The following is a 57,671-nucleotide window of genomic DNA, read 5'->3' on the forward strand; positions in this document are numbered from 1 at the left end:
CGAAGCGAGTCGGAGATTCTGCGCGATTTTTCCGACCCGTGCTGGCGCCTCGCACCCGTGGGCGTCAGCCCGCTTCCCGTTCGCCCACACGCGCCTCGCGCCGCATCGCCTGCGGCGGCACGCCGAACCCGCGCACGAACGCCTCGCGCATGTGCCGGCGGTCGCGAAAGCCGTTTTCCTTCGCGATCACGTCGAGCGAATGGCGGCTCTGCTCGATCATCAGCCGCGCGGACTCCAGCCGCAGCCGCTCGATCGCCTTCGCGGGCGACTGCCCCGTTTCGAGCGTGAACACGCGGCTGAACTGGCGTGGGCTCAGGTGGACGGCTTCGGCGAGATCCTCGACGGTCAGCGCGCGGCCGAGATTCTGCCGCGCGTAGTTCAGCGCGTTCTGGATCCGGTCGGATTTGGGCGCGAGATCCAGCATTTCCGAATGCTGCGACTGGCCGCCGGCCCGCCGCTGGTGCATCACGAGCTTGTGCGCGACCGACCGTGCGGCATCGGCGCCCAGATCCTTCTCCACCATCGCGAGCGCGAGGTCGAGGCCGGCCGTCATCCCGGCCGACGTCCAGACCGGGCCGTCGACGATGTAGATCCGGTCTTCCTCGACGCGTATCTCCGGGTAGTGCCGCTGCATGTCGCGGCCGAACGCCCAGTGCGTCGTCGCGCGGCGCTGCGCGAGCAGCCCGGCCTCGGCCAGCACGAATGCGCCCGTGCAGATACCGGCGATCCGCCGCGTGCGCGCGTTGGGACGGCGCAGGAATGCGACGACACCGGCCGGCGCCGGCGCAGCAAGCGGATCGTTGACGCCCGCGACGATCCACGTATCGACGGCGATCCGCCCGCGCAGCGCGTGCGTCGCGACCGGCAGCCCGAGCGACGAGCGCACGTCGCCACCGTCGACCGAATAGTTGTCCATCACGTAGAACGGCTCGCTCATGCCCATGTTCGCGTACTCGAACACCGACTGCGCGGCGAGCGCCATGATCTGGAAGCCGTCGCTGATCAGAAAGCCGATGCGGTGCATGTGCGTTCTCCTGTCCCGGGCATGCGGATCGACCCGATGTCCTGAATCATACCCATCTACGTCATTTGCGTCACAACGATTCGAGACCAGAATGGCTTCACGCCATCCGGCCATTCCCATCGAAACGGAGCACATCATGACGCAAGCACATCGCGGTACCGCCCTCATTACCGGCGCGTCGTCGGGCATCGGCGCCGTCTACGCCGACCGCCTCGCGCGCCGCGGCTACGACCTGATCCTGGTCGCGCGCAGCCGCGACCGGCTGGTCGCCCTCGCCGACCGCATCACGAACGACACGCAGCGCAGCGTCGAAATCATCGACGCCGACCTCAACGACCGCGCCGCACTCGCCGACGTCGAGGCGAAGCTGAAGCAGGATGCGAGCATCACGCTGCTCGTGAACAACGCGGGCGTCGGCACGCACGCGCCGCTGCTCGACAGCGACGTCGACGCGATGACGCGGATGATCGACCTGAACGTGACTGCGCTCACGCGCCTCACCTATGCGGCGGTGCCCGGTTTCGTCGCCCGCGGCCGCGGTGCCGTGATCAACATTTCGTCGATCGTCGCGATCTCGCCGGAAACGCTGAACGGCGTGTACGGCGGCAGCAAGGCGTTCGTGCTCGCGTTCAGCCAGTCGCTGCATCACGAGCTCGCCGGCAAGGGCGTGCAGGTGCAGGCCGTGCTGCCCGGCGCGACCGCCACCGATTTCTGGCAGACGGGCGGCCTGCCGCTCGAGCATCTGCCCAAGGAAATCGTGATGCCGGCGCCTGACATGGTCGACGCGGCGCTGGTCGGCTTCGATCGCGGCGAACTCGTAACGATCCCGTCGCTGCACGCGGGAGACGAATGGGCTGCGTACGAGGCCGCGCGCCGCACGATGGCACCGCACCTGTCGGCCGATACGCCCGCACCGCGTTACGTGACGGCCCGCTGACCACGGGGCATCCCTGAGGTCGAAAGCGACACGCACGTCGAACCCCGGGACGTGCCGTCGAACGCGGTGATGCGCGGCGAATCGCCCGCATTCGTCAGAAGTTCGGCGGCAAGTTCCCGGGCACGTGTCGAGCGCTGGATTCGTCTACGGAAACACGCGCCGGATTCTTTCCCGACCATCGCAAATGGCGCGCGCCGACAGACGATTCCAGTCCGCTTGCCACGCATTCCGCGCAACAGTAAGCTCTGCGATTGCAATCCCCCAAGCCGCCTCGTTCGACCGGTATTCGTCCGATCACGAGGGCAATCGTCCGTTGCGAAATTCGACCATGCGGTTCCGAATGTTCATCACCGAACCCGGCGATGCGCCGGCCTCCGCGCGCAGTTCGGCCGACCGCCGGCCCGCGCTCGCGCCCCTGCCCGAACTGGACACCGTCTGCCGTGTCGCGCGTGCGCATTTCGGCGCCGCCGGCGCGTTCATTGCGCGCGCCGAAGCCGATGCGCAATGCGTGCTGGCGGCAGACGGTGCATTGCCCGATCCGCTTCCCGCCGATAACCTGCCGCCGCTCGTCGAACCGGATCCGGGTGCCGACGGCCGATTCGCCCCGCACGGCGCCCACGCCAACGGCCAAGGCGACAACGGCCCGTCTCACACGCTGCGGATCGTCGCGGCCTGCGAACTGGCCGCGCCCGATGGGGCGACACTCGGCACGCTGTGCGTCGTCGACGCTACGCGCCTGGCGCTCGACGCCACCCAATGCGCGCTGCTGCGCGACCTCGCCACGCTCGCCGCAAGCGCGCTTGCCCACGCGATCGAAGCCGCCGCATTGCGCGAACACATCTGCATCGTCGAGGAACACAGCACGCTGACCACGCTCGCGCTCACCGAAAGCGGCACCGGCGTGTGGGATCGCAACGTGGAAACCGGCGAAATCCATTACTCGCCGGCCTGGAAGGCGCTGCTCGGCTACGCACCGCACGAGCTCAGCACCCGGATCGAGGATGCGTACGAACGGCTGCATCCCGACGATATCGACGACGTGAAGGCCGCGATGCTCGCGCACTTCGAGCGCCGCACCGACAGCTACGCGGTCGAGCACCGCATCCGATGCAAGGACGGCTCGTACAAATGGATCCGCAGCCGCGGCAAGGTGATTGCCCGCGACGACAGCGGCCGGGCGCTCCGGATGGTCGGGACGACCACGGACATCACGGCGCTGCGCGAGCTCGCCACGCGGTTGCGCGACTCGGCCGCGCTCGTCACGGATCTCACCGACCAGGTTCCCGGGCTCGTGTTCCAGCTGCGGCAGACGGTCGACGGGCGCCGCTTCTTTTCCTACGCGAGCGCGGGTGTCGGCGACATCTACGAACTGACGCCCGCGCAGATCGCGGGCAACGCGGAGGCGGTCGAGACGCGGATCCATCCGGCCGACCTGCTCGCCTATCGGCAGTCGCTGCACGACTCGTCGGTGCGACTGACGCCGTGGCGCCTCGAATATCGCGTGCTGCTGCCCGGCCAGGGCCTGCGCTGGCGCGAAGGCGACGCGCGCCCGCAACGCACGTCCGACGGCGGCACCGTGTGGCACGGCTTCATCACCGACGCGACCGACCGCAAGCACATCGAGGCCGAACTGCACCGGATGGCCACGACCGACCACCTGACGCAACTGTCGAACCGCCATGCGTTCATGCGGCAAAGCGAAGCCGCGCTGCGCACCGTGCGCGAGACCGGCCGGGCCGCCGCGGTGCTGATGCTCGACCTCGATCACTTCAAGGCGCTGAACGACCGCTGGGGCCACCCGGTCGGCGACCGCGCGCTGCGGCATTTCGCGCGGCTGCTGCTCGCGGAAACCGGGCCGGACGGCATCGTCGGCCGGGTCGGCGGCGAAGAATTCGCGATCGTGCTGCCGGGGGCGGATCTCGACACCGCGCTGGCATTCTCGCAGCGCGTGCAGCAACGCACGATGCAGGCGCGGCTCACGCACGAGGACCAGCAGGTCACGCTGACCGTCAGCATCGGCATCGACGCGATGCGGCCGTCGGATTTCGGCGCGTACCAGCCGCTGTCGCGCGCCGACAAGGCGCTCTATCTCGCGAAGGAGCGCGGCCGCAACCGGATCGAGGTGTACCGGGCGTAGCCGACGCGATGTCGGCCAGGCGACGGCCGCGCCACGCCCGGCTTCCCGCCGCCCCCATGACGCGACATATTCGGGACTGATCGTGTAGGCTAGCGCCCCTGCCCCTACACACCCCGACTTGCCATGAACACTGCCAAACGAACGACGCGAATCGCGACCGGTCTTTTTGTCGTCGCGCTCATCGAGCTGCTCGCGCTGCTGATCGGCTACGTGTCCGCCAATGCGATGGAAGATCCGTACACCGGCGTTCGCGTGCTCATCACCGCGCTTCTCTGGGCGGCAAACATATCGGCCATCGGGGTCATCGCGGCGATCGTCTGCCTGTCGATCGACCCGCAGGCGCGCGGCGGCATGATCTACGGGGCGCTGGTGCTGCACGGCCTGCTCGTGCTGCCCGGGCTGTTTCTGTACTTTCACTGAATCGCACCGTCACCGCCAGCGTCACGCCGCCCCGTCGCGCGGCACCGCCCGCACACCCAGCAGCATCGCGACCGCGCACGCGGCCAACAGCGCCGCAATCATCAGCATCGCCGGGTCCATGCTGCCGGTCCTCGTGCGAATCAGCCCGACGAGCCACGGCGTGATCATGCCGCTCGACACGCCGATGCTGCTGATCAGCGCGATCCCGCCCGCCGCGCCCGCGCCGGAGAAATACGCGGACGGCACCGCCCAGAACACCGGATGCGCGGCGAAGATCAGCATCGCCGCGATCGACAGCAGCGCCATCATCGCGACGATGCTCGACAGGTGCAGCGTCAGCAGCGCGAGCGCAACCGCGCCGCCGAACGCGCATGCCGCAAAGTGCCAGCGCCGTTCGCGCTTGCGATCGGAGCGCCGCGCGATCGCGATCAGGCCGGCCGCGCCGATCGCGTTCGGCACAACCGACAGCAGGCTGATCTGCACGACGTCGTGGATGCCGAATTCGCGGATCATCAGCGGCATCCAGAACAGCAGCATCAGCAGCGCGGTGGTCAGCGAGAAATAGATGAACGCGAACAGGTAGGTGCGCGGTTCGGCCAGCACCTGCCGCAACGAATGCGGCGCCGGCGTATCGGCACCGGCGCGGTCGGCAGCCAGGTCGGCCGCGAGCCGCTGGCGATCGGCGTCGGACAGCCAGCGCGCGTGCTCGGGGCGATCGCACAGCCAGAACCAGGCGATCGCGCCGAGCAGGATCGCGGGCGCGCCCTCGATCGCGAACATCCATTGCCAGCCGTGCAGCCCGAGCACGTCGGACATCCCGCGCATCAGCCAGCCCGACAGCAGCCCGCCGACCATCCCGGCCACCGCGACGCCCGCATAGAAGATCGACAGCACCGACGCGCGCCGCCGCGCCGGATACCAGTACGTCAGGTAGAACACCACACCCGGGAAGAAGCCGGCCTCGAACAACCCGAGCAGGAAGCGCAGCACGTAGAAATGCTTCGCACTGTCGACGGTGATCATCGCGACCGACACGGCGCCCCACAGGAACATGATCCGCGCGAACGTGCGGCGTGCGCCGAAGCGGCGCAGCAGCGCGTTGCTCGGCACTTCGAACAATACGTAACCGACGAAGAACAGCACCGCACCGAGGCTGTACATCGCGTCGGTCAGGCCGAGATCCTGCCGCATCTGCAACTGCGCGAAACCGATGTTGCTGCGATCGAGGATCGACACGATGTAGCAGATGAACAGGAACGGCACGATCCGCGCGCCGATGCGCCGGTACAGCGCGTCGTCGTCCGGTGAAGCGACGCCGGACGCGACGGCACGCGCGGCGTCCGCTTGAAGAGGGGCTGACATCGATCGTCTCCTCGATGGATTCGGGTACGGGGCGCACACGTGGTGCCGGTCGCCGCCGCCCGCGCGCGGCGACCGGCCGTTGCTCCTTAGCCGCGCGGCGCGGTTTCGCCTTTCACGCCGAGCATCAGCGCGACCCCGCTCGCCACCAGCAGCGCGGCCAGCAGATACACGGCGAGATCCATGCTGCCGGTGCGCGTGCGGATCATCCCGATCACCCACGGGCTGACGATGCCGCTCGTGATCCCGATGCTGCTGATCAGCGCGATCCCGGCCGCGGCCGCGTTGCCCGACAGGTAGCGGGTCGGCACGGCCCAGAAGATCGGCAGCGCGGCGAAGATCAGCGTCGCCGCGACCGACAGGCACGCAAGCATCGCCGCGAAGCTGTGCAGGTGCAGCGTCAATGCCGCCAGCGCGAGCCCGCCGCCGATCGTGCAGCACGCGAAGTGCTTGCGGCGTTCGCCGGTGCGGTCCGAACGGCGCGCGATCAGGATCAGCCCCACCGCGCCGACCGCGTTCGGCACGACCGTGTACAGGCTCACGGCCACGACGTCGGTCACGCCGAAGTCGCGGATCATCAGCGGCATCCAGAAGTTGAGCGTCAACGACGCGCAGGTCAGCGAGAAATAGATGAACGCGAACAGGTACACGCGCGGATTCGCGAGCGCGGCCACGAGGCTGCGCCCGTCGTGCGCGCTGCCGTGCCCGCGGCCGTCGGCGCACAGCGCGGCGACCCGCGCCTTTTCATCGGACGTGAGCCACGTAGCATCCTGCGGCCGGTCGACCAGCAACGTGAACGCGGCGAACGCGAGCAGGATCGCCGGCGCGCCTTCGATCGCGAACATCCACTGCCAGCCGTGCAGGCCGAGCACGCCGCTCATGTCGCGCATGATCCAGCCCGACATCAGGCCGCCGAGCACGCCGGCCACCGCGACGCCCGCGAAGAACACCGAGATCGCGGCCGCGCGCCGGTTTGCGGGGAACCAGTAGGTCAGGTACAGCACGATGCCAGGAAAGAAGCCCGCTTCGAACACGCCGAGCAGGAAGCGCAGCACGTAGAAATGCGACGGCTGCGACACGAACATCATCCCGGTCGACGCGATACCCCACAGCAGCATGATCCGCGTGAACGTGCGGCGCGCGCCGAAACGCGCGAGCAGCAGGTTGCTCGGCACTTCGCAGAACACGTAGCCGACGTAGAACACCGCGGCGCCGAGGCCGTACATCGCGTCGCTGAAGCCGAGATCGTGCTTCATCTGCAACTGCGCGAAGCCGATGTTGATGCGGTCGAGGAACGAGATGACGTAGCAGAGGAACAGGAACGGCACGATCCGCCATGCGATCTTGCGGAACAGCAGCGCGTCGTCCGCTGCAGCGGAAGCGGAGGCCGAAGCGCTCGCGTGCGCGAGCGTCGCTTCGGCGGGAAGCGATTGGGGCATGTCTCTCTCCAAACAGGCTGCGCGATTCGAGCGCGCGGCCGTCTCCCAGGGCGTACGTGCGCCCTGCTTTCTTGTGAGGTCGGATACGGCAGACGGCAAGACGGCAGGAAGCCGCGGCCGGCCGCCGCGTCAGAAAAAAGGCGGAGCGCCCTGTCGGACACCCCGCCTGCGCAAGCCGCTCAGTCCTGCAGCGCGGCCCACATTTCCTTGTCGCGCTGCGCCGTCCAGATGCGCGGATGCGCGATGCCGCTCGCTTCGTCGAACGCACGCGATACGTCGAACGGCAAGCAGTGCTCGTAGATGAACACGTGGCCGAACTTCGGATCCATCGCTTCGCGCGTGAGCGCCATCGATGCCTTCAGGTCGAGCTTCTGCTCGACGGCCTTGCGGCCCTGCGCGAGCAGCGTCGTGACGAAATCCTTCGTGTAGTCGAGGCCCTTGTTCACGTCGGCCGGGTTCAGCAGCGCGGGGCCGCGGCCCGGCACGAGCTTCTCGGCGCCGAGCGCGCGCAGCGCCTCGAGCGTGGCCGGCCACTGTTCGAGCTGGGCATCGCCGCAGTAGCACGCGGCGTCGTACTCGACGAGGTCGCCCGAGAACAGCACCTTCTGCGACGGGATCCAGACGATCGTGTCGCCCTTCGTGTGGCCCGAGCCGACGTGCATGATCTTCACTTCGAGCTTGCCGAGGAACAGCGTGATCTCGCGCTCGAACACGAGCGTCGGCCAGGTCAGGCCCGGCACCGTCTCGACACCGGCGAACAGGCGCGGGAACCGTTCGATCTCCGACTTCATGTCGGCCTCGCCGCGCTCGACGATCATCTCGTACGTGCCGCGGCTCGCGATCACGTGCTGCGCGCCTTCGTCGAAATACGCGGAAGCCCCGAGCACGCGCACCGCGTGGTAGTGCGACAGCACGACGTGCTTGATCGGCTTGTCGGTCACGCTGCGGATCTTCGCGATCAGGTCCTGCGCCATTGCGGGCGTCGCGGTCGTGTCGACGATCAGCACGCTGTCGTCGCCGATGATCACGCCCGAGTTCGGGTCGCCTTCGGCGGTGTACGCGTACGCGTTCTCGGACAGCTTCGTCCAGGTGACTTTCTTCTCTTCCAGATCGGCTTGGGAGGCGAATGCTTTGGCCATGTTGCGTTCCGTGGCTGCGAGCCATGTGTTGAGGGGAGTGAGCGGATCATCTTCCCGCACCGAATATTTGTCAATGACAAAGTCACTTGCTATTGTCTAATACGGGTAAACCTGCGGGCTGGCGCGATAAATGGCGTCGGATACCATGCGGGGTTTCGTCAACGGAAGAATCATCGCGTGCAGAACCACGAAGCCAGCGCAGACGACGCGCCGCCCAAGGCGCAGCGCGGGATCCAGAGTGTCGAGGTCGGCGGCCGGCTGCTCGACGCGCTCGCGCGCCGGCGCAAGCCGCTCGGCCTGTCCGAGCTGGCTGCGGCGGCCGACCTGTCGACCGCGCAGGCGCACACCTATCTCGTCAGCCTGATGCGGCTCGCGCTCGTGAAGCGCGACGCGATCACCGGCAACTACGAGCCGGGCCCGTTGTCGCTGCGGCTCGGTCTGATGTCGATCGAGCGCCAGCCGGCCTATCGCGCGGCGCTGCCGCACGCGGCGCGGCTCGCGGAAACGGTCGGCCTGAGCGTCGCACTGTCGGTGCCGGGGGCGCTCGGGCCGACGATCGTGCGCATCGAGCACGGCGGCTATCCGCTGCATGTGAACCTGCACGTCGGCTCGGTGATGTCGCTCGACACGACCGCCACCGGCCGCGTGTTCCGCGCGTTCGGCGATCCCGCGCAACTCGACGCGATGGCGGCCAGCCAGGCCGGTGCGGGCGCCACGCTCGCGGGCGCCGAGCAGCCCGTGCCGGACGCCGGCGTACCGCAGGCGGAACTCGACGCGATCCGCGCACGCGGTATCGAGCGCGGCGTCGACCTGCCGAGCCCCGGCGTCAGCGCGATGTGCGTGCCGGTATTCGACGCGGACGGCAAGCTGCAACTCGCGTTGACGGTAATCGGGTCGACGGGCTCGATCGACGTCGACTGGGACGGCCCGATCGCGGTGGCACTGCGCGACGCGGCACGGCAGGCCACCGCATCGCTCGGTGCGGCGCACGATGCACCGCCACCCGCGCCCGGCCCGGCCCCGGCCGTCCCGCGCGTGCCGCCCGCGCTGGCCGACGATGCGAAGGCGCAGCGCGGGATCAATGCGCTCGACAGCACCGGCGAGTTGCTGCTCGCGCTGGTGTCGGCGGGCCGTGCGCTGCCGCTGCGCGATCTCGCGGCCGCGGCCGGCATGCCGGCCGCGAAAGCCTTTCCGCATCTCGTCAGCCTGCAGAAGATCGGCCTGCTGAGCCGCGACGACGCGGGCTGCTTCGGCGGCGGCCCGCTCGGGCAGGCGCTCGGCCTGATCGCGATGCAACGCGTGTCGCCGACGCGCGACGCGGAAGCCGAGATCGTCGCGCTGGCCGGCGCAACCGACATGAGCGTCGCGGCCGCGACGCTCGGGCCGCTCGGCCCGACCGTGATCCGCCTCGAGGAATCGGCGCGGCCGCAGCACGTGAGCCTGCAGGTCGGCACGGTGATGTCGCTCGTCAACACGGCGATCGGACGGATCTTTGCGGCCGGCATGTCCGACGACGTGCTGGCCGACCTGCTCGCGGACGAGCCCGTGCGCCTCGCGGGCAACGCCGCCGCACCGGCCGACGACGCCTTCCGCGCACGGCTCGCGACGATCCGCACCGACGAACTCGATTTCGCGTTCGACGCGCCGGTGCCGGGCATCGGGACGGTCGCCGCGCCCGTGTTCGATCACACCGGCAGCATCCGGCTCGTGATCGCGATCATCGGCTCGTCGCGCGGCTTCCCGCGCGGGCCGGACAGCGGCCTCGCGCAAGCATTGCTCGCCGCGACGCGGCGGCTGTCGTGGCGGTTCGGGTGGATCGGCCGGTAAGCCGCGCCCGCTTCCGCCATCCTCCTCACCGCTCGAATCCCCTCTCTTGTCCCAGGCGAGGCTGTGCCGGCACGGCCTCGTCACGCCTGCGGGCCACGCCAGGCCATCCGATATTCATGTTGCGAAGCAGCAACATAAATTGTCAGTAATTCTCATATAACGAAATCGCATTTCACAAAGCGGAGGTGTTTCGCTATGATTAGGGTTATCCCTAACTCGCCACCTCTATGGGGCTTCGTCATGCAAACGTCTAATGTCTCCGACCGTTCCACCGAATCCGCTGGCTGGCTCGCACGTGTGGGCGAGCTGATTGCAGAAGCTTGGGCACTCCACCTCGAGAACTGCGAAGTCATCGCTGAAGCGCACGCACGCCTGCCGCACTGAACGGAATGACCGGCCGCCAGCCGGCTGGCCGCGCGACGCCCTGCCTGATCCGTTTGCCCGGACGCGCGCCATGAGGCCGCAGCGTCGGGCAACGCCTGGCAAGGCAAGTCACGCAGAAGCAGGCCGGCGTTGTCCCGGTTGAATGCGCCCCTGTATCTGGGGCGCCTTGAAGTCGCTCTGAAATTGCTTTAAAGCCGATGCCGGTGCCGATCGGCATCGGCGCGGTTTTGTCTGTCGGTTGCCCTGGCGGGCAGCCGTTCTCCAATGGGTGCGCAGGTACGCCTGAGTGCCGCGGACGGAAGATTCATCCGCGTTGGCGGCGCAGGCGCCGAACCGCGCAGTACGCCATGCCCCTCGCCCGATTGCGGCTTTCTCCGCGCAAACGCGCAATCGCATGCGCCGTCGTTTCAACGACGGCCGCACGCTCGTCCCCGTCCTCATCCCCGTCACACCTGAATCGACGGCACGTCCTTCATGCAGCGCAGCGCGAACATCGAGCGGCTGTGGCGGATGCTCGAAATCTTGTACAGCTTTTCGCGCAGGAAACGCTCGTAGCCGGCCGTGCCGTCCACCGCGACCTTGATCCAGTAGTCGTATTCGCCCGACACGAGATAGGCCTCGAGCACCTCGGGCAGTGCGGCGAGTTCCTCGCCGAAGCGGGCGAGCGCGTCGTCCTCGTGACGATCGAGCGTGACTTCGAGGATCACGATGTCCGCATAGCCCAGCTTCCGCTGGTTGACGAGCGCGACGTAACCGTCGATGTAGCCGTCCACCTCGAGCTGCCGCGTGCGGTTCCAGCACGCAGTGGTCGACATGCCGATCTGTTCGGCCAGTTCGGCGTTCGACAGACGCGCATTTTTCTGCAGTGCACCGAGGATCTTGCGATCTTGACTGTCGAGCGTTTTCGGCGAGCGTTCACGTGTGGCCATGGCAGGAAGAATCTTCTACTGAAAATGGAGATTCTATCTGAACGACATTCCGGATTTGTGCTGGTTTGTGTGGAAAAGAGGAAGCCTTTTAATCCGGCCCCTTGATATATTTTCCCCATGCCTGCTGTCCGGCACGCTCCCCGCGACAACCCCCTCGCACCGGGACGCACGGCCGCAATCACGAGTTGCGGTGCCGGCCAGCAGGCATGCGATTCCCCGCCGCCCGCGCGCCTATCCGGCCGCGCGGCTTCGGCGCCCGTGTTCCTGTTCCTCCCTACCCGTCATGTCGTTCAGGCTTTACCTCTCGTTTCTCGCCGCTTCCGCCGTTCTCGTCTATGCCCCCGGCCCCGTCAACCTCCTCACGATGAACCAGGCGCTGCGCGCCGGCTGGCGCCGCGCGCTGCCGTGCGTCTGGGGCGGCACGCTCGCCGTGCTGCTGCAACTCGCACTGACCGCGCTGTGCCTGAATTCCCTCGTGCATCTCGACGAGCGCGCGCTGACCGTGCTGCGCTGGGCCGGTGCGGCATACCTCGTCTGGCTCGGCTGCAAGCAATGGCTCAGCCGTGCGCCCGCCGGCGCGCCTGCCGCGGCGGCCGGGCCGGCCGCAGAAGCACGGCCGGAAACCGACTCGCACCGCGCGCTGTTCTGGCGCGGCGTCGCGACCTCCGGCCTGAACCCGAAAACGCTGCTGTTCTTTCCGTCGTTCTTTCCGCAATTCATCATCCCGAGCGCCGACTGGAGCCTGAACCAGCAGTTCCTGCTGCTCGCGGCGACGTTCGCGGTGCTGTTCGCGGGCGGTGTCGCGTCGATGGCGCTGTTCTCGCACCGGCTGAGCCGAGCGCTGCAACGGCCCGCAAGAATGCGCGCGATGAATCGCGTGACGGGCGGCTTGCTCGTCGGGATGGGCGCCATCATGGTCGGCTGGAACTGAACGGCCGAAGCCCAGGCTTCATCCGGGCCGCCGCCGATTGCCGAATGCTTTAGGGTAGCGGCTGGTTCGCCGGACGTGCCCGGCCAGCCGGGCGACTGGATGAAGCCCCTCACGACCCGCCTGCGGCACCTGTTCGCGCCGATCGGCCCGCACTGTTCGGTACTGCCGACACCGCATGACCGCGTGACCTTACGACCCAGGGCCGCCGGCGCGTGCCCGGTACAATCGCGCGATGTCCGAATTGCTCACCTACGGCGGCCTGTTCGCCGTGTCGATGGTCGCCGCGACCCTGCTCCCGCTCCAGTCCGAAGCCGTGCTCGCCGGCCTGCTGCTCGCCGGGCGCGAACCCGTGTGGGCGCTGGTGCTCGTCGCGAGCATCGGCAACGTCGCCGGCTCGGTGATCAACTGGGCGCTCGGGCGCGGTATCGAGCACTTCCGCAAGCGCCGCTGGTTTCCCGTCAAGCCGGCCGCGCTCGCGCGCGCCGAGCGCTGGTATGCGCGCTACGGCCGCTGGTCGCTGCTGCTGAGCTGGGCGCCCGTGATCGGCGATCCGCTGACGATGATCGCCGGCGTGCTGCGGGAGCCGCTGCCCACCTTTCTCGTCATCGTGACGATCGCGAAGGTCGGCCGTTATCTGGCCGTCGCGTGGCTCGTGACGCACTGAAACCCGCTTTCTCGCCTCGCACCTGTGCGGCGGCCGCACCCGCTGGCGCCGCCATCGACGACACACCGCTAAAGAATTCGCCGAAGTTGCCGTATTAAACGGTCGACTAGCGGTGACGCGTGCGTTCCGCCCCCTCTCCCTCCCCACTCAGGATGTTGCATGAGATTGACCCAATTGGGCCGGGTGAGCGTCGGCGCGCGTCTTGCCGCGCTGGCGTGCGCGCTCGTCGCCCTGCTGTTTACCGTCTTCGCCTGGACGCTCGCCCATTTCGCCGGCCAGCAGCTCGCCGAAGAAGCGCACATGCGGATCGTCGACAAGGAGCAGTCGATCCGCGCGATGGTCGACCTGTTCGACAAGGCGCTGTCGGCCGAAGCGAACCGCTCGATGTCGCTGTTCGCGAGCTTCCTGCCGCCTGATTTCTCGCTCGACCCGGCACGCACCGTCGACATCGGCGGCGTCGCCGCGCCGACCCTCTACGCGGGCGGCCAGCCGCTCGACCTCGACTATTCGATTCCCGACCAGTTCCTGAAGAAAAGCGGCGCGATCGCGACGATCTTCGCGCGTGACGGCGACGACTTCGTGCGTATCACGACGTCGCTGAAGAAGCAGGACGGCGCGCGCGCCGTCGGTACGAAGCTCGACCGCGCGGGCCCCGCGTACGCGCCGCTCGTCGCCGGACGCAGCTACACGGGCCTCGCGAAGCTGTTCGGCCGGCCGTACATCACGCAGTACAAGCCGGTGACCGATGCAACCGGCCGCGTGATCGGCGCGCTGTTCGTCGGCCTCGACATCGGCGCCGAACTCAAGCTCGTCGAAGACGGCATCCGTTCGCTGAAGATCGGCGACAACGGCTACTACTTCGTGCTCGATGCATCGCAGGGCCCGTCGCGCGGCACCTTCGTCGTGCATCCGGATGCAGCCGGCCAGCCGGCCGACGACACGCGCGCGCCGTACGCAACGATGCTCGCGGCCGGCCAGGGCCGGCTCGCGTACACGTCGACCGACCCGGCCGCGCACGACGGCGGGCCGACCGCGAAATTCGTGTCGTTCACGACGATTCCGCAATGGCAATGGCTCGTCGGCGGCATCGCGCTCGACGACGAACTGCTCGCCACCATGCGCGCCACCCGGAACCGCTTCCTGATGATCGGCGCCGTGCTCGTCGCGGCGTTCGCGACGCTGTTCGTCATCGTGGTACGCCGCGTCGTGAGCCGGCCGCTCGATGCGGCGGCACGGGCCTCCGAGCGCTATGCGGCGGGCGATCTCAGCGTGCGCATCCGCGATGGCGCGGCCACGCGCGGCAATGCAGGCAACGACGAGATCGGCCGGCTCGTGCAGGCAGTCGACGGGATCGGCGACGGCCTCGCGCGGATCGTCGCGCAGGTGCGCAACAGCGCCGCCGACATCGCGCGCGGCACGGTCGACATCGCGGCCGGCAGCGGCAACATCGCCGCGCGGATCGCGACGCAGGCGAGCAGCGTCGAACAGACGGCCGCCAGCATGGAACAGATCACCGCCGCCGTGCAGCAGAGTGCCGAGCACGCGGCGCAGGCCAATGCGCTGGTCACCGACGCGTCGGCCGCCGCGACGAACGGCGACGCCGCGGTGCAGCGCGTGGTCGCGACGATGGACGACATCGGCCGTGCAACGCGCCGGATCGCCGAGATCACGGGCGCGATCGAAGGCATCGCGTTCCAGACCAACATCCTGGCGCTGAACGCGGCCGTCGAGGCCGCGCGCGCGGGCGAACACGGCAAGGGCTTCGCGGTGGTCGCGGCCGAGGTGCGCGCGCTCGCGCAGCGCAGCGCGGCCGCGGTCAAGGAAATCGACACGCTGAGCACCGAATCGTCGACGACCGTCGAACAGGGTTACCGGATCGCGGAAGCCGCGCGCGGCACGATGCGCGACATCGTCGCGCGGGTCGACCAGGTCCGCACGCTGATCGGCGAGATCAGCGCCGCGTCGCGCGAACAATCGACCGGCATCGAGCAGGTGAACCTGGCCGTCACGCAGATCGGCGACGCGACGCAGCAGAACGCCTTGCTGATTTCGGATGCCGAACGCGCGGCGGTCGCGCTGCGCGACCAGGCCGCGCACCTCGCGGACGCAGTCAGCGTGTTCCGGCTCGAACGTGATGCGTGACGGATAACGGATGGCCGGCTACGGCCGGCGCATCGCCTACTTCTTGTCGTCGCCCGCCAGGTCGATCGCCTTGTCCGATCCAACCGCATTGCGCAGCTGGAACTTCTGGATCTTGCCGGTCGATGTTTTCGGCAGTTCGCCGAACCGCACGGCCTTCGGCACCTTGAAGCCCGCGAGCAGCTGCTTGCAATGCGCGACGATCTCCGCCTCGGTCGCGCTCGCGCCTTCGCGCAGCTCGACGAACGCGCACGGCACCTCTCCCCATTTCGGGTCGGGCATCGCGACGACGGCGGCGACCGCCACCGCCGGATGCCGGTACAGCGCATCCTCGACCTCGATGCTCGAGATGTTCTCGCCGCCCGAGATGATGATGTCCTTCTTGCGATCCTTGATCCGGATATAGCCGTCCGGCATCAGCACGGCGAGATCCCCGGTATGGAACCAGCCGCCGTGGAATGCCTCGTCGGTCGCCTTCGGGTTCTTCAGGTAGCCCTTCATGCAGATGTTGCCGCGGAACATGATTTCGCCGAGCGTCTCGCCGTCGGCGGGCACCGGCGCCATCGTGTCGGGATCGAGCACCGTCGCGCCCGCTTCCAGGTGGTAGCGCACGCCCTGGCGCGCATTGAGCCGCGCGCGCTCCTCGTCGGGCAGTGCCTCCCAGTGCGACTGCTTCGCGCACACGGTCGCCGGGCCGTAGACCTCGGTCAGCCCGTACACGTGCAGCAGGTCGAAGCCGATCTCCTTCATCTTCGCGATCACGGCCGGCGCGGGCGCCGCGCCTGCGACCATCGCGTGCACCGTGTGGTCGATGCCTTCGCGGAATTCGGCCGGTGCATTCGCAATCGCGCTCTGTACGATCGGCGCGCCGCAGTAGTGCGTGATGCGTTCGCGGCGGATCAGGTCGAACACCGTCTTCGCATCGAACTTGCGCAGGCAGACGTTCACGCCCGCGCGCGCCGCGACGGCCCACGGGAAACACCAGCCGTTGCAGTGGAACATCGGCAGCGTCCACAGGTAGACGGCATGCTTCGGCATGTCCCATTCGAGGAGGTTGCTGATCGCCGCGAGATAGGCGCCGCGATGGTGGTAGACGACGCCCTTCGGGTCGCCGGTCGTGCCGGACGTGTAGTTCAGCGCGATCGGGTCCCATTCGTCGGCGGGCGGCGTCCACGCGTAGTCGGCGTCGCCGCTTGCAACGAGCGCCTCGTAGTCGGTCGCGCCCGCGAAGCGCGCAGGGTCGGCCGGCATCGCGTCGGCCACGCTGACGATCTTCAGGCCCGGCACCTCGAGCGCCGCGCGATGCGCGAACTCCGCATACTCGGTGTCGACGATCAGCACTTTCGCCTCGCCATGACGCAGCATGAACAACACCGTCGCCACGTCGAGCCGCGTGTTGATCGTGTTGAGCACGGCGCCGGCCATCGGCACGCCGAAGTGCGCCTCGACCATCGCCGGGATGTTCGGCAGCATCGCCGCGACCGTATCGCCACGCTCGACGCCGAGCCGCGCGAGCGCACTCGCCAGCTGCTTCGCGCGCGTGTAGGTCTCGCCCCAGGTGCGCCGCACGTCGCCGTGCACGATCGCAAGGCGCTCGCCGTAGACTTCGGCCGTCCTGACCAGGAAGTCGATCGGAGTGAGCGGCACGTAATTGGCATCGCGGCGGCCGAGTCCGGCCTCGAACATCTGCGTCATGATCCTGTCTCCCGTGTCCTGTCGACCGGGGCGCATCCACCCCGGATCGTTTTGATGTGGTTCAATTGTCGACAGCCTAACGGGCGCTATTGTGAGCCGTCTGTCATCGAAACGACAGAGTGCCTTTCACGCGCCGCGCGTTATCCCTATCCTCGCAAACCCGCACCCATGCACGACCCTCTCGCTGCCCCGCTCGACGCGCCCGCCGACCCGGCCGACGCCCTTTCCGAACCGGGCCCGCTGCCGGCGCTGGCCACGCTGTTCGGCCAGTGCGCCTGGTTCCGCACGCTCGCGCCCGAGCATCAGGCGCTCGTGCTCGCGCAGTCTCGCGTCGAGCAGTGCGAAGCCGGCGATGTGATCGCGCATCGGCTCGCGCCGTCCGAATACTGGATCGGCGTGCATCGCGGGCTGCTGAAGCTCGCGATCTTCAATGCGTCGGGGCGCGGCTGCACATTCTCCGGCGTGCCGTCGGGCGGCTGGTTCGGCGAAGGCAGCGTGATCAAGCGCGAGCTGCGCAAGTACGAAGTCGTCGCGATCCAGCGCTCGACCGTGCTGTTCGTGCCGGTCGACACGTTCCACGCGCTGCTCGACACGAGCCTGCCGTTCACGCGCTTCGTGATCCACCAGTTGAACAACCGGATGGGCGAATTCATCGCGTCGATCCAGAACAGCCGGCTGCTCGACGTCGACGCACGCGTCGCGCAGGCGCTCGCGCAGCTTTTCAATCCCGACCTGTACCCGGACACCGGCCCGTCGCTGTCGATCTCGCAGGAGGAACTGGGCATGCTCGTCGGCGTATCGCGGCAGCGGATCAACCAGGCGCTGCAGCAGCTCGAGAAGCTCGGCGCGCTGCGGCTCGCGTACAACCAGATCGACGTCGTCGATCTCGGTGCCCTCGCGCGCGTCGGGATGGAGCAGATCTGAGCGCAAGCCCATGAACGGAATCGCTGCCGACGCACCCTGCCCGTCCGGTATCGCGGCCGTTTTCCGGCCGTCGCGCCGCACGGCGTTTCCTCTGCTGAATCGGCATCCGGCGGCCGCGCCCGACCTGACGATTCCGCCAGTTTCGCGACAGTAACCCGTTCCACGCCGACGCCTATCATTCGGGTTCCCTTTACCGACGCCTGATCACCGCCTGTCCCGCTGCCTCCATGTGGATCGTCAATCTCGCGCTCAAGCGCCCCTACACGTTCATCGTCATGGCCATCATGATCGTGCTGGCCACCCCGCTTGCGCTGATGCGCACGCCGGTCGACGTGCTGCCCGCGATCAACATCCCCGTGATCAGCGTCATCTGGAATTACGGCGGCTTCTCCGCGACGGAGATGACGAACCGCATCACGTCCGTGCATGAGCGGATCCTGACGACGACCGTCAACAACATCCAGCACGTCGAATCGACGTCGCTGCCCGGCATCGCGGTCGTGAAGGTGTTCCTGCAACCGGGCGCGAACGTGCAGACGGCGATCGCGCAGACGGTCTCGTCCGCGCAGGCGATCGTGCGGCAGATGCCGCAGGGCGCGACGCCGCCGCTCGTGATCACCTATTCGGCGTCGAGCATTCCGGTGATCCAGCTCGGGCTGTCGAGCAAGACGCTCAGCGAACAGTCGCTCGCCGACATCGCGCTCAACTTCCTGCGCCCGCAACTGATCACGGTGCCGGGCGTGCAGATCCCGTTCCCGTACGGCGGCCGCACGCGGGTGGTCGCGATCGACCTCGATCCGCAGGCGCTGCTCGCGAAGGGGCTCACGCCCGCCGACATCGTCAATGCGGTCAACGCGCAGAACCTCGTGCTGCCGACCGGCACCGCGAAGATGGGCCAGACCGAATACCGGATCGACACGAACGCGTCGGCCGACACCATCGCCGACATCAGCAACCTGCCGGTCCAGACCGTCAACGGCGCGACGACCTACCTGCGCGAAGTGGCATCGGTACGCGACGGCTTCGCGCCGCAGACCAACGTCGTGCGGCAGAACGGCCAGCGCGGCGTGCTCATCTCGATCCTGAAAAGTGGCGATGCATCGACGCTCAAGGTCGTGTCGGACCTGAAGGCGCTGCTGCCGAAAGTGATCCCGACACTGCCCGAAGGGCTCACGATCACGCCGCTGTTCGACCAGTCGGTGTTCGTCGACGCGGCCGTCCAGGGCGTGATCCACGAGGCGCTGATCGCCGCCGTGCTGACCGCGATGATGATCCTGCTGTTCCTCGGCAACTGGCGCAGCACGCTGATCATCGCGATCTCGATCCCGCTGTCGATCTTCACGTCGCTGATCGCGCTGTCCGCGCTCGGCGAGACCATCAACATCATGACGCTCGGCGGGCTCGCGCTCGCGGTCGGGATCCTGGTCGACGACGCAACCGTCACGATCGAGAACATCGAGCGGCATCTTCATCTCGGTACGAACCTGCACGACGCGATCCTCGAAGGCGCCGGCGAAATTGCGGTGCCCGCGTTCGTGTCGACGCTGTGCATCTGCATCGTGTTCGTGCCGATGTTCTTCCTGACGGGTGTCGCGCGCTTCCTGTTCGTGCCGCTCGCGGAAGCCGTCGTGTTCGCGATGCTCGCGTCGTACGTGCTGTCGCGCACGCTGGTGCCGACGCTCGCGATGCTGCTGTTCCGCCCGCAGCAGGCGAGCACCGGCCCCGACCATGCGAAGTCGCGCTTCGCGCGCATCCATCATGCGTTCAACGAGGCGTTCGAGCGGCTGCGCGCGTGGTACATCGTGCTGCTCAGCATCCTGCTGGTGCGCCGGCGCTTCTACGCGACGTGCTTCCTCGGCTTCTGCGTGCTGTCGACGGGCCTCGTGTTCGTGCTGGGCCGCGACTTCTTCCCGAATGCCGATTCGGGCAACATCCGGCTGCACATGCGCGCGCCGACCGGCTACCGGATCGAGGAAACCGCGCGCCTCGCCGATCAGGTCGAGCGCGTGATCCGCGAAACCGTGCCGCCCGGCGAACTCGGCGCGATCGTCGACAACCTCGGCCTGCCGGTGAGCGGCATCAACCTGTCGTACAGCAATGCCGGCACGATCGGCACGCTCGACGGCGAGCTGCTGATCGCGCTGAAGCCCGGCCACCGCGCGACCCAGCATTACGTGCAGGCGCTGCGCAAGCTGCTGCCCGAACGCTTCCCGGGCGTCGAGTTCTTCTTCCAGCCGTCGGACATCATCACGCAGATCCTCAACTTCGGCCAACCGGCCGCGATCGACGTGCAGGTGCTCGGCAACGATCTCGCGAGTAACATGACTATCGCGAGCAGCCTGATGAAAAAGTTCAGGCAAATCCCCGGCGCCGTCGACGTGCACGTGCTGCAACGCAACGACGAGCCGACCCTGCTGGCCGACATGGACCGTACGCGCATGCAGCAGCTCAACCTCTCCGCGCAGAACGTCGCGCAGAACATGCTGATCTCGCTGTCCGGCAGTTCGCAGACGACGCCGTCGTTCTGGATCAACCCGCGCACCGGTGTCCAGTACCCGCTGCAGATCCAGACCCCGCAATACAGCATCTCGTCGGTCGACGATCTGCTCGGCACGCCGATCTCGGCGAGCGGCCGCACCGGCATGCCGCTGCAACTGCTCGGCAACCTCGTGCAGGTGCGCAGCACCGCGAACCCGGCCGTGATCACGCACTACAACATCCGCCCGGCGATCGACGTGTACGTGAGCGTCGAAGGCCGCGACCTCGGCGCGGTCGCGGGCGAGATCGACCGCATCGTGTCCGGTGCGCGCGCGACGCTGCCGCGCGGCACCGAGCTGACGATGCGCGGCCAGATCGAGACGATGCGCACGTCGTATATCGGCCTCGGCGCGGGCGTCGCGATGGCGATCGTGCTCGTCTACCTGCTGATCGTCGTCAATTTCCAGTCGTGGCTCGACCCGCTGATCATCATCAGCGCGATGCCGGCCGCCCTCGCCGGCATCGTCTGGATGCTGTTCATCACGGGCACGCACCTGAGCGTGCCCGCGCTGACGGGCGCGATCATGACGGTGGGCGTCGCGACCGCGAACAGCATCCTGGTCGTGTCGTTCGCCCGCCAGCGTCTCGCGGCCGGCGCGCCGCCGCTCACGGCCGCGCTGGAGGCCGGCGCGACGCGGATCCGGCCGGTGCTGATGACGGCGCTCGCGATGATCATCGGGATGGTGCCGATGGCGCTCGGCCTCGGCGAAGGTGCCGAGCAGAACGCGCCGCTCGGCCGCGCTGTGATCGGCGGGCTGCTGTTCGCGACCGTGTCGACCCTGCTGTTCGTGCCGCTCGTGTTCGGCGGCGTGCATGCTCGGCTGGCCCGCCGGCGCGCGCGCCAGGCCGGACACTGACTTTCGTCCCACTACCCGGTTGATTTGGTTGAATTCATGGAAGAGAAACATCACAGCTCCGTCGGCATCCAGGTGGACGAACACGGCATGCATCTGCCGACGCGCACGTCGGTGTCGCGACGCGGGAAAATCGTCCTGGTCGTGATCGGCGTGCTGCTGGCCGCCGGCGCCGCGCGCACGGTCTTCGTCAACGTGCTGAACCGCAACCGGCTCGACACGGTTGCCGAGCAGAACACGCGCCAGTACGTGACCGTCGCGCATCCGGTCGACGCGGCCACCGGCGGCAAGCTGACGCTGCCCGGCACGCTGCGCGGCTTCGTCGAAGCACCGATCTACGCGCGCGCAAGCGGCTACGTGCTGCGCTGGCAGGCCGACATCGGCGCGCACGTGAAGCAGGGGCAGACGCTCGCCGAACTCGATACGCCCGAGCTGAACCAGGAACTCGCGCAGGCCACCGCGCAGCGCCAGCAGGCGCAAGCCGCACTCGCGCTCGCGAAGACGTCGTTCGACCGCGCGCAGCAGTTGCGCCAGCGCGATGCCGTGTCGCAGCAGGAACTCGACGACCGGCAAGGCGCGTTCAGCCAGGGCACCGCGAACCTCGCCGCGGCCGATGCGAACATGCGCCGCCTCACCGAGCTGAAAGGCTTCCAGCGGATCGTCGCGCCGATCGACGGGATCGTCACGCAGCGCAACGTCGACGTCGGCGATCTCGTCAGTTCCGGCAACGCGGGCCGCGCGCTGTTCACGGTCGTGCAGGCCGACCGGCTGCGCCTCTACGTGCAGGTGCCGCAGGCGTACGCGCAGCAGGTGAAGGTCGGCCAGCACGTGAGCGTCGCGCAGGCCGAGCTGCCGGGCCGGACGTTCGACGGGACGATCACGCGCACGTCCGAGGCAATCGACGTCGCGACGCGCTCGCTGCAGATCGAGATCACGCTGCCGAACCCGGACGGGCGGCTGCTGCCCGGCGCCTACGTGCAGGCAACGCTGCCGATGACGCCGGTCGGCCGCCTGCAGGTGCCGGCCAATACGTTGCTGTTCCGCGCCGAAGGCCCGACGGTCGCAACCGTCGACGCCAATGGCCGGGTGCGCCTGAAACAGGTGACGGTCGTGCGCACGATCGGGCAGACGCTCGAAGTCGACGGCCCGCTCACGCCGAACGACCGCCTCGTCACGAACCCGAGCGACGCGCTCGCAAACGGCGACCCGGTGATCGTCTCGGCGCCGGTCGCGAAGCCGGCATCCGGCGCCGCGGAGGCGAAGTCGTGATCGCGATGCGCATCCGCCGGCGGCCCGCCGCCGCTGCGACGTCGGCCGCCGCCGCCGTTGCGCTCGCCGCCGCGCTCGCCGGCTGCGCCGTCGGCCCCGATTACAAGCGGCCCGAGGTCGACACGCCGGCCGCGTGGCGGCTCGATCCGGCCGATGCGTACTGGCATCCGGCCGCGCCGGCCCGCGCGCCGCTCGACCCGGCATGGTGGACCGCGTTCGGCGATCCGCAGCTCGATGCGCTGGAAGCCGACGCGCTGCGCAACAACCAGAACCTGAAGGCCGTCGCCGCGCGCTACGACCAGGCGAAGGCGACGCTCGCGTCGGTCGCCTCGGCGCAGTATCCGGCCGTCGGCCTGAGCGCGAGCGGCCAGCGCTTCAAGATCTCCGCCGACCGGCCGCAGACCAACTACGCGACGCAAAGCATGTCGACCGTGCAGAACGACATCCAGGTCGGTGCGGCCGTGAGCTACGAGCTCGACCTGTTCGGCCGCGTGCGGCGCAGCGTCGAATCCGCGCAGGCGACCACCGAGCAGGCCGGGGACGATTTCGCGAACGCGCGCCTGGTGCTGACCGCCGATCTCGCGTCGAGCTATTTCGCGCTGCGCGAATTCGATTCCGAGATCGATGTCGTCAAGCGCTCGATCGACCTGCAGCAGAAGGCGCTCGACTACGTGAGCGCGCGCCATGACCTCGGCGCGGTGTCGGGCCTCGACCTGCTGCAGCAGCGCGCGCAGCTCGACGCGACGCGCACGCAGGCGCAGTTGCTGCTCCAGCAGCGCGTGCAGGTCGAAACCGCGATCGCGACGCTGGTCGGCACGCCGGCCCCCGCCTTCTCGATCGCGCCGCGCGTCGTGCCCATCAACGCGCCGGCGCTGCCGACCGGCCTGCCGAGCGACGTGCTGCAGCGGCGCCCCGACGTCGCGTCGGCCGAGCGCGCGATGGCCGCCGCCAATGCGCAGATCGGCGTCGCGCGCGCCGCGTATTTCCCGCGCATCATGCTGTCGCCCGATATCGGCTGGGACGCGACGCGCTTCGCGGGCCTGTTCACCGTGCCGGCGCTGCTGTGGTCGATCGGCGGGTCGCTCAGCCAGCCGCTGTTCGAAGGCGGCAAGCTGAAGGCCGGCGTCGATTTCGCGCAGGCCGGCTATGTCGCCGCGCAGGCCAGCTACCGGCAGACCGTCCTCACCGCGTTCCAGGAGGTGCAGAATGCGGTCACGGGATTGTCGGTGCTCGCCGAGGCCGCGCAGCAGGCCTCCGCGGCCGTCGACGACGCGCGCAAGCTCGTGTCGCTCGCGCAGGATCGCTACGCGGGCGGCCTGACGCCGTTCATCGACGTGCTGACAGCCCAGCAGCAGTTGCTGACGAGCGAGCGGCAGGCCGTGCAGATCCAGGGCCAGCGCGCTGCACTCGTCGTGTTTCTCGCGAAGGCGCTGGGCGGCGGCTGGGACGGCCCTGCTGCGGGCCGCCCGGCACCGGCCGAGGTCGCCACGGCAGCGCCGGCGCAGCCGCGCCCTTAACCGGATTACCCGGACAACGGATTCGAATATGAAAGTCCTGATCGTCGAAGACGAACCGAAAGTCGTTGAATACCTGAAGAGCGGCCTGACCGAGGAAGGCTGGGTCGTCGACACCGCGCTCGACGGCGAGGACGGCGCGTGGAAGGCCGTCGAATTCGACTACGACGTGGTCGTGCTCGACGTGATGCTGCCGAAGCTGGACGGCTTCGGCGTGCTGCGCGCGTTGCGTGCGCAGAAGCAGACGCCCGTCATCATGCTGACCGCGCGCGACCGCGTCGACGATCGCGTGCGGGGGTTGCGCGGCGGTGCCGACGATTACCTGACCAAGCCGTTCTCGTTCCTCGAACTGATCGAACGGCTGCGCGCGCTGACGCGACGCGCGCGCGTGCAGGAATCGACGCTGATCTCGATCGGCGACCTGCGGGTCGACCTGATCGGCCGCCGCGCGACCCGCGACGGCACCCGGCTCGACCTGACCGCGCAGGAATTCCAGCTGCTCGGCGTGCTCGCGCGGCGCAGCGGCGAGGTGCTGTCGAAGACGACCATCGCCGAACTCGTGTGGGACGTGAACTTCGACAGCAACGCGAACGTCGTCGAAACGGCGATCAAGCGCCTGCGCGCGAAACTCGACGGCCCGTTCACGGACAAGCTGCTGCATACGATCCGCGGCATGGGCTACGTGCTCGAGGCGCGCGAGGACGGCGACACCGAGAGGCCCGCATGAAACGCTCGATCGTCCTGCGGCTGTCGGCGATGTTCGGCATCGTGTCGCTGCTCGTGTTCACGCTGGTGGGCTGCGGGCTGTTCGTGATGATGGAACGCCAGCTGTTCGCCGAGCTGCGCGCGACGCTCGATACGCGCACCAAGGTCGCCGAGATGATCGTGTCGCATGCGGTCACGTCCGAGCGCGGGCGCCTCATGCAGGAAAAACTCGCGGACCTCGAACCGCCCGACGGCTCGACGCGCTACCAGGTCGACAGCGCGAATCCGGACTTCCGCTTCGGCAAGCCCGTCGACGGCGTGCCCGTCGGCGCGCCGTTCGGCGCCTTCCAGCGCTACGCGCTGAACCACAGCACCTACGACGTGATGACGAAGACCGTCACGGTGGCCGGCAACGGCGAGCGGCCGACCCTGCAGCTGATCGTCGCCAGCTCGTGCGAGCGCACGCAGCGGATGCTGCGCCGCTTCGGCTGGACGCTCGCGGGGCTGATCACGATCGCGACCATCATCACGCTGCTGCTGAGCCGCGCGGTGGCCCGCTTCGGGCTCGCGCCGCTCGACCGGCTGTCGCAGGACGCCTCGGCCATCAGCCTCGCGAACCGCCGCCAGCGGCTGCAGACCGACGCGCTGCCGCCCGAGCTGCGCGACCTCGCCACATCGTTCAACGGCGCGCTCGACCGTATCCAGCAGACCTACGCGCGGCTCGAGGCGTTCAATGCGGACGTCGCGCACGAACTGCGCACGCCGATCAGCATCCTGATCGGCCAGACCCAGGTCGCGCTGACCAGCCGCGACCGCACGGTCGACCGGATGCAGCAGACGCTGCAGTCGAACCTCGAGGAATTCGAGCGGCTGCGCGTGATCATCAACGACATGCTGTTCCTGTCGCGCAGCGACCGCGGCGAACGCGCGACCGACCTGAAGGATGTATCGCTCGCGGACGAAGTGCGGCGCATGCTCGACTTCCTCGAAATTCCGCTCGACGAGGCGCAGTTGCGCGCCGAGCTCCACGGCGATGCGCGCGCGGCCGTCGATCCGTCGCTGTTCCGCCGCGCGATGACGAACCTGCTGATCAACGCGATCCAGCATTCGGCGCCCGGCGCGACGGTCAGCGTGACGATCGTGCGCCGCGACACGCTGGTCGAAATGTCCGTCGCGAACCCCGGCGAGCCGATCGACCCCGCCCGGCGCTCGCACGTGTTCGAACGCTTCTACCGGCTCGAGGAAGCCCGCGCGAACAGCAAGGAGAACCACGGGCTCGGGCTGTCGATCGTCAAGGCCGTCGCCGAGATGCACGGCGGCAGCGTGTTCGTCGCCTGCTCGGGCGGCATCAACACGTTCGGTTTCTCGGTATCGACGCAACCCTGCGCCGGCGGCCCGCTGCGCCCGGCCGACAGGCACGAAACCCGGCCGGCGCACGCGCCGCGCGCCTTGCACTGACGGCGGCCGCGCGCCGAGGGCAGTTTTCTTCAATACGCGCCGGTGCGGCTCCCGTAGTCTCGATGCGACTTTCGACCTTTCGCATGGAGACATCCAATGAGCATGCTGGTTTCGATGGCCGCGTTCGCGCTCGCCTCGTCGATCACCCCCGGCCCCGTCAATATCGTCGCGCTCAGTGCCGGCGCACGGCACGGCCTCGGCGCGAGCCTGCGCTATGCGGCCGGCGCGACGCTCGGCTTCGTCGCGCTGTTCCTGCTGATCGGCCTCGGGCTGCACGCGGCGCTCGCGCGCTGGCCCGTGCTGACGACCGCCACGCAGTGGTCGGGGATCGCATTCCTGCTGTATATGGCGCTGCGGCTCGCGCTCGATGACGGCCGGCTGTCGGCCGACCCGGACGTGGCCGGGCCGTCGGCGGCGGCCGGCGCGGCGATGCAGTGGCTGAATCCGAAGGCGTGGCTCGCGTGCGTGGCCGCGATGGGCGCGTATGCGGCCGACGGCGACCGCGCGCAGGTCTGGCAGTTCGCGGCGCTGTATCTCGTGATCTGTTTCGCGTCGATCGCATGCTGGGCGTATGCGGGCGCGTCGCTGCGGCACCGGCTCGCGAACGCGCGGCGCATGCGCGTGTTCAACCGGCTGATGGCGCTGCTGCTCGCGGGCAGCGCACTCTTCCTGCTCGACGTATAGCGCTCGCCGTATAGCACTCGCCGTATGGTGCTCGCCGTTCAGCCCGTCGCGCTGCGGTACTGGCCGGGCGTCGCGGCCGCGATCCGGCGGAACGCGCGCTGGAAATGTGCCTGATCGGCAAAACCCGCGTCGAGCGCGACGTCGGCGATCGGCCGGCCGCGGCGCAGCTCCGTGCGGCCGTACTGCACGCGGCGATCGATCAGGAACGCATGCGGCGTCATGCCGTAGCGTGCATTGAACGCACGGATCAGGTACGACGGCGACAGATCGGCCGCCGCACAGATTGCCTCGAGCGTGACGCTCTCGCGGCAATGCGCGCCGATGTAGTCGGCCGCGCGCGCGAGTTTGGCGTTGTCATCCGCGGCGCGCGGGCCGGGCAGCTCGCGATCGAGCGCGCCGTGCAGCGCCGTGAAGAACTCGACCGCCGCGCTCTCCTTGCCGAGCGGATCGATGCCGGGCGCGACGAGCGTGCGGTAGAAGCCGCCAAATTGCGCGAACAGGTCGCGCCGCTCGGTCAACTTCGGCGAAAAACCGTGAAAATCGCTGTTCGGATCGCGGCCCAGCGAATGCTGCAGCCGCGCGAGCCACGGCACGTCGACATAGACCATCCGGTACGCCCATGCGTCGGGGCCATACGGGTTGCACGCATGCACCTGTTCCGGATCGATGATCACCAGCACGCCGCGCCCGACGTGCTCGTTCGTCGCGCCGTTCAGGTAGGTGCTCGTGCCGCCGACGATCGCGCCCACCGAAAACGTGTCGTGCGTGTGCTTCGCATAGCAGATCGCGCGGCCGTCGTCGACGGTGCGCGCCTCGATGAACGGCAGCGCGGCATCCCGCCAGAACGGCGACGGGTCGACGGATCGATTGGCGGTACGGCTCACGCAGCGGGCTCCCGGTTCGGACGGCGAACGCTCACCGTACAAGACTGTGCGGCGCCGCGCAACCGGATCGCCGGACCGCCGGATCGCCGGATCGCCGGACCGCGGCGTCGACACCGGATCGCGCCATTTCGCCTAAGCTTTGAATTCCGCCCGCCGCGGCACCCGCAGCGGTTCCTGTTCACTTCTCTCCCGTCACGCTCATGCATATCGATCTGAAAGGCAAGACCGCGGTCGTCACCGCTTCCACCGCCGGCATCGGGCTCGCGATTGCCGAAGGGCTCGCGCGCGCCGGCGCGCGCGTCGTCGTCAACGGCCGCAGCGATGCGTCGGTGCAGTCCGCGCTCGCACACCTGCGCGCCACCGTCCCCGATGCGGACTTCGACGGCATCGCGGCCGACCTGTCCGATGCCGCCGGCGTCGCGCGCATCACGCAGCACACGCCCGCGGCCGACATCCTCGTCAACAACGCGGGCATCTACGGCCTGAAGGCGTTCTTCGACATCGACGACACCGAATGGGAACATTATTTCCAGATGAACGTGATGTCCGGCGTGCGCCTCGCGCGGCATTACCTGAAGGGGATGATCGAACGCAACGCCGGGCGCGTCGTGTTCATTTCGTCGGAGTCGGGCCTGAACATCCCGGTCGACATGATTCATTACGGGTTCACGAAGACAGCCCAACTGTCGATCGCGCGCGGCCTCGCGAAGCTCGCGGCCGGCACCCGCGTGACCGTCAACTCGGTGCTGCCGGGGCCGACGATGTCGGACGGCGTGCGGGCGCTGCTGAAGGAAACGGCCGACGAAACCGGCCGCAGCGTCGAAGACGTGGCCGTGGATTTCGTGCGCAACCATCGCTCGAGCTCGATCATCCAGCGGCCCGCGACACCCGAGGAAGTCGCGAACCTGGTCGTCTACGTGTGCTCGCCGCTCGCTTCAGCGACGACGGGCGCCGCATTGCGGGTGGACGGCGGCGTGGTCGACACGATCGCGTGACGGCGGGCGGGCACGGCCGCCGCGCTAGCGCGACGCGGCCTTGCCCGGCTGGAGCGTGCCCTTGCGGTCGGCGTTCATGCAGGAATCGAAGCCGTATTGCGTGACGACGCCGGCCCTGTCGAACACGACGAAATACTCGCGGTGATCGTTGCCGTGCTCGATGAAGTAGTTGTAGCAGACGCCGCTGCCGTTGCGGACCATCCATACGCTGCGCGGATTGCCGCCGGCGCGGACGACATCGGCGCGCGTCGCGCCGTGCCGCGACGCGGCCCTCGCGAGCGGCGTGCGCGAATACGAGAACGGCAGCCACGAGTCGAACCACGCGCAACCGTGCAACATCAGGCAGCTGGCGGCCAGGGACAGCGTCGCTGCGGGACGGGACATCGTAATCAATCGCATGCTTGGGAAAATCTGCTGCGCCATGCCGGCGTGATCGAAAGCCCCATGCTACTCGACCTTTGGGTCCGGATCGAAAAGAAATGTAGAGATCTTTATCCCAATCCCTGCATTGCAGCCCCCGGCGCAAGCCTGATCGTCGCGCGTTGCTGCGACCGATGCGCGCTTGCACGCGCCTCCGCGCCGCCGCTTCACGCCGGCGCCTCGGCACGCATCGTCATGCAATCCATTCGGCCCACAGCATCGTCAGCACCGTCATCAGCGCGGGGCCGACGAACAGCCCGATCAGGCCGAACGTCTCGGCGCCGCCGAGGATGCCGAACAGCACGAGCAGGAACGGCAGCCGCGCGGAGCTGCCGATCAGCACCGGCCGCACGAAGTGCTCGGCGACGAACACGACGACGAAGCCAAGCACGGCCACCGCGACGGCCCACATGGTCGCCCCCTGCACGAACAGCCAGAGCGCCGCGCCGCAGAACACGATCGGCGCGCAGAACGGCAGCATCGCGGCGATCGCCGTGACGAGGCCGAGCAGCGCCGCATGCGGGACGCCGGCCAGCGCATACGCGACGCCGAGCAGCGCGCCCTCGCCGAGCCCGACGACGACGAGCCCCGTCACCGTGCCGAACACGGCCGCGACCATCCGCTCGATCAGTTCCGCGCCGTTGCGCCCGAACGCGCGCCGCGCGCCCTGCAGCAACGCTCCCGACAGCTTGTGGCCGGCGCGCAGGATCACGAATAGCGTGACGAGCATGAAGCCGAATTCGAGCAGCGCATGCGCGAGCTTCGTGCCGAACTGCCGGCCGAACGCGAGGAATTTCTCGCTGTTGACGCCGTGCATCGCGCTGGCCGCATGCAGCGGATGGCCGAGGTTGGCCTGCCACCATTCGGTGACCTGCGTCGCGCCGTAAGGCAGCCGGCCGATCACGTCCGGCACCGGGATGCCGCTGTCCTGGATCGTGCGCAGCCACTCGCGCAGGTCATGCGCCTGCCCGATCGCCTGGGTCGCCGCGACGGCCACCGGCAGCACGACCAGCAACGAGATCGCCGCCGTGATGACGAGCGCGATGAGCGTCGGGCGATTGCGGAACAGCCGGTGCGATTCGAAGCGCTTCAGCATCGGCCACATCGCGATGGCGATCACGCAGGCCCAGGCGATGGCAGGAATGAAATCGCGGATCACCCACAGCGCGATCACCAGCAGCGCCGCATACAGCACGACGCGGGCAACCTGCTGCGCGCGCGGCCGCGCGGCGGGATCGTGAGACGACGGGACATGTGCGCCCATGGCACCTCTGTCGAAATGAAAAAATGGCGGGGCGCGCAGGCCACCGGCCTGCACGAACCGCCATTCTATCCATCGGCGCCGCATCGGCGGCGCATGTCATGCGCGCGCCGCCCCTGCGCCATGCCCGCTCAGGCCACCTTGTCGGCGCTCCGGTAGCGCTCGAGCCAGTGCGCATACGGCGCGGGCAGCGTCCACGACGGACGCTCGACGCCGAGCTGCTTGGCCGCGTAGTACGGCCAGTGCGGGTCGGCCAGATGCGCGCGGCCGACCATCACGAGATCGAGCTGTTCTTCCGCCACCACGCGGTTCGCCAGTTGCGGCGTGTCGATCCCCCACGCGGACGACACCGGCAGCCCGGCCTCGCGGCGCACGCGCTCGGCGACCGGCGCGAGGAACGCCGGCCCCCACGGAATCTGCGCGTCGGGCGTCGAGAACCCGACCGACACGCTCAGCATGTCGAGCCCTTCCTGCTTCAGCCGCTGCGTGAGCGCGATCGACTCGGCGAGCGTCTCTTCGTCGCGGCCGTCGTATTCGATCACGCCGAAACGCGCGGTCAGCGGCAGATGCTCCGGCCACACCTTGCGGACGGCCGCCAGCGTTTCGACGAGGAAGCGGCCGCGGTTCTCGGCCGAACCGCCGTATTCGTCGTCGCGCTGGTTCGCATGTACCGAGAAGAAGCTCTGGCCGAGATAGCCGTGCGCGAAGTGCAGTTCGAGCCATTCGAAGCCCAGGTCGCGCGCGCGCTTCGCCGACGCAACGAAGTCGGCCTGCACGCGGGCGATGTCGTCGCGCGTCATCGCGCGCGGCGTCTTCGGCAGATGCGCGCCGAACGGCACCGCGGACGGCGCGATGGTCTGCCAGCCGCGCGGATCGCCATCGGCGATATGATCGTCGCCTTCCCACGGGCGGTTCGCGCTCGCCTTGCGGCCCGCGTGCGCGATCTGGATGCCGGGCACCGCGCCGGCCGCCTTGATCGCCGCGACCGACGGCGCGAACGCTTCGGCCTGCGCATCGGTCCACAACCCCGCGCAGCCCGGCGTGATGCGCCCTTCCGGCGACACGGCCGTCGCCTCGGCGATCACGAGGCCCGCACCGCCGCGCGCGATGCCGGCCAGATGCACGTGATGCCAGTCGTTGACGACGCCGTCCTCGGCGACGTACTGGCACATCGGCGGCACCGCGATGCGGTTGCGCAGCGTGACATCCTTGAGTTTGAACGGTTCGAACAGGGCAGACATCCACGGCTCCTTTGCTTGGTTCTGCAAAACGACTGGAAACGCGTCGTGCAGTGCGCACGACGGAACGATTCGGGCCGTCGCCGGGCGGCCTGCACCCGGCGACGGATACGGTATGGCGCCGGCCCGGCCGGCGCCATCGGCTCAACGGCGGCCGAGCTGCGCGAGCAGCGCCTCGGCGGCAGGCTCCGACGATGCGGGGTTCTGCCCCGTGATCAGCAGCCCGTCGGTGACGACATGCGGCGCCCAGTCGGCGCTGCGCTCGAATTGCGCACCGTTGGTCTTCAGCATGTCCTCGACGAGGAACGGCACGACTTCCGTCAGTTCGACGGCCGCTTCCTCGCTGTTGGTGAAGCCCGTCACGCGCTTGCCGCGCACGACCGATTCGCCGGTCTGCGGGTTCTTCACGTGTCGCAGCACGCCCGGCGCGTGGCAGACAGCCGCGACCGGCTTGCCGGCCGCCAGCGCGCGCTCGATCAGGCCGATCGAATGCAGATCCTCGGCGAGATCCCACAGCGGGCCATGGCCGCCCGGGTAGAACACGGCGTCGTAATCGTCCACCGACACGTCGGCCAGCTTCAGCGTCGAAGCAAGGGCGGCCTTGGCTGCCGCATCGGCGTCGAAGCGGCGCGTCGCGTCGGTCTGGGCGGCCGGGTCGTTGCTTTTCGGGTCGAGCGGCGGCTGGCCGCCCTTCGGCGACACAAGCGTCAGTTCGACGCCCGCATCCTTGAACGTGTAGTACGGCGCGGCCAGTTCCTCGAGCCAGAAGCCGGTCTTCTTGCCGGTGTCGCCGAGCGTGTCGTGCGAGGTCAGGACAACCAGAATCTTCATGATCGGACACTCCTTCGAAAAATGGATGGGAACGGGGCCGCGCAACCGGACAATCCGGCCGGTCGGCGCGGCACGCCTGTCGGTTAGTCAGCCGTGACGCGTCAACGTGCGACCCGCGTATCCGAATTCGACATGCGCCTATTAGACCAGTCGTCTAGAACAATTCGAAATAAAACGACGACGTCTCGCTACACCACCTGCATCGCCGCGCGAAACGGCATTTTCGCGTGGTTGTTGCCTGTGCCGCGGACGTCACTGCATTCGTGACGACGGATGATAGCCCTGGATTAGACCGGTCGTCTAGTAAACAGGCAATCGCCCCTGCCGTCGTCATGGCCTTTTTGGAGGAGCGCGATCCGCCAGCGTCCGCAGGCGCTCGCGCCCTGCCTTCACCGCGTCGGCTGGCCGCGCAACGGACCATCCGTGTCACCCGCCTCGATTGCCGGCGCCGCGAGCCGATGCTCGCGCACGCCATCGCCCAGCAGCCGGAGCATCAGTTCCGCCAGCGCACGCCCCGACGCGTGACCGGTCGGTTGCACGACCGCCGTCACGCGATGCGGCTGCGCGATGTCCGGCGGCACACCGTCGTAGACGATCAGCGACATGTCCTCGCCCAGGCGCAGCCCGCTGTCCACCAGCGCCCGGAACGCGCCGCCGCCCGCGATATTGTTGTCGACCAGCAGCGCCGTCGGCCGCTCGGTGCGCGCGAGCAGCGCCCGCACCGCCTGCAGCCCGCCGTCGTGCGTAAACGGGCACTCGACCAGCAGCGCCGGATCCGGTTCGATACCGGCTTCGCGCAGCGCCGACAGATAGCCCGCCCGGCGCTGCGCGGCAAAATTCAGTGCAAGCGGCGCGCTGATCATCGCAATGCGCCGGTGCCCGAAACCCGTCAGCCGGCGCACCGCATCCCGCGCGCCGGCCTCGTTGTCGAAATCGAACCACGCATACGGCTCGGCTGCCTGCGTCCGGCCATAGGCCACGTACGGAAACGCGCTTGCCTGCAGGTACGCGATGCGCGGATCGTCAACCAGCGTCCGCGCAACGATCAGGCCGTCGACGAGTTTGCCGTCGACGATGCGCCGATAGGTGTCCAGTTCCGCGTTCGGTCGCGCCGACGCGATGATGAAATCGAGATTGCGTTCCGCGAGCCGCTCGGTGAGGCCCGCGACGACCTCGGCGAAACGCGGATCGCCGAGATCGCCGGCGCCGAACGGATAGACGATCCCGATCACGTCCGCGCGCCCGGTCGCCAGGCGGCGCGCGGTCGGATCCGCCACATAGCCCATTTCGCGGGCAGCCCGCGCCACGCGCTCGCGCGTCGCCTCGCTGACGTCGTCGTAACCGTTCAGCGCGCGGCTGACCGTCGTCCGCGACAGCCCGAGCGCATCCGATAGCGCCTTCAGATTCACCTTCACCGTCGTTCCTCGCACTCCAAGTGCCGCGCGGCATGCCAATTTCCGGCAATTGTTTCCGCTCGGTAGTGATTACCGTCAAATAATTATCTTTTGACGTCCAAACCGGTTTGAAATAGCATCCAAACCGGTTTGGACATCGATGCCACCTTCAGCAGTTCCTTTTCACGTCAATGGAAACAACACTGAGATGACATACTTTCCTTTTTGCCGCACGACTGCGGCCAAACGTTTGCTGTTCGCCGGCGCCGCAGTGGCCGCCTTCGCGTCCGCTTCGCATGCGCAGACCGCCGGCGCCCCCGCGCCCACGCCGCATACGCAGCAGGCATACGACCCCGAGGGCAACTTCACGATGCGCTGGACCCGCGCGGACATCCGCCAGATCGTCGCGCAGTCGCACACCGCCGGCGCCGACAAGAACTCGCTGCCGCAAGCGCTGACGATGCCGGACATCCCGCAGGATTTCCCGCTGATCAACTCGAACGTGTGGGTGTGGGACACGTGGCCGCTGGCCGACCTGCGCGCGAACCAGCTCAGCTACAAGGGCTGGGAGGTGATCTTCTCGCTCACCGCCGATCCGCATGCGGGCTACACGTTCGACGACCGTCACGTCCATGCGCGCATCGGCTTCTTCTACCGTCGCGCGGGCATCCCTGCGTCGCAGCGCCCCGCGAACGGCGGCTGGACCTGGGGCGGCCACCTGTTCCCCGACGGCGCCAGCGCCAAGGTGTTCGGCACCGCGCCGATGACCAACAACGCGGAATGGTCGGGCTCGGCGCGCCTCACGCAGGGCGACAACGTCAGCCTCTACTACACCGCGACGTCGTTCAACCGCTCGGCACCCGGCGGCGCCGACATCACGCCGCCGCAGGCGATCATCACACGCGCCGACGGCCACATCCACGCCGACGACAAGCACGTGTGGTTCAGCGGCTTCGACGATCACAAGGCGCTGCTGCAACCGGACGGCAACTACTACCAGACCGGCCAGCAGAACACCTACTTCTCGTTCCGCGATCCGTTCGTGTTCACCGATCCCGCGCACCCGGGCAAGACCTATATGGTGTTCGAGGGCAACACGGGCGGCCAGCGCGGCGCGCGCACCTGCACCGAAGCCGATCTCGGTTACGCGCCGAACGATCCGTACAAGGAAGATCTCAACGCGGTGATGAATTCGGGCGCAGTGTATCAAAAGGCCAATGTCGGCCTGGCGATCGCGACGAATCCGCAACTGACCGAGTGGAAGTTCCTGCCGCCGATCCTGTCGGCGAACTGCGTCGACGACCAGACCGAGCGCCCGCAGATCTACCTGAAGGACGGCAAGTACTACCTGTTCACGATCAGCCACCGCACGACGATGGCGGCCGGCGTCGACGGGCCGGACGGCGTGTACGGCTTCGTCGGCAACGGCATCCGCAGCGACTTCCTGCCGCTGAACGGCGGCAGCGGCCTCGTGCTCGGCAACCCGACCGACTTCTCCGCACCGGCCGGCGCACCGTATTCGCAGGATCCGAACCAGAACCCGCGCGAATTCCAGTCGTATTCGCATTACGTGATGCCGGGCGGGCTCGTCGAGTCGTTCATCGATGCGATCGGCCCGCGCCGCGGCGGCACGCTCGCGCCGACGGTGAAGGTCAACATCAACGGCACGTCGACGGCGGTCGATCGCGCCTACGGGCGCGGCGGGCTCGGCGGCTACGGCGACATCCCGTCGAACCTGCCGGCGACGGGCGCCGGTCACAACGACGGCAACAGCCAGTGAAATCAGGATAACCAACAATAAAAATCGCTGGCAAAGGCACGGGGTTAGTGAGGCGCCTGTCGCGCGTGTCGCGTGGGCGCCTCCTCTTTTTTCCTTCCATCCATGGCGCGCACCGCCGTTGAAAGCGGCATGCGCCCTCCTTTCCCGCTTTGCACGGCGGAGCACGGGACCCCGCATGATATCGACGTCTTTTCGCTTTTCCGTCCGGATCGCCCGGATGCTGCTCGCCTGCATGGCCTGCGCGGCCTGCACCCAGGTCGCCGCCGCGCCTTGCAACACACCGGCCGACAACGGCACGCCGCAATGGCGGCCCGCGCTCCACTACACGCCGCAGCGCAACTGGATGAACGACCCGAACGGGCTCGTCTACGACAACGGCCGCTATCACCTGTTCTATCAATACAATCCAGTCGGCAACGACTGGGGCAACATGTCGTGGGGCCACGCGACGAGCACCGATCTCGTCCATTGGCACGAGCAGCCGGTCGCGATGCGCGCGAACGCGACGGAGGAGATCTTCTCCGGCTCGATCGTCGCCGATACGCTCAACACGTCCGGCCTGGGCACGCCGGGCCACACGCCGCTCGTCGCGCTTTATACGAGCGTGTACAAGGCAGGCTCCGGTCATGCGCCGGGCGTCCAGGCGCAGTCGCTCGCGTACAGCCTCGATCAGGGCGCGACCTGGCAACCGTATGCGCACAATCCGGTGCTGACGCTCGACCCGGAATCGAAGCAATTTCGCGATCCGAAAGTGTCGTGGTATGCGCCGGGCGGCTACTGGCTGATGACGACGGTCGTCGCCGACGCGCACGTCGTGAAGCTCTATCGCTCGGACGACCTGATCCACTGGCGTTTCCTGAGCGACTTCACGCGGCCCGGCGTGCCGCACGACGGCGCGCTGTGGGAAATGCCCGACCTCGTGCCGCTGCCGCTCGACGGCGACCCCAGGCAAATCAGGTGGGTCATGATCGTCAACGTCAACCCGTGGTCGATCGCGGGCGGCTCCGGCGCCATGTACTTCGTCGGCAACTTCGACGGCAGGACGTTTACGCCGGATCGCATTGCACCGGCCGGCTCCGATCCCGCGCAATTCCACTGGGTCGACCATGGCGCGGACTTCTACGCAGCGGGCACCTTCTCGGGCGCGCCCGGCTCACGGCCGGTCGCGATCGCGTGGATGAGCAACTGGGATTACGCGGCGAAAGTGCCGACCACACCGTGGCGTGGCGCGACGACCCTGCCGCGCGAACTGTCGCTGAAAACGATCGACGGCGAGCCGACGCTCGTCGTCGCGCCGGCCGCCGCATTCGATGCATGGGCGGACGGCAGGCCCGCCGTGCATGAAGGCGACCTCACGGTCGACTCCACGACACGCGCGCTGTCGGCCGCGACGCGCGGCACCGTCCAGCGCATCACGGTCACGATCGCGCCGCAGCACGCGGCACGTGCGGGCCTGGTCGTCCGGCGCTCGGCGGATGGCTCGATCGGCACCCGGATCGTGTACGACACGGCGAAGCGCACGCTGACGCTCGATCGCGCCCGGTCCGGCGAAGCGAATTTCGCCGACACGTTCAGCCGCGAACACATCGTGAACCTGCCGCTCGAGCACGGGCGGTTGCGGCTCGAGATCGTCGTCGATCGCGGCTCGGTCGAAGTGTTCGCGAACGGCGGCCGCGTGGCGATCACCGACCTGATTTTTCCGCCGCTCGACGCGGACCGCGTCGCCGTGTTCGCCGAGCAGGGCCGCGCGACGTTTTCCGGGCTCACGGTGACGCAACTCGAAGCCGGCGGCGACAGGCGCGGCGCCTGTGCGGCGCAGTAGGAGCGGCGCACGGGCTTCGTTCGCCTGCGGCCGGCGGGTGGCGGGGCGCGTTCGGCCGGCACTGCGCCGGCCGCTTGCCGTCCCCGCCGGCCTCGCCGGTCAGAGCAGCCCCATTCCGCCCGATGCGATGATCTCAGCGCCGACGATGAACGCGGATTCCGGCGCGCTGAGGTGCAGCACCGTCGACGCGATTTCCGCCGGCGTGCCGAACCGGCCGACCGGGACGAGGCCCTTGATCTTCTCGGCCGTCTCGTCGAGCGTCGCCGCATCGAGCCCGAGCTTGCCGTAGAGCGGCGTCTGCACGGGCCCCGGGCTCACGACGTTCACGCGCACGCCGTGCGGCAGCAGTTCCGTCGACAGCGTCTTCGCGAACGAATTGACGGCCGCCTTGCTCGCCGCATACACCGACGAGCCGGGCATCCCGATATGCGCATTGATCGAGCCGTTGATCACGATCGACGCGCCGCGGTTCAGCAGCGGCACCAGCGACTGGATCTGGAAATACGCGCCCTTCACGTTGGTGTTGAACACGAGATCCCACATGGCCTCGTCGCTGTCGGCGAACGGCGCGAGTTTCGCGACGCCCGCGTTGATGAACACGGCGTCGAGCCGCGCCCCCGCCGACGCGATCGCATCGGCCAGCGCGCGGGCCGATGCGACGCTGCCGGCCTCGTTGCGGATCGCGAGCGCGCCCTCGCCGAGCGTTTGCCGCGCGGCCTCGAGCGTCTGCGCATCGCGCCCGGTGATGATGACGCGCGCACCTTCTGCCGCGAATGCGTTGGCGGCCGCCAGGCCGATGCCGCTGTTGCCGCCCGTGACGAGGACCGTCTTTCCTTCGAAGCGTTGCATGATGTTCTCCTGTGAACCGGTGAGTTGACCGTGAACACAGGATGCGCGCGGCGCACGGCCCTGCCGTACGACGTGCGCGACGAACATGTTCGAAATTGTCGAACATGTTGGAGCGGGCTCGAGCGTCGGCCGCGGCGCGGCGGCGGCGGCCGACGCTCGCGGGCCGCGCCGCGCGTATCCGTCGCCGCCGGCCGGTCGGCTAAAGCCTCGCGTTTCGGTCGGCGATCAGCCGGCCACGTCGATGCCGTCGAGCAGGCGCTGCGCGAGCCGCGGTTCGCGCAGTTGCTCAAGCCACCACTGCAGCGCACGGCCGTCCCGGTCGCCGTGCCACGCGACATACAGCAGGTTCGGCTCGCGCGGATCGGCCGTCTGTTTTTCCACGAGTTCGCCGCGCGCGAGCAGCGACGCCACGCGCCGGCGCGGCACCCAGCCGACGCCGAGCCCGTCGCGCTGCGCGAGGATCTTCGCGCGCATCGACGGCACCGCGAGCACGGCCTGTCCGCCGAGCAGGCCATACGCGCGGCCGGCCGCGCGCCGCGACGAATCGGCGACGACGACCGCCCGGTGCGCGCCGATCGCGTCCCGCGTCAGCGCGCTGCCCGCGGCGGCCAGCGGATGGCGCGGCGACACCGCGAACACCCACTCCATCGCCCCCAGCTCGAACCACTTGAGGCCGGGAATCGCCGGTGGCTCGTTGGTCGCGCCGACCACCAGGTCCGCGCGGCCGTCGCGCAGCGCTTCCCAGGTCCCGCCGAGCACTTCGTGCGTGAAACGCAACGACACGCCCGAGTCGAGCGCATCGAACGCGCGGACCACCGGCAGCAGCGTGTCGAACTCCAGCACCTCGTCGCTGACGATCCACAGCCGGTCCTCCCAGCCGCTCGCGACCTGCCGTACGCGCTGCGTCAGCCGCGCGACGTCCAGCGCCAGCCGTGCCGCTTCGTCGGTCAGCAACTGTCCGGCCGGCGTGAGCTGCAGCCGGTAGCCGCGCCGGTCGAACAGCAGCGCGTCGAAACGGGTTTCGAGCTGGCGCGCCGCGTGCGACACCGTCGACGGCGCCTTGCCGAGCCGCGCGGCCGCGCGCGACAGGCTGCCGGTTGCGCGGATCGCGTCGAGCAGCGCTAGTTCGTCTTCGGACAGCATGGGCTCGCTCCGGGGTGGGATTGTCGTGACTCCCGTGGATCGTAAGACAGCGGCGGGCCGAGGTCCAATCCGGCGATGCGGGCCGATGGTGCCAGTCACCGGGTCTCCCTCCCGGCCGGCCGGTTCGGCCCGCCGCCCCGATTCCCTGCGCGCAGGCGATCGGCCAAGCGTTCCGCCAAGCCGCCACGCAGCGCTATGCCGCCGCCGCCGGCTTCCGGCTTCCGGCTTCCGGTATGCTGATCAACACGAAATCATGCCAATCGAGGTAACCACTGCGATGGACATCGCCATCCGAATCGAAGGCCATCACGACCTGACGGGGCAGATCTTCCGGCAACTGCGCACCGCGATCGTCGACGGGCGGCTCGCCGGCGGTGCGCGGCTGCCGTCGACGCGCGACCTCGCGAAACAGCTCGGCGTATCGCGCAAGACGACGCTCGACGCGTTCGAGCGTCTCGTCGCCGAGGGCTACCTGACTACGCGCGCGGGCGACGGCACGTTCGTCGCCGACGGCCTCGCGCGCGTGCCGCACGCCGCCGCCGTGTCGGCGCCGTCGCTCGTCGAGGACACGCCGCGCATCGACGCGGTCGATGCGCGCGCGCTGTGGAACGACCTGCCCGATGCGCTCGCGATGCCCACGCCGCAGGATTCGCCCGGCTTCGACTTCCGCGGCGGCGTGACCGACAAGGCGCTGTTCCCGTTCGACGCGTGGCGGCGCTGCCTGCATCACGCGCTGCGCCAGCAGATGCGCGGCCCCGCCCGGTACCACGACCCGGCCGGCGATCCGCAGTTGCGCGGCGCGATCGCGCGCTACGTCGGGTTCAGCCGCGCGGTCGCGTGCGGCTGGGACGATGTGCTCGTCACCCAGGGCGCGCAACAGGCGCTCGACCTGATTGCCCGCGTCGTCGTGCGGCCGGGCGATGTGGTCGCGGTCGAGGACCCCGGCTATCCGCCCGCGCGTGCCGCGTTCGCGTCGCTCGGCGCGACGGTGATCGGCGTGCCGGTCGACGCGCACGGCCTCGTCACGGAACGGCTGCCCGACGACGCGCGCCTCGTCTACGTAACACCGTCGCATCAGTTCCCGCTCGGGATGCCGATGACGCTGGACCGGCGCATCGCGCTGCTCGAATGGGCGCAGCGCCGCCGCGCGGTGATCATCGAGGACGACTACGACGGCGAGTTCCGCTTCGAAGGCCGGCCGGTGGAATCGCTGAAGAGCCTCGACCGCACCGGCCTCGTCGCGTATGTCGGCACGTTCTCGAAGACGATCTTTCCCGAACTGCGGATCGGCTACGCGATTCCGCCGCGTGCGCTGCGCGGCGCGCTGGCCAAGGCGAAGCAGATCGTCGACTGGCATACCTGCACGCTCACGCAGGCGGCGCTCGCCCGCTTCATGCTCGAAGGCGATTTCGCGCGGCACCTGAAGCGCGTGCAGAAGCACTACGATGCGCGCCGCAAGATGCTGATCGCGCATCTGCGCGGCGAGCTCGCGCCGTGGTTCGACGCGATCGTGCCGACCGCCGGCATCCACCTCGCCGCTTACCTGAAACCGGGGCTCGACGAAGCGGCGCTGGTGCGCGCGGCCCGCGCGCAGGACCTCGGCCTGTACGGCATCTCGGCGTTCCACGTCGGCGTGCCGGTGCGGGCGGGGCTGCTGTTCGGCTATGGCGGGATCGACGCGCTGCGCATCGACACGGCGCTTGCGACGCTGGCCGGCCTGCTGGGTCCGGGCCCCATCGGCAGCCCGGCACTGGTTACCTGAATTTCCATGAAATTGGCCATTCAAGCAGGCCAGCATGCGTCCTAAAGTAGGTCCTGTCGCGCCACCGTGCGCTCCAACCGAAAAAGGACCTGCCATGCAACCGCGCCTGAACTTCTACGCCGCCAGCCCGAATGCGATCAAGGTGATGCGCAACGCCGAGGAATTCCTTGCGAAGAGCACGATCGAGAAGCCGCTCGCCGAGCTCGTCCGCCTGCGCGCGTCGCAAATCAACGGCTGCGCGTTCTGCGTCGACATGCACACGACCGACGCGCGCAAGGGTGGCGAAACCGACCGCCGCCTGGCCACCGTCGTCACGTGGCGCGAGACACCGTTCTTCACCGAGCGCGAACGCGCGGCGCTGGAATGGACGGAGGCGCTGACGCTGGTCGCCAGCAACCACGTGCCCGACGCTGTCTGGGAAGCCGTGAAGCCGCATTTCACCGACGAGGAGCTGTTCGACCTGTCGATGCTGATCGCGACGATCAACTCGTGGAACCGCTTCGCGATCGCGTTCCGCAAGATGCCCGAGTAAGGAGACGACGATGACTGACGCTACGCTCCGTCGCGCCGCCCTGTGCGCGTGGCTCGCGGCCGGCGCCGCGCTGCTGCCGGCCGCCGCCCGGGCGCACGACGCCGGCAGCAACGTGCACACGGTCATCCAGCAGGCCGTGCCCGAAGCGCCCGGCAAGCTCGCGGTCGTCGCGACCGTCGACTATGCGCCCGGCCAGGCGTCCGACGCGCATCGGCATCTCGGCTCGGTGTTCGCGGTCGTGTCGAAAGGCGAAGTGCTGTCGCAGGTGAACGGCGGCCCGCTGCACCGCTACCGCGCCGGCGAAGGCTGGTACGAGGCGCCCGGCTCGCGCCATCAGGTGTCGCGCAACGCGAGCGCGACCGAGCCCGCGCAGCTCGTCGTGTTCGGGCTGACCGGCGAACACGTGCCGCTGACGTCGCCGATCGATCAGTAACCGCTTTCCGGGGCGCGTGCCATTGTTCAGGCACGCGCCCCCCGCTTCGCGACCGGTTTTCCCGCCGGTTCCATGCAGTGGCCCCGCTGTTTCCCCGCTGTTTCCCCGTTAGCTGCTCCCTACACGCCGCCGCCGGCTTGCTGCGTCACGCCGCGCCGTATCCGCGCCCGCCCGCGTCCCCGTTCGACGCTCGCCTGATCGCGATCAACTCGGGCGGAAACCCTTCCTTGAAATTAACTAACTCATCAATTAGCGTCGATTTCATGAACGCGAAATCCACCGTCGCCAGGCCGCGCGGGCGCCGCCCGTCGGTCGACGATTTCGACCTGCGCGACCACATGCTCGACGTCGCGATCCAGTTGTTCGCCGAGCGCGGCATCGCCGCGACGACGGTCGCGCAGATCGCCGCCGCCGCCGGAGTCACGTCGGCGATGGTCCACTACTACTTCACGAATCGCGAGCAGTTGCTCGACGCGATCGTCGAGGAACGGCTCGCGCAGGTCATCGCGTTCGTGTGGCGGCCGACCGAGCCGCAGATCGACAACGATCCGTTCGCGCTCGTCGCCGAACTCGTCGACCGCTTCTTCGACGTCACGCACCGCATGCCGTGGCTGCCGTCGATCTGGCTGCGCGAGATCGTCCACGAAGGCGGGCTGCTGCGCGAGCGGATGGTCCGGCGCATTCCGCTCGACCATGTCGGACGATTCGCCGAACGCATCCGCGGCGCGCAGCAGGCCGGCACGCTGAACCCCGCGCTCGAACCGGCGTTCCTGTTCCATTCGATCATCGCGCTGGTGATGCTGCCGCTCGCGACCGCGAAACTGTGGCAAAGCGCCCGCGGCCTGCCGCCGATCGACCGCGACGTGCTGCACCGCCATGTCCGCGCGCTGCTCGGTTCGGGCCTGCAACCGCCGGCCACCGCGCCTCGCGCGCGGGCCCGCTCGCCACGGAGGCCGTCATGAACCCGGCCCGCGCGCTGCCGGTCGCGCTGCTCGCCGCCATCGCGCTGCTCGCCGGTTGCGGGCGGTCGACGAGCAACGGCACGACCTACCAGGGCTACATCGAAGGCGAATTCGTGTACCTGTCGTCGTCGCAATCGGGCACGCTCACGCAGTTGCCGGTCGCGCGCGGCCAGACGCTCGCCGCCGGCGCGCCGGCGTTCTCGCTCGAGGCCGCCAGCGAAACGGCCGCGCTGTTGCAGGCGCAGCATCAGCTCGCGGCCGCCCGCGCGCAGCTTGCCGACCTGCAGACCGGCAAGCGCCCGCCGGAAATCGCGGTCACGCAGGCACAGCTCGCGCAGGCCACCGCGCAGGCCGCGCGGGCCGCCGCGCAACTCGCGCGCGACGAACGCCAGTACGCGTCCGGCGGCCTGTCGAAGCAGCAGCTCGACGATTCGCGCACGTCCGCGCAAACCACCGCCGCGCAAATGCGCGAACTGCAGAAACAGGTCGACGTCGCGCGCCTGCCGGGCCGCGCGCAGCAGGTCGCCGCACAGGCCGCACAGGTCGACGCCGCGCAGGCGGCAGTCGCGGAGGCGCAATGGAAGCTCGACCAGAAGCGCGTCGCCGCCCCCGCTGCCGGGCGTGTGTACGACACGCTGTATCGCGTCGGCGAATGGGTGCAGGCCGGCAATCCGGTCGTGCAGATGCTGCCGCCGCAAAACCTGAAGGTGCGTTTCTTCGTGCCGGAGGCCGCCATCGCATCGCTCGCACCGGGGCGCACGGTCGCGATCCACTGCGACGGCTGTGCGGCCGAGGTGCCCGCGCGCATCACCTACGTGTCGAGCGAGGCCGAATACACGCCGCCCGTGATCTACAGCAACGAGAGCCGAACCAAGCTCGTGTTCATGATCGAGGCGCGCCCCGCCATCGCCGACGCGCCGAAGCTGCATCCGGGCCAGCCCGTCGCCGTGAGGGTGCCATGAACGCGTCGCCCGCACCGTACGCGATCGACGTCGATCGCCTGAACAAGCGTTTCGGCGACAAGCATGTCGTGAAGGACGTATCGCTGCGCGTCGCGCGCGGCGAGATCTTCGGCTTTCTCGGGCCGAACGGCAGCGGCAAGACCACGTCGATCCGGATGATGTGCGGGCTGCTCACGCCCGACTCGGGCAGCGGCACCTGCCTCGGCTACGACATCGTGCGCGACAGCGCGCAGATCAAGCGGCGCGTCGGCTACATGACGCAGCGCTTCTCGTACTGGGAAGACCTGTCGATCCGCGAAAACCTCGACTTCGTCGCGCGCGTGTACGGGATGCCCGACCGCAAGGCGGCCGTCGCGCGCGCACTCGACGGGCTCGGCCTCGCAAGCCGCGCGGACCAGCTCACGGGCGCGCTGTCCGGCGGCTGGAAGCAGCGCCTCGCGCTGGCCGCCTGCATGCTGCACGAACCGGCGCTGCTGCTGCTCGACGAACCCACGGCCGGCGTCGACCCGGCCGCGCGCCGCGACTTCTGGGAAGAACTGCACCGGCTGGCCGCACAGGGGATCTCGGTGCTCGTCAGCACGCACTACATGGACGAGGCCGAGCGCTGTCACAAGCTGGCGTACATCGCGTCCGGCGAGCTGCTCGCGCAGGGCACGTCGGCGCAGATCGTCGCGTCGCAGGGGCTCACGACCCGCGCGATCACCGGCGCGCACCTGAGCGAACTGTCTGCTCGGTTGCGCACGATGCCTGGCGTCGACCAGACGGTCGTATTCGGCTCGGCGCTGCATGTGAGCGGCCGCGATCGCGCGCGGCTCGACGCGACGCTCGCGCAGGTCGCGACGCAGGCCGGCGGGCCTGCCGCGCTGCAGGTCGCGCCGATCGACACCGGGCTCGAAGATGTCTTCATCTACATGATGGGCCGCGCCTCCGCGCCGCCCGGTGGAGCGCAATCATGAACGCGTGGGCGCGCCTGCGCGATTCGTTCTCGGTCGCGCGCTGGTGGAGCATCGTGCTGAAGGAGTTCCTGCAGCTGCGGCGCGACCGCGTGACGTTCGCGATGATCGTCGGCGTGCCGATCATCCAGCTCACGCTGTTCGGCTTCGCGATCAACACCGATCCGAAGCACCTGCCCACGGCGGTGATCGTCGCCGATGCGAGCCCGTTCGCGCGCAGCTTCGTCGCCGCGATGCGCAATTCCGCGTACTTCGACATCGTCGAGACGCTGCCCGACGAAGCGGCCGGCCGGCATGCGCTCGCACGCGGCGACGTGCAGTTCGTGCTGAATGTGCCGGCCGATTTTTCGCGGCGGCTGCTGCGCGGCGAGCGCCCGTCGCTGCTCGTCGAGGCCGACGCGACCGATCCCGTCGCGACCGCGTCGGCGATCGGCGCGCTGCCGGGCCTCGTGCAGCCCGTCGCGGACAAGGACCTGACCGGCCCGCTTGCCCACCTGAACGGCCGTCCGGCCGCGTTCGACGTCGTGCTGCATCGCCTGTACAACCCCGAGGGCATCACGCAGTACAACGTCGTGCCGGGCCTGATGGGCGTGATCCTGACGATGACGATGGTGATGATGACCGGCCTCGCGATCACGCGCGAACGCGAGCGCGGCACGATGGAAAACCTGCTCGCGACGCCCGTGCGGCCGCTCGAGGTGATGACGGGCAAGATCGTCCCGTACGTGCTGATCGGGCTGATCCAGGTGTCGATCATCGTCGCCGCGGCGCGGTTCGTGTTCGACGTGCCGTTCGTCGGCGGCGTGTTCTCGATCTATCTGTCCGCGCTGCTGTTCATCGCCGCGAACCTGACGGTCGGCATCACGCTGTCGTCGCTCGCGCAGAACCAGTTGCAGGCGATGCAGCTCGCGGTGTTCTATTTCCTGCCGAACATCCTGCTGTCGGGCTTCATGTTCCCGTTCGCCGGGATGCCGAAGTGGGCGCAGTTCATCGGCAACCTGCTGCCGCTCACCTACTTCAACCGCCTCGTGCGCGGCATCCTGCTGAAAGGCAATGGCTGGAGCGACCTGTGGCCGTCCGTGTGGCCGGTCGCGCTGTTCACCGTCGTCGTGATGGGCGTCGCGCTGCGCTTCTACCGGCGCACGCTCGACTAGGGGCCGCACGATGAAACCGGCTTCGCGTCGCCCCGCCCACGCCGCCCGCGGCTGCACACTGGCCGCCGCCGCGCTGCTCGTCGCGGGATGTGCGGTCGGGCCGGATTTCCACGCGCCCGATGCACCTGCCACGCAGCACTACACGCGCGGCGAGCCGCCCGCGACGACGGCCGCCGCCGCAGGCCCAACCGGCGACGCGCAGACGTTCGCATCGGCCGCGCACACCCCGCAACGCTGGTGGACGCAGTTCGGCTCCGAACCGCTGAACCGGCTCGTCGATACCGCGTGGCACAACAGCCCGACGCTTGCCGAAGCCCGCGCGCGGCTCGACGAAGCGCGGCAGAACCATGCGGCCGAAGCCGGCGCGACGATGCTGCCGAGCATCGACGCGAAGCTGTCCGCCACGCGCGAGAAGGTCGACATCGCCGCGTTCGGGCTGCCCGCAAACGTGCCGAACCCCGGGCCGTTCACGCTGTATGACGCGTCGGTGAGCGTGTCGTACGCACTCGACGTGTTCGGCGGCAACCGGCGCGCGCTCGAAGCGCTGCGTGCCCAGGTCGACTATCAGGCCTATACGCTCGACGCCGCGCGCCTGACGCTCGCGGGCAACGTCGTCGCGACCGCGATTCTGCGCGCGTCGCTGGCGCAGCAGGTCGCGCTCACGCGGCAGCTCGTCGACGCGCAAGCGCGGCAGTTGCGCATCGTCGAAGCGCGCTTCGCGGCGGGGGGCGTGTCGCGCGCCGACGTGCATGCGCAGCGCGCGCTGCTCGCGCAAACGCAGGCATCGCTGCCGCCGCTCGCCGCGCGCCACGCGCAGGCCGGCCACCGACTCGCGATCCTGCTGGGCGCGCCGCCGTCGGACGAAGACTTGCCCGACCTCGCGCTCGACGCACTCGCGCTGCCGCGCACGCTGCCCGTCGCGTTGCCGTCGACGCTGGCGCGCGAACGGCCCGACATCCGCGCGGCCGAAGCCGTGCTGCACCAGGCGAGCGCGAACGTCGGCGTGGCCACCGCGAACCTGTATCCGCGCTTTTCGATTTCGGCGGGGATCGGCTCGGAGCGCACGCGCATCGCGGATCTCGTGAGCGGGCTCAATGTGTGGAATGTCGGCCTCGGCCTGACGCAACCGCTCTTTCACGGCGGTGAGCTGCGCGCGAAGAAACGTGCGGCCGAAGCGGCGTACGACGCGGCGTTCGCGAGTTACCGGGAAACCGTGCTCGAGGCGCTGCAGCAGGTGGCCGATGCCATGCGCGCGGTCGAGCACGACGCAGCTGCACTGCAGGCGAGAGACACCGCCGCGCAGGAAGCGGCGGCCAGCAACAGGATTGCCGGCGACCGTTACGCGGCGGGCGGGATCAGCACCTTCGACCTGCTCGACGCACAGCGGCAGGCGTTGCAGACGGCGCTCGACCGTACGCGCGCGCAGGCCGACCGGCTCGCCGACACGGCGGCGCTGTTTCAGGCGCTGGCGGGAAGCTGGACGGATGACGCGGTGGAGTGACGGCTGGACGACATTGGCACGGGCCGGATGCGGCCGTCTGCACGCCGGGCACCGCATGAACGGTGCGCCTGTCACGCGCGGCTTTCGTCGCCGTCCGCATCCGGTCGATGCCGGCCGGTGACGGAACCGGCATACGCGCAACACGTACCGCAAACAAAAAACCGGCCCGAAGGCCGGTTCTTCAACCGCATGCCGTAAGCGGCGCTCGCGCGCCGCGTGGCATTTAGAAGCGGTGGATCAGGCCGACGCCGACGCCGATCTGGTTCTGCTTCGAACCTGCGCCCACGCCGTCGCCGATCGACGTCGTTGCAGCGATGATGCCGCTCTTGCCGAGCGTGTTGCCGCTGGCGTGCTGGTAAGCCTCAACTGCGTACAGGCCCGTGCGCTTCGACAGGCTGTAGTACTGCGACAGCGTGACCTGGTGGTACTTGGCCGAGCTGGAGATGCCGTTCGACTGCGTTGCCGCCGTGTACGAGTAGCCCGCTGCGAAGTCCCACTGAGCGGCTGCCTTCCAGTGCAGCACGGCGCCTGCCGTGTTGAAGATGGCCGTGTTGCGGAACGACGAACCGACGCCCGGCGTGTACTGGACGTTCGAGTACGATGCCGAAATGTCCCATGCCGGCGTGAACTGGTAGCCCGCCGTCACGGCGATACGCTGCTGCGATTGCGCCGTCGCATAGCCGTTGTTGATCGACGAAACTGCCGGCTGGTTGCCGTCGCCCGATGCCGTCAGGCCGTTCTGGACCGTCGAGTTCGCGCCCCACACGCCGCCGCCGAGCGTCGCGTTGTTGACCTTCTGGTAGCCGACTGCGATGCCTGCCGGGCCGTTCAGGTACTGGATCGCCGCGCTCCACGTCGAGCCGCGGTTCGTCGCGCCTGCGACGCCGCCGAACGAGTACGAACCGCCGACCGTGAAGCCGTAGAACTTCGGCGACATGTAGACGAGCGAGTTGTTCGCGCGGTAGCTGGTATCCAGCGAGTCGATATCGCCCGGGTGCGCGCCGTAGTAACCGGTCAGCCAGGTCGTCGGGCTGTACGGCGACAGCAGCGTGTAGTACGCGGTGTACTGACGGCCGGCCGTCAGCGTACCGTACGTCGCGTTGGTCATACCGACCCATGCCTGACGCGTGAAGATGCCGTTGGTCCACTGCGACGAGCCGTTAGCCGTGTTGACGCCGGCTTCCAACTGGAAAATCGCCTTCGTGCCGCCGCCGAGATCTTCGCTGCCCTTCAGGCCGAAGCGGCTGCCTGCCCACACGCCGGTGGACATTTGCACCTTCGAGTGACCACCCGTGGTCGCACCGACTGCCGACGAGTTGTTCTGATAAGCGATACCGTTGTCGACGATACCGTACAGGGTCACGCTGCTCTGGGCGTGGGCGGCGGTAGCGGCTGCAAGGCCCACTGCCGTCATGGCGAAAGCGACGCGCTTTTTCATTGATTCTCCGTCCTCAAAGAATGATTTCTTTTCTGGTGTGGTTTTATGACTGACACATGTGCGAGTACATGCCGACGCGATTCTGACGGATTACCGATTATTTCCCAACACGTGCGGTCGGTCATCGTATGATCGACGCAACGCACGGGTTCACCAAGCGGTTACATAACACCTGAAAACGCTTACGCTGCGGGCATTTCCGGCATTTCCCGGTGAAAACCCTAGCTTTACATTTTTACGGGTGCAACGCGACCGTCGGATGTCGTCAGATGCCTTTCGCAACACACATCTTACGAATGCGCGACCGCGGCTGACGCCACGATTCACGCCGCCGCGCAGGATCGCTGACGTTCATGACACCCACGTTTCGCGACACGAAATAATGAAAACGTTTTTAGTCGAGGCTCGGGAGATGAGCGGGAGCGGCCCGGCGAACGCGGGCCGAGGGGCGACGCCGGCGTATGTCCCGCCGGCATCGTTCAGTGCAATTCAGCGTGTGGCCGGCTGCACGAGATGCGCGCTCACGGCATCGGCGAGCGCGGTCATGCGTGCGCGAATCGCCGCGTTCGAGCCGACCAGCGCGAGCGACGACGCCATGATCCGGTAGACGCGCTTTCTCGGCACCTTGGCCGGCGTCGACGGATCGAGCCACGCGTCATGGCCGGCCAGCAGCTCGAGCGTCTCGAGGCCGATCATGATCGGCCACAGGCACGCGAGCCGCAGCCGCACGAAGCGGCGCGGAATCGCGAGCGTGTACAGGCACGCGTCGCGATACTGGTCGAGCGTCACGCGCAGCAGGTCGACGAGTACGCCGCGCGCGCGCGCCGACGCATCGGCCGCCATCAGGTCGGCGACACCGAGCCCGTGCGCGCCCAGCACGTCGTCCGGCAGGTAGCAGCGGCCGATGCGCAGATCCTTCCCGCAGTCACGCAGGATGTTGGTCATCTGCAGCGCCTTGCCGAAGCGAATGCCCTTCTCGCACATGTCCGGCAGGTTCCAGCCGCGCGCGGCCGGCGTGTGCATGCCCGTCATGTCGGTCCAGAACTCGCCCACGCAGCCGGCGACGAGATACGTGTAGCGGTCGAGTTCGCCGCGCGTCGGCAGCGACGCGATCCGCCCCGACTGCTCGTCGGGGAACGTGCGCAGGTCGAACACCATCCCCGCCGTCAGCGTCGCGACGACCTTGCGGATCGATGCGCGGTCGGCGTCCGGCTGCGCGCGCAGCAGCGCGAGCATCGGCTCCATCGAGCCGAGCAGCGTATGTTCGTGCGAATCGGTCTGCATCCGCGTCACGTCTTCGAGCGCTCGCGACAGCGCGGCGCCGTCGCCGAGCCGCTCGATCTCGTCGCGCAGGTCGGTCAGCAACGCCGCGCGGCGATCGGGTGCGACGAGCGCCGTGTCGGCGATCGTGTCGGCCGCGCGCGCGAGCAGGTACGCGAGGCCGACCGGGTCGCGCATGCCGTCGGGCAGCACGCGCAGCGTCAGGTAGAAGGAGCGGGAAACGTTCTTCAGCAGGTCGCCGAGCAGGTAGGCGGAATCGGTTCGAGTCGTCATGGGTCGGGAAAAATCGGCCGGCGCGGGCGCCGGACGCACACGGGCGCCGGGCACCCGCGCCGGCCCGCGAGTCGCCGCATCGTCGCGCCAGGCGGGCGTCGGCCCCGGCGCGGCGATGCAAAATTCCCGCAAGTTTAGTGCATCCGGCGCGCGGCCTGCCCGAGACGGTCGGAATGCGTCCTGCACCCGGCCGCTGACAACCGCCCTGCCGCAGATATCGCGCCCCAAAAAACACAATGGAAAGGCTGAAGTAATACATATGTAATTATTCGGTGCGACGATCGCGTCCCGTTCGACTCCGTGCGACACGGCACGACAGCCGCATCGCCGGAGCGACCGCCCCTTTCCGACTCTCGTTTCGAAGGTTCACCGACATGCACTTCAAGCGCCCGACCTCCCTGCGCTACGTCCCGTTCGCCTGTGCCGCCGCGTTCCTGCTCGCCGCGTGCGGCGGCGACGACGACGTCGCGTCCGATCCCACCCAGCCGATTTCCGCGAAGATCCAGGTGGTCGGCCATCGCGGCGCGAGCGCGCTGCGCCCCGAACACACCCTCGCGTCGTACCGCAAGGCGATCGAGGACGGCGCGGACGTGATCGAGCCGGACCTCGTGTCGACCCGCGACGGCGTGCTCGTCGCGCGTCACGAGAACGAGATCTCGGGCACGACGAACGTGTCGACGCTGCCGCAGTTCGCGAGCCGCAAGGCAACCAGGACGATCGACGGCGCGGAACTGACAGGCTGGTTCACCGAGGATTTCACGCTCGCCGAGCTGAAGACGCTGCGCGCCCGCGAGCGCATTCCGCAGGTCCGCCCCGCGAACACTGCGTACAACGACCAGTTCGAGATCCCGACGTTCGACGAGATCGTTGCGTTGGCGAAGCAGATGTCCGCGCAGACCGGCCGCACGATCCACCTGTATCCGGAAACCAAGCACCCGACCTACTTCCAGTCGATCGGCCTGCCGCTCGAGGACCGTCTCGTCGATGCATTGCTGAAGGATTCGTACACGGCGCGCACGGCGACCGTCTACATCCAGTCGTTCGAGGTCGCGAACCTGAAGACGATCCGCAACCGGATCAAGTCGAGCCAGCCGAACTGGAAGCTCGTGCAGCTGATGGACGAAGCCGGCCAGCGCCCGTACGACTTCGTGAAGGCGAACGACAAGCGCACCTACGGCGACCTGTCGACGCGCGACGGCATGCGCGAGATCGCGACCTATGCGAACGGCGTCGGCCCGTACAAGACGTCGATCATCGCCGTCGCCGCGGACGGCACGCTGCAGCAGCCGACGCCGTACGTGCGCTACGCGCACGAGGCCGGCCTCGTCGTGCATCCGTACACGTTCCGCCCGGAGAACAACTTCCTGCCCGCGTCGCTGAAGGACGGCGGCACGCCGGCCACGCGCAACACCGCCGGCTCGGTGCGCGAAATCCAGGCGTACCTGCGCGCGGGCATCGACGGCTTCTTCACCGACGATCCGGCCGTCGGCCGCACGGCCGTCGATACGTTCAAGCGCTGATCGCGCCGAACGTGCCCGACGTACGGTAGCCGGGCGCGGCGAACTGTGTTGTGTGCCGCCGCGCCCGGCTGCGCCGCATCGGTCAGATCACGTTGAAGTGATGCGTCCCGTCCCGCTTCAACTGATCGACCAGCCCGTACTCCCAGTCGAGATACGCCTGCATCGCAGCCGCCGCGTTGTCGGTGCCTTCGTACGGGCGCCGGTAGCGATCCACGCGCGGTGACGCGAGACGGGTCTCGCCGCTTTCGAGCGGCAGCCCGGCCTCGATCCACGCGGCGGTGCCGCCGGTCAGCACCGAGATGTCGGCCGAAGCCGGCAGCAGCGCGCGCGCATCGTCCGCCGCGAACCGCGCCAGCAGGCTCGACCCGCACGTGAAGACATAGCGCTGCGCGGGCGGAATCGCCGCAAGCGCGTCGCGCAACTGTGCACGCACGGCGAACCACGCGCCCGGGATATGGCGCTTCACGTAGTTCACGCTGGCCGTCACGTCGACGATCGCGAGTTCGCCGGGCGCGGCCTCCTTCAGCCAGCCCGCGAGCGTCGCGGGCGATACGTCCGTCACGGTCGGCGTCGCCGGCACGTCGCGCGGCGGCTGGCCGCGCTCGCCAAACGCCGCCGCGCCGGCCGGTTCGACGACGCGCACGTCCCAGCCCATCTGCGCGAGCCACGACGCAGTCATGTCGGCGCGCACGCCGTCGTCGTCGGCGAGCACGATCCGCGCACCGCGCACGGCCGCGTGATGGTCTGTTTCCTGCACGAGCTGGCCGCCCGGCGTGCTCAGGAAGCCCGGCAGATGGCCGGCTTCATATTCCTCCGGCGTGCGCACGTCGAAGCGGTACAGCGTGCGGCCCGGCTCGTCGAGCTTGGCAACCTCCGAGAGCGCGATGCGCGGCACACCCGCGCGTTCGGCCACCGCGCGCGCCGCCTGGCGTGCGTCGGCGCGCTGCGTCGCGTCGATGTCGTCCGGAAAGCGTCGCGCGGCGCCGCGTTCGAGCGTCTGCCCGGCCAGCGTCCAGCCGATCGTGCCGTTGCGCAGCGCGGCGACCGGATTCGGCAGCCCCGCGTTGACGAGCGATTGCGTGCCGATGATGCTGCGCGTGCGGCCCGCGCAGTTGACGATCACCTGCGTCGCCGGGTTCGGCGCAAGCGCGCGCACGCGCAGCACGAGTTCCGCACCCGGCACGCTCGTCGAGGTCGGGATGTTCATCGTCTGGTATTCGTCGAAACGGCGCGCATCGACGATCACGACGTCGGCCTTCGCGTCGATCAACGCCTGCACCTCCTGCGCAGACAGCGACGGCGTGTGCCGCTCGGCCTCGACCCATTCGCCGAACGACTTGCTCGGCACGTTCACGTCGATGAACAGTTCGCCGCCCGCGGCGACCCAGCCCGCGAGGCCGCCGTCGAGCAGCCGCACGTCGGTGTAGCCGAGTTGCGCGAGCTTGGCGGCCGCGCGCGGCGCGAGATCCTCGCCACCTGCTTCGCCGAACACGACGATCGGCGTGTCGCGGCGCGGAATCCGCGTCCACGCGTCGAGTTCGAGTTTCGACAGCGGAAAGTTGGCGGCCCACAGCGGATGGCCCTGCGCGTACGGATCTTCCTCGCGTACGTCGATCAGCGCGATCTCGTCGCGGGCAAGCAGGCGCGCGCGCACGTCCTGGTACGACGCGACGGGAAAGCGGAAGGTGGAATCGGCGGATTGCGTCACGGTGTCTCTGTCTTGAATGCGTTGAAGTCGATGAAGAAAGCGGAACGGATGAATCTTCGGCTCGCCGGTGCGTGCCGGCAACCGGCCGGCCACCGCCGGTCGCTTGCAACCCGCTGCGCCGGCAGGCGTTGCATCAGGCGTTCGAATAGCCCGATACGAAGGGCTTGACGGTACCGTCGTCCAGGTACACCGCGCGCTCGACCTTGCCGATGTTCGCGCCGTACACGTGGATGCTGATCGATACCTGATCGGCGAACGCGTTGGTCACGCGATGGACGTCGCCGATGCGCGGCGACACGGCCTCGATTTCGCCTGGCTGCAGCCGCGCGGCTTCGCCGGACGGCACAGGCCGGCCTGCTGCGTCGAACCGGTACGGCTGCGAGAATTCGCCGCCGCGCAGCATCCCGATCAGCCCCCACACCGTGTGGTTGTGGATCGGCGTCGTCTGGCCGGGCCCCCACACGAAGCTGACAACCGAGAACCGCTCGTCCGGGTCGAGATGCAGCAGGTACTGCCGATAGCGCGCGGGGTCGGGCTGCGCGAATGCGTCGGGCAACCAGTCGTCGTGTTCGACGAGCGCGGCGAGCAGCGCACCGCCCTCGTCGAGGATGCGCGCCTCGTTCGCGCCGGACGCGAGCAGCGCGCCCAGGCCGTCGACGAACGGCCGCAGCGGCGTCTGATGCAACGAAAGCGTACTCATCGGCTGGCTCCTCGAATATGATGCCGAATATGATGGATCGTCATGATGCACCCGAAATACCATGCAGAACAAACATGAAAATTAGCGATATCGACGCTTTTGCAGCGGTCGTCCGCTGCCAGACCCTGAGCCAGGCCGCGGCCGAGCTCGGGATGACGCAGCCCGCGATCACGCGGCGCGTCCAGAATCTCGAGGAAGCGCTCGGCGTGATCCTGCTCGATCGCAACACCAAGCCGCCGCGCCCTACCGACATCGGCCGGCGGGTCTTCGAGCAGTGTCGCGCGATCCTGCGCGAAGTCGATGCGCTGCGCGAGCTGACGGCCGGCGAGCAGCCGCCCGCCGGCGAATTCCGGATCGGGCTCACGCAGGGCCTCGGCGAACTGATGCTGCCCGCGCTGATCGGCGAACTCGCCGCGCAATGGCCCGCACTCGCGACGCAGGTCACGACCGCGTGGGGCGGCATGCTCGTCGAGCGCGTCGGCCGCCGCGAACTCGATGCGGCGCTCGTGTTCCTCGCGCGCGAGATGGTGCTGCCGGCACAGGTCGAGGGCGAGCGCCTGCTGGCCACGCGGCTCGTCGCGGTCGGCCGCAAGGGCGACTGGCCGCGCCGCAGCTACCGGCTCGCCGATTGCCACGCACATGGCTGGGTGCTCAATCCCGACGGCTGCGGCTTTCGTGCAGGCTTGCGGCGCGCGCTCGACGCGCAGGGCCTGCCGATGCCGGTCACACTCGACACTTACGGCCGCGACCTGCAGTTGCAGAGCGTCGCGAACGGCTTCGGCGTCGGGCTGATGCCGCTGCCGCTCGTCGAAGGCAGCCCGCTGCGCGATGCGCTCGACATCGTGCCGCTCACCGACTTCAAGCCGCAGATCGATCTGTGGCTGCTGCGCCGGCGCGATGCGGCCCGCTTCGACGCACCGTTGGCAGCCGTTGCCGCGCATGCGCGCACGGCGTTTGCGTTGCCCGAGCAGGCACACGGCAAGGCTGCGTGACCGTACCGGGCGACCGTGACATCGCGCCGCCCGATCGACCCGCGCGCCAGCCCTGCGCCAATCACGCATCGCTGCGGCCGCGTTCGGTCTCGTTGACCGACGCCCCGCCCGTCTCGGCCCTGGTGTTTTCCCGGCTCGCCGCTTCGAGCAGCGCACGCCCCGCCGCCACCGCAATTGCATCGTCCTGCGGCGTATGCACGCGGCTGCACAGCACGTCGCGATAGTGGCGTTCGAGCGGATTGGCGCGGCTCAGCCCGTGATTGCCCGACAGCTTCAGCGCCTGCTCGACCGCTCGGATCGCATGCTCGGTCACGGTCCGCTTGACGAGGCCGCTGGTCGTGACCGGCGGCGCATTGCCCGCGTCGGTGCGCGCGACGTGATCGTCGAGCAGCACGCGGTTCGCATGCAGCCAGCCCTCGATTTCGCCGACCGCTTCCTGCACGCGCGGCAGCGTCGCGAGCGGCGCGCCCAACCCGCTCGGCGCACGCGTCGTCGCGAACTCGACCAGCCAGTCGCGCGACGCACGCGCCACCGCGTCGTACAGGCTGCCGAGCAGCGCGACCATCCACGCCTGCTGGTCGGCCTGTGCGTCGGCATCCGCATGGGTTGCCGCCGACACGGCCCATGCCTGCGGCGCGCGTACGTCGACCGCATGATCGGCCGGCAGCCGCACGTCGTCGAACACGACCTCGTGGCTGCCCGACGCACGCAGGCCGAGGTGATTCCAGCTTTCGATCACGCGGATGCGGTTGCCATCCGCATCGCGGTCGCGCGGCACGAGAAACACGCCGACCCGCGGCGCCGGCTCATCGGTGCGCGCCCACACGGCCAGCCAGCGCAGCGCCGGAATCCCGGTGCTGTACAGCTTGTGACCGGACAACCGCCAGCCGTCGCCGTCGCGCCGTGCAATGGTTTCCGGCAGGCCGCCGCGCGACGGCGAACCGAGCGCGGGCTCGACGCGCAGCGCGTTGATCAGCGCGCCTTGTGCAACCGCGCTGTCGAACACGGCGCGCCGTACTTGTGAAGGCCAGCGGTTGTCGGCGCGAGCGAGCGCGCGATGCTGCAGATAAGTCATCGTCAGCACCAGCGCGGTCGCCGGATCGGCCCGCGCGACGGCAGCCACGATCCGGCTCGCCTGCGCGAGCGTCGCACCGGCGCCGCCGTGCTCGCGCGGCACGACCTGCGCGATCAGCCCGGCACGATGCAGCCGCGCGAAATTCTCGTGCGGAAAGCGGCCGTCGACGTCGTTACGGGCCGCATCGGCGGCCAGCTCCGGTGCGAGGCGGTCGAGCAGCGCGGCGACGCGTGCGTCGTCGGCATCATCGGTGGGCAGGAGGCGCAGCGAACGCGGCTGCGGCGACGGCGAGGAAGCGGCAAGGCTGGCGGACATCGAAACGGATTCCCTGGGTAATACGGAAAGGCGGCAACCGCGGCAACAGCCGCAACGGTCACGACAAGCGGCAATCGATAACCACGCGGCGCGGTTTCGCATGAAGTCGGCGATCTGGAACGCGCGGCACTGCATTCGCCGGCGCCCGCGCGCCCGATCGTTCGTGAGCCCACAGCGTATGCGCAGCGCACGCCCGCCCAAACCATGCAAATCTGATATTCAAATCGGGATTGATTATTTCCATTCCGCATGATCGCGGCGTTAACCTGCGCTCCATTCCTGCCCGGCCGCCCGCCGGGACATCCCCGCACCGGAGACCCAGATGAGCGTCGAATTCATCGGCATGATCCAGAGCCAGAAGCAGTCGGAAATCCACCCGCCGTCCGGCCCTGTCGTCGATCCCGACTACGTGCGCGACTTTGCACGCGCCCACGAGACGGCCGGCTTCGACCGGATCCTCGTGCCGCACCACTCGACCGGCCCGTCGGCGACGCTGACGATCGCGTTCGCGGCGGCCGCGACC

At 68.7% G+C, this 57,671-nt stretch carries 47 protein-coding genes (1 of these 47 cut by a window edge); 28 read left to right on the plus strand and 19 right to left on the minus strand.

Annotation, left to right across the window (positions count from 1 at the left end; genetic code table 11):
- Positions 1-64: 64 nt before the first annotated feature.
- Complete coding sequence (locus tag B7G54_RS03075) at positions 65-1,024, minus strand: GlxA family transcriptional regulator (protein WP_085037691.1); 960 nt, start codon at positions 1,022-1,024, stop codon at positions 65-67.
- Between the two features lie 136 nt (positions 1,025-1,160).
- Here B7G54_RS03075 and B7G54_RS03080 point away from each other — a divergent pair, with 136 nt between their 5' ends.
- From B7G54_RS03080 to B7G54_RS03090, 3 genes are all read left to right on the plus strand, one after another.
- Positions 1,161-1,961, plus strand: a complete 801-nt coding sequence (locus B7G54_RS03080; protein ID WP_085037692.1) for an SDR family NAD(P)-dependent oxidoreductase — start codon at positions 1,161-1,163, stop codon at positions 1,959-1,961.
- Positions 1,962-2,301: 340 nt separating this feature from the next.
- Positions 2,302-4,098 carry a sensor domain-containing diguanylate cyclase gene (locus B7G54_RS03085; RefSeq protein ID WP_085037693.1) on the plus strand — a complete coding sequence of 599 codons (1,797 nt, stop codon included), beginning with the start codon at positions 2,302-2,304 and terminating at the stop codon, positions 4,096-4,098.
- Positions 4,099-4,221: 123 nt separating this feature from the next.
- Complete coding sequence (locus B7G54_RS03090; protein WP_085037694.1) at positions 4,222-4,518, plus strand: hypothetical protein; 297 nt, start codon at positions 4,222-4,224, stop codon at positions 4,516-4,518.
- 21 nt (positions 4,519-4,539) lie between these two features.
- Here the strand turns inward: B7G54_RS03090 and B7G54_RS03095 are convergent, their stop codons facing one another.
- The 3 genes from B7G54_RS03095 to B7G54_RS03105 all read right to left on the minus strand — a co-directional run bounded on the left by B7G54_RS03095 (position 4,540) and on the right by B7G54_RS03105 (position 8,455).
- Positions 4,540-5,880, minus strand: a complete 1,341-nt coding sequence (locus B7G54_RS03095; RefSeq protein WP_085037695.1) for an MFS transporter — start codon at positions 5,878-5,880, stop codon at positions 4,540-4,542.
- A gap of 86 nt (positions 5,881-5,966) precedes the next feature.
- On the minus strand, positions 5,967-7,316 hold the full coding sequence (locus B7G54_RS03100) for an MFS transporter (protein ID WP_085037696.1): 1,350 nt from the start codon (positions 7,314-7,316) through the stop codon (positions 5,967-5,969).
- A 179-nt stretch (positions 7,317-7,495) separates the two neighbouring features.
- Complete coding sequence (locus tag B7G54_RS03105) at positions 7,496-8,455, minus strand: MBL fold metallo-hydrolase (protein ID WP_085037697.1); 960 nt, start codon at positions 8,453-8,455, stop codon at positions 7,496-7,498.
- A gap of 177 nt (positions 8,456-8,632) precedes the next feature.
- Between B7G54_RS03105 and B7G54_RS03110 the strand changes: the two genes are divergently transcribed.
- Positions 8,633-10,282: an IclR family transcriptional regulator gene (locus B7G54_RS03110; RefSeq protein WP_085037698.1), complete on the plus strand. Its 1,650-nt coding sequence runs from the start codon at positions 8,633-8,635 to the stop codon at positions 10,280-10,282.
- An 830-nt stretch (positions 10,283-11,112) separates the two neighbouring features.
- Here B7G54_RS03110 and B7G54_RS03120 read toward each other — a convergent pair.
- Positions 11,113-11,595: an Lrp/AsnC family transcriptional regulator gene (locus B7G54_RS03120; protein ID WP_021159229.1), complete on the minus strand. Its 483-nt coding sequence runs from the start codon at positions 11,593-11,595 to the stop codon at positions 11,113-11,115.
- A 283-nt stretch (positions 11,596-11,878) separates the two neighbouring features.
- Here B7G54_RS03120 and B7G54_RS03125 point away from each other — a divergent pair, with 283 nt between their 5' ends.
- The 3 genes from B7G54_RS03125 to B7G54_RS03135 all read left to right on the plus strand — a co-directional run bounded on the left by B7G54_RS03125 (position 11,879) and on the right by B7G54_RS03135 (position 15,332).
- Entirely contained in the window at positions 11,879-12,526 is a 648-nt protein-coding gene (locus tag B7G54_RS03125) for a LysE family translocator (protein ID WP_085037700.1), read from the plus strand.
- A 232-nt stretch (positions 12,527-12,758) separates the two neighbouring features.
- Entirely contained in the window at positions 12,759-13,190 is a 432-nt protein-coding gene (locus B7G54_RS03130) for a YqaA family protein (RefSeq protein WP_085037701.1), read from the plus strand.
- A gap of 159 nt (positions 13,191-13,349) precedes the next feature.
- Positions 13,350-15,332, plus strand: coding sequence for a methyl-accepting chemotaxis protein (locus tag B7G54_RS03135; protein WP_085037702.1), 1,983 nt, complete (start codon positions 13,350-13,352; stop codon positions 15,330-15,332).
- A gap of 36 nt (positions 15,333-15,368) precedes the next feature.
- Here the strand turns inward: B7G54_RS03135 and B7G54_RS03140 are convergent, their stop codons facing one another.
- A complete protein-coding gene (locus B7G54_RS03140; RefSeq protein WP_085037703.1) occupies positions 15,369-17,024 on the minus strand; it encodes an acyl-CoA synthetase in 1,656 nt (551 codons plus the stop codon).
- A gap of 168 nt (positions 17,025-17,192) precedes the next feature.
- Between B7G54_RS03140 and B7G54_RS03145 the strand changes: the two genes are divergently transcribed.
- The 7 genes from B7G54_RS03145 (at position 17,193) to B7G54_RS03175 (ending at position 26,970) form a co-directional block, all read left to right on the plus strand.
- Positions 17,193-17,948 carry a Crp/Fnr family transcriptional regulator gene (locus B7G54_RS03145; protein WP_085037704.1) on the plus strand — a complete coding sequence of 252 codons (756 nt, stop codon included), beginning with the start codon at positions 17,193-17,195 and terminating at the stop codon, positions 17,946-17,948.
- A 227-nt stretch (positions 17,949-18,175) separates the two neighbouring features.
- Positions 18,176-21,343, plus strand: coding sequence for an efflux RND transporter permease subunit (locus B7G54_RS03150; RefSeq protein ID WP_085037705.1), 3,168 nt, complete (start codon positions 18,176-18,178; stop codon positions 21,341-21,343).
- Between the two features lie 36 nt (positions 21,344-21,379).
- Positions 21,380-22,609, plus strand: a complete 1,230-nt coding sequence (locus B7G54_RS03155; protein WP_085037706.1) for an efflux RND transporter periplasmic adaptor subunit — start codon at positions 21,380-21,382, stop codon at positions 22,607-22,609.
- 5 nt (positions 22,610-22,614) lie between these two features.
- Positions 22,615-24,126 carry an efflux transporter outer membrane subunit gene (locus B7G54_RS03160; protein ID WP_085037955.1) on the plus strand — a complete coding sequence of 504 codons (1,512 nt, stop codon included), beginning with the start codon at positions 22,615-22,617 and terminating at the stop codon, positions 24,124-24,126.
- Between the two features lie 28 nt (positions 24,127-24,154).
- Positions 24,155-24,850, plus strand: a complete 696-nt coding sequence (locus B7G54_RS03165; protein WP_011355331.1) for a heavy metal response regulator transcription factor — start codon at positions 24,155-24,157, stop codon at positions 24,848-24,850.
- The gene (locus tag B7G54_RS03170; protein ID WP_085037707.1) at positions 24,847-26,286 is read left to right on the plus strand and encodes a heavy metal sensor histidine kinase; all 1,440 of its coding nucleotides are present in this window, start codon (positions 24,847-24,849) and stop codon (positions 26,284-26,286) included. The genes B7G54_RS03165 and B7G54_RS03170 overlap by 4 nt, the downstream gene beginning before the upstream one ends.
- 96 nt (positions 26,287-26,382) lie before the next feature.
- The gene (locus B7G54_RS03175) at positions 26,383-26,970 is read left to right on the plus strand and encodes a LysE family translocator (RefSeq protein ID WP_085037708.1); all 588 of its coding nucleotides are present in this window, start codon (positions 26,383-26,385) and stop codon (positions 26,968-26,970) included.
- 38 nt (positions 26,971-27,008) lie between these two features.
- On the opposite strand, the gene B7G54_RS03180 is transcribed toward B7G54_RS03175, so the two are convergent.
- Positions 27,009-27,854 (minus strand): helix-turn-helix transcriptional regulator, encoded by an 846-nt coding sequence (locus tag B7G54_RS03180; protein WP_085037956.1) that lies wholly within the window; start codon positions 27,852-27,854, stop codon positions 27,009-27,011.
- Between the two features lie 200 nt (positions 27,855-28,054).
- Between B7G54_RS03180 and B7G54_RS03185 the strand changes: the two genes are divergently transcribed.
- On the plus strand, positions 28,055-28,849 hold the full coding sequence (locus B7G54_RS03185; protein ID WP_085037709.1) for an SDR family NAD(P)-dependent oxidoreductase: 795 nt from the start codon (positions 28,055-28,057) through the stop codon (positions 28,847-28,849).
- Between the two features lie 24 nt (positions 28,850-28,873).
- Here the strand turns inward: B7G54_RS03185 and B7G54_RS03190 are convergent, their stop codons facing one another.
- The 5 genes from B7G54_RS03190 to B7G54_RS03210 form a co-directional block, all read right to left on the minus strand.
- The gene (locus tag B7G54_RS03190) at positions 28,874-29,248 is read right to left on the minus strand and encodes a hypothetical protein (RefSeq protein WP_085037957.1); all 375 of its coding nucleotides are present in this window, start codon (positions 29,246-29,248) and stop codon (positions 28,874-28,876) included.
- A 214-nt stretch (positions 29,249-29,462) separates the two neighbouring features.
- Positions 29,463-30,533, minus strand: a complete 1,071-nt coding sequence (locus B7G54_RS03195) for an AI-2E family transporter (RefSeq protein WP_085037710.1) — start codon at positions 30,531-30,533, stop codon at positions 29,463-29,465.
- 128 nt (positions 30,534-30,661) lie between these two features.
- Positions 30,662-31,771: an NADH:flavin oxidoreductase/NADH oxidase gene (locus B7G54_RS03200; protein ID WP_085037711.1), complete on the minus strand. Its 1,110-nt coding sequence runs from the start codon at positions 31,769-31,771 to the stop codon at positions 30,662-30,664.
- A 141-nt stretch (positions 31,772-31,912) separates the two neighbouring features.
- Positions 31,913-32,599, minus strand: a complete 687-nt coding sequence (locus tag B7G54_RS03205) for a type 1 glutamine amidotransferase domain-containing protein (RefSeq protein ID WP_085037712.1) — start codon at positions 32,597-32,599, stop codon at positions 31,913-31,915.
- Between the two features lie 389 nt (positions 32,600-32,988).
- A complete protein-coding gene (locus B7G54_RS03210) occupies positions 32,989-34,029 on the minus strand; it encodes a substrate-binding domain-containing protein (protein ID WP_085037713.1) in 1,041 nt (346 codons plus the stop codon).
- A gap of 172 nt (positions 34,030-34,201) precedes the next feature.
- Between B7G54_RS03210 and B7G54_RS03215 the strand changes: the two genes are divergently transcribed.
- Positions 34,202-35,773: a glycoside hydrolase family 68 protein gene (locus B7G54_RS03215; RefSeq protein ID WP_085037714.1), complete on the plus strand. Its 1,572-nt coding sequence runs from the start codon at positions 34,202-34,204 to the stop codon at positions 35,771-35,773.
- A gap of 175 nt (positions 35,774-35,948) precedes the next feature.
- The gene (locus B7G54_RS03220; RefSeq protein ID WP_085037715.1) at positions 35,949-37,595 is read left to right on the plus strand and encodes a glycoside hydrolase family 32 protein; all 1,647 of its coding nucleotides are present in this window, start codon (positions 35,949-35,951) and stop codon (positions 37,593-37,595) included.
- Positions 37,596-37,694: 99 nt separating this feature from the next.
- Here the strand turns inward: B7G54_RS03220 and B7G54_RS03225 are convergent, their stop codons facing one another.
- Both B7G54_RS03225 and B7G54_RS03230 read right to left on the minus strand, forming a co-directional pair.
- Complete coding sequence (locus tag B7G54_RS03225; protein WP_085037958.1) at positions 37,695-38,444, minus strand: SDR family oxidoreductase; 750 nt, start codon at positions 38,442-38,444, stop codon at positions 37,695-37,697.
- 225 nt (positions 38,445-38,669) lie between these two features.
- Positions 38,670-39,587 (minus strand): LysR family transcriptional regulator, encoded by a 918-nt coding sequence (locus tag B7G54_RS03230; RefSeq protein WP_085037716.1) that lies wholly within the window; start codon positions 39,585-39,587, stop codon positions 38,670-38,672.
- A gap of 277 nt (positions 39,588-39,864) precedes the next feature.
- Here B7G54_RS03230 and pdxR point away from each other — a divergent pair, with 277 nt between their 5' ends.
- From pdxR to B7G54_RS03270, 8 genes are all read left to right on the plus strand, one after another.
- Positions 39,865-41,349 carry a MocR-like pyridoxine biosynthesis transcription factor PdxR gene (gene pdxR, locus B7G54_RS03235; protein ID WP_085037717.1) on the plus strand — a complete coding sequence of 495 codons (1,485 nt, stop codon included), beginning with the start codon at positions 39,865-39,867 and terminating at the stop codon, positions 41,347-41,349.
- 94 nt (positions 41,350-41,443) lie between these two features.
- The gene (locus tag B7G54_RS03240) at positions 41,444-41,881 is read left to right on the plus strand and encodes a carboxymuconolactone decarboxylase family protein (protein WP_085037718.1); all 438 of its coding nucleotides are present in this window, start codon (positions 41,444-41,446) and stop codon (positions 41,879-41,881) included.
- Between the two features lie 10 nt (positions 41,882-41,891).
- A complete protein-coding gene (locus B7G54_RS03245; RefSeq protein ID WP_085037719.1) occupies positions 41,892-42,314 on the plus strand; it encodes a cupin domain-containing protein in 423 nt (140 codons plus the stop codon).
- Positions 42,315-42,577: 263 nt separating this feature from the next.
- Positions 42,578-43,276 carry a TetR/AcrR family transcriptional regulator gene (locus B7G54_RS03250; protein ID WP_085037720.1) on the plus strand — a complete coding sequence of 233 codons (699 nt, stop codon included), beginning with the start codon at positions 42,578-42,580 and terminating at the stop codon, positions 43,274-43,276.
- Positions 43,273-44,238, plus strand: coding sequence for an HlyD family secretion protein (locus B7G54_RS03255; protein WP_085037721.1), 966 nt, complete (start codon positions 43,273-43,275; stop codon positions 44,236-44,238). The genes B7G54_RS03250 and B7G54_RS03255 overlap by 4 nt, the downstream gene beginning before the upstream one ends.
- On the plus strand, positions 44,235-45,194 hold the full coding sequence (locus B7G54_RS03260) for an ABC transporter ATP-binding protein (protein ID WP_085037722.1): 960 nt from the start codon (positions 44,235-44,237) through the stop codon (positions 45,192-45,194). The genes B7G54_RS03255 and B7G54_RS03260 overlap by 4 nt, the downstream gene beginning before the upstream one ends.
- Positions 45,191-46,345, plus strand: coding sequence for an ABC transporter permease (locus B7G54_RS03265; protein ID WP_085037723.1), 1,155 nt, complete (start codon positions 45,191-45,193; stop codon positions 46,343-46,345). The genes B7G54_RS03260 and B7G54_RS03265 overlap by 4 nt, the downstream gene beginning before the upstream one ends.
- 10 nt (positions 46,346-46,355) lie before the next feature.
- Positions 46,356-47,846, plus strand: a complete 1,491-nt coding sequence (locus B7G54_RS03270; RefSeq protein WP_085037724.1) for an efflux transporter outer membrane subunit — start codon at positions 46,356-46,358, stop codon at positions 47,844-47,846.
- 223 nt (positions 47,847-48,069) lie between these two features.
- Here the strand turns inward: B7G54_RS03270 and B7G54_RS03275 are convergent, their stop codons facing one another.
- Positions 48,070-49,284, minus strand: coding sequence for a porin (locus tag B7G54_RS03275; RefSeq protein ID WP_085037725.1), 1,215 nt, complete (start codon positions 49,282-49,284; stop codon positions 48,070-48,072).
- A gap of 489 nt (positions 49,285-49,773) precedes the next feature.
- Complete coding sequence (locus B7G54_RS03280) at positions 49,774-50,838, minus strand: phytoene/squalene synthase family protein (protein ID WP_085037726.1); 1,065 nt, start codon at positions 50,836-50,838, stop codon at positions 49,774-49,776.
- Positions 50,839-51,212: 374 nt separating this feature from the next.
- Between B7G54_RS03280 and B7G54_RS03285 the strand changes: the two genes are divergently transcribed.
- Positions 51,213-52,358, plus strand: coding sequence for a glycerophosphodiester phosphodiesterase (locus B7G54_RS03285; RefSeq protein ID WP_085037727.1), 1,146 nt, complete (start codon positions 51,213-51,215; stop codon positions 52,356-52,358).
- A gap of 82 nt (positions 52,359-52,440) precedes the next feature.
- Here the strand turns inward: B7G54_RS03285 and B7G54_RS03290 are convergent, their stop codons facing one another.
- Together B7G54_RS03290 and B7G54_RS03295 are read right to left on the minus strand one after the other, a co-directional pair.
- Complete coding sequence (locus tag B7G54_RS03290) at positions 52,441-54,066, minus strand: rhodanese-related sulfurtransferase (protein WP_085037728.1); 1,626 nt, start codon at positions 54,064-54,066, stop codon at positions 52,441-52,443.
- A gap of 133 nt (positions 54,067-54,199) precedes the next feature.
- Positions 54,200-54,766: a cysteine dioxygenase family protein gene (locus B7G54_RS03295; protein WP_085037729.1), complete on the minus strand. Its 567-nt coding sequence runs from the start codon at positions 54,764-54,766 to the stop codon at positions 54,200-54,202.
- Positions 54,767-54,783: 17 nt separating this feature from the next.
- Here B7G54_RS03295 and B7G54_RS03300 point away from each other — a divergent pair, with 17 nt between their 5' ends.
- The gene (locus tag B7G54_RS03300) at positions 54,784-55,758 is read left to right on the plus strand and encodes a LysR family transcriptional regulator (protein WP_175130425.1); all 975 of its coding nucleotides are present in this window, start codon (positions 54,784-54,786) and stop codon (positions 55,756-55,758) included.
- A gap of 61 nt (positions 55,759-55,819) precedes the next feature.
- On the opposite strand, the gene B7G54_RS03305 is transcribed toward B7G54_RS03300, so the two are convergent.
- Positions 55,820-57,148 carry an acyl-CoA dehydrogenase family protein gene (locus B7G54_RS03305; protein ID WP_085037730.1) on the minus strand — a complete coding sequence of 443 codons (1,329 nt, stop codon included), beginning with the start codon at positions 57,146-57,148 and terminating at the stop codon, positions 55,820-55,822.
- A 322-nt stretch (positions 57,149-57,470) separates the two neighbouring features.
- Between B7G54_RS03305 and B7G54_RS03310 the strand changes: the two genes are divergently transcribed.
- Positions 57,471-57,671: the start of an LLM class flavin-dependent oxidoreductase gene (locus tag B7G54_RS03310; protein WP_085037731.1), read on the plus strand. It continues 885 nt past the right edge of the window; only the first 201 of its 1,086 coding nucleotides appear in the window; it begins with the start codon at positions 57,471-57,473; its stop codon lies off the right edge, out of view.

It is taken from the genome of Burkholderia puraquae, from assembly GCF_002099195.1.
Classification (GTDB): Bacteria; Pseudomonadota; Gammaproteobacteria; order Burkholderiales; family Burkholderiaceae; genus Burkholderia; species Burkholderia puraquae.

Coding starts and splice junctions, on each gene's coding strand:
- B7G54_RS03075 (WP_085037691.1), bottom strand. CDS start 1,024: ATGCACCGCATCGGCTTTCTGATCAGCGACGGCTTCCAGATCATGGCG.
- B7G54_RS03080 (WP_085037692.1), top strand. CDS start 1,161: ATGACGCAAGCACATCGCGGTACCGCCCTCATTACCGGCGCGTCGTCG.
- B7G54_RS03085 (WP_085037693.1), top strand. CDS start 2,302: ATGTTCATCACCGAACCCGGCGATGCGCCGGCCTCCGCGCGCAGTTCG.
- B7G54_RS03090 (WP_085037694.1), top strand. CDS start 4,222: ATGAACACTGCCAAACGAACGACGCGAATCGCGACCGGTCTTTTTGTC.
- B7G54_RS03095 (WP_085037695.1), bottom strand. CDS start 5,880: ATGTCAGCCCCTCTTCAAGCGGACGCCGCGCGTGCCGTCGCGTCCGGC.
- B7G54_RS03100 (WP_085037696.1), bottom strand. CDS start 7,316: ATGCCCCAATCGCTTCCCGCCGAAGCGACGCTCGCGCACGCGAGCGCT.
- B7G54_RS03105 (WP_085037697.1), bottom strand. CDS start 8,455: ATGGCCAAAGCATTCGCCTCCCAAGCCGATCTGGAAGAGAAGAAAGTC.
- B7G54_RS03120 (WP_021159229.1), bottom strand. CDS start 11,595: ATGGCCACACGTGAACGCTCGCCGAAAACGCTCGACAGTCAAGATCGC.
- B7G54_RS03125 (WP_085037700.1), top strand. CDS start 11,879: ATGTCGTTCAGGCTTTACCTCTCGTTTCTCGCCGCTTCCGCCGTTCTC.
- B7G54_RS03130 (WP_085037701.1), top strand. CDS start 12,759: ATGTCCGAATTGCTCACCTACGGCGGCCTGTTCGCCGTGTCGATGGTC.
- B7G54_RS03135 (WP_085037702.1), top strand. CDS start 13,350: ATGAGATTGACCCAATTGGGCCGGGTGAGCGTCGGCGCGCGTCTTGCC.
- B7G54_RS03140 (WP_085037703.1), bottom strand. CDS start 17,024: ATGACGCAGATGTTCGAGGCCGGACTCGGCCGCCGCGATGCCAATTAC.
- B7G54_RS03145 (WP_085037704.1), top strand. CDS start 17,193: ATGCACGACCCTCTCGCTGCCCCGCTCGACGCGCCCGCCGACCCGGCC.
- B7G54_RS03150 (WP_085037705.1), top strand. CDS start 18,176: ATGTGGATCGTCAATCTCGCGCTCAAGCGCCCCTACACGTTCATCGTC.
- B7G54_RS03155 (WP_085037706.1), top strand. CDS start 21,380: ATGGAAGAGAAACATCACAGCTCCGTCGGCATCCAGGTGGACGAACAC.
- B7G54_RS03160 (WP_085037955.1), top strand. CDS start 22,615: ATGCGCATCCGCCGGCGGCCCGCCGCCGCTGCGACGTCGGCCGCCGCC.
- B7G54_RS03165 (WP_011355331.1), top strand. CDS start 24,155: ATGAAAGTCCTGATCGTCGAAGACGAACCGAAAGTCGTTGAATACCTG.
- B7G54_RS03170 (WP_085037707.1), top strand. CDS start 24,847: ATGAAACGCTCGATCGTCCTGCGGCTGTCGGCGATGTTCGGCATCGTG.
- B7G54_RS03175 (WP_085037708.1), top strand. CDS start 26,383: ATGAGCATGCTGGTTTCGATGGCCGCGTTCGCGCTCGCCTCGTCGATC.
- B7G54_RS03185 (WP_085037709.1), top strand. CDS start 28,055: ATGCATATCGATCTGAAAGGCAAGACCGCGGTCGTCACCGCTTCCACC.
- B7G54_RS03190 (WP_085037957.1), bottom strand. CDS start 29,248: ATGCGATTGATTACGATGTCCCGTCCCGCAGCGACGCTGTCCCTGGCC.
- B7G54_RS03195 (WP_085037710.1), bottom strand. CDS start 30,533: ATGGGCGCACATGTCCCGTCGTCTCACGATCCCGCCGCGCGGCCGCGC.
- B7G54_RS03200 (WP_085037711.1), bottom strand. CDS start 31,771: ATGTCTGCCCTGTTCGAACCGTTCAAACTCAAGGATGTCACGCTGCGC.
- B7G54_RS03205 (WP_085037712.1), bottom strand. CDS start 32,599: ATGAAGATTCTGGTTGTCCTGACCTCGCACGACACGCTCGGCGACACC.
- B7G54_RS03215 (WP_085037714.1), top strand. CDS start 34,202: ATGACATACTTTCCTTTTTGCCGCACGACTGCGGCCAAACGTTTGCTG.
- B7G54_RS03220 (WP_085037715.1), top strand. CDS start 35,949: ATGATATCGACGTCTTTTCGCTTTTCCGTCCGGATCGCCCGGATGCTG.
- B7G54_RS03225 (WP_085037958.1), bottom strand. CDS start 38,444: ATGCAACGCTTCGAAGGAAAGACGGTCCTCGTCACGGGCGGCAACAGC.
- B7G54_RS03230 (WP_085037716.1), bottom strand. CDS start 39,587: ATGCTGTCCGAAGACGAACTAGCGCTGCTCGACGCGATCCGCGCAACC.
- pdxR (WP_085037717.1), top strand. CDS start 39,865: ATGGACATCGCCATCCGAATCGAAGGCCATCACGACCTGACGGGGCAG.
- B7G54_RS03240 (WP_085037718.1), top strand. CDS start 41,444: ATGCAACCGCGCCTGAACTTCTACGCCGCCAGCCCGAATGCGATCAAG.
- B7G54_RS03245 (WP_085037719.1), top strand. CDS start 41,892: ATGACTGACGCTACGCTCCGTCGCGCCGCCCTGTGCGCGTGGCTCGCG.
- B7G54_RS03250 (WP_085037720.1), top strand. CDS start 42,578: ATGAACGCGAAATCCACCGTCGCCAGGCCGCGCGGGCGCCGCCCGTCG.
- B7G54_RS03255 (WP_085037721.1), top strand. CDS start 43,273: ATGAACCCGGCCCGCGCGCTGCCGGTCGCGCTGCTCGCCGCCATCGCG.
- B7G54_RS03260 (WP_085037722.1), top strand. CDS start 44,235: ATGAACGCGTCGCCCGCACCGTACGCGATCGACGTCGATCGCCTGAAC.
- B7G54_RS03265 (WP_085037723.1), top strand. CDS start 45,191: ATGAACGCGTGGGCGCGCCTGCGCGATTCGTTCTCGGTCGCGCGCTGG.
- B7G54_RS03270 (WP_085037724.1), top strand. CDS start 46,356: ATGAAACCGGCTTCGCGTCGCCCCGCCCACGCCGCCCGCGGCTGCACA.
- B7G54_RS03275 (WP_085037725.1), bottom strand. CDS start 49,284: ATGAAAAAGCGCGTCGCTTTCGCCATGACGGCAGTGGGCCTTGCAGCC.
- B7G54_RS03280 (WP_085037726.1), bottom strand. CDS start 50,838: ATGACGACTCGAACCGATTCCGCCTACCTGCTCGGCGACCTGCTGAAG.
- B7G54_RS03285 (WP_085037727.1), top strand. CDS start 51,213: ATGCACTTCAAGCGCCCGACCTCCCTGCGCTACGTCCCGTTCGCCTGT.
- B7G54_RS03295 (WP_085037729.1), bottom strand. CDS start 54,766: ATGAGTACGCTTTCGTTGCATCAGACGCCGCTGCGGCCGTTCGTCGAC.
- B7G54_RS03300 (WP_175130425.1), top strand. CDS start 54,784: ATGATGCCGAATATGATGGATCGTCATGATGCACCCGAAATACCATGC.
- B7G54_RS03305 (WP_085037730.1), bottom strand. CDS start 57,148: ATGTCCGCCAGCCTTGCCGCTTCCTCGCCGTCGCCGCAGCCGCGTTCG.